Here is a 56,782-nt window from a genome sequence, read left to right as displayed (position 1 = left end):
CTCTTCGACGCGGGCTCGCGCAGCATCAGCGAGGCCTGAGCGCGAGGGATCCGGGTCGATGCGCCGACGTCAGAGCCGGCCGGCCGCCTTCAGCGCGAGGTAGCGGTCGGCCAGGGCGGGCGGCAGCTTCTCGGGCGAGGCGAGCACCACGTCGCCGCCGAGCCGTCGCACGGCGGCCGCGAGCCGGTCCGCGTCGGCGAGCGAGCGCTCCGCGGCGGCGGCCGCGTAGACCGCGCCGCGGTCGCGGCGATCGGCGGCCATCCGCGCCAGCTCCGGGTCGAGCGCGCAGGCGACGACCACGGTGTGCCGCCGGGTGAGCTGGGGCAGGACGGCGAGCAGGCCCTCCGCCGCTCCCACGGAGTCGAGCGCGGTGAGCAGCACGACGAGCGAGCGCTGCGACACCAGCGTGCGGACCTGGCCCGGCACGGCCGACCAGTCGGTCTCGATCAGCTGCGGCTGCACGGGGGCGAGCGCGTCGACGACGCGGCTCAGCACCTCGGTGCCGGTCGCGCCGTGCACGCGCGCGCGCCGGGCGCGGTCGAAGGCCAGGACGTCCACGCGGTCACCGGCGGAGGCGGCCAGCGCGGACAGCAGCAGGGACGCCTCGATCGCCGTGTCCAGGCGCGGCTCGTCGTCGATCCGGGCGGCGGAAGTGCGGCCGGTGTCGAGCACGACCACCACTCGCCGGTCGCGCTCGGGGCGCCAGGTGCGGACGACGGGCTCGCGGCGCCGGGCGGTGGCGCGCCAGTCCAGCGAGCGGACGTCGTCGCCGCGCACGTACTCGCGCAGGCTGTCGAACTCGGTGCCCTGGCCGCGGATCATCACGCTGGTCCGCCCCTCCAGCTCGCGGAGCCGGGCGAGTCGGGAGGGCAGGTGCCGACGGGAGCGGAACGGCGGCAGCACCCGCACGACCGCGGGCGCGGCGATCGTCGCCTGCCTGCCGGCCAGCCCGAGGATCCCGTTCGAGCGGATCGTCGCGTGCAGCGCCCGGCGCTCGCCGCGGCGGCGCGGCTCGAGCACGGTGCGGACCGCTCGCCGCTCACCGGGGGGCAGCCGCAGCAGGGAGCGGGTCGAGAGAGCACCGGCGGACGGCTCCCAGGCGTCGCGGACGACGCCGGTGATCCGGCGCCGCCCCGTGTTCGTGATCAGGAGAGTCGCCTCGGCGCGCTCACCGAGGCGCACCCGGTCGGGCGTCCGCCGCTCGAGCACGACGGCACGGGCGGAGCCGGCCACGGCCAGATCGATGCCGACCAGGACGAGCCAGACCAGCAGCCAGAGCCCGAGCACGGCGAAGGCGACCCCGGCCCGGCGCCCCAGCAGGACGACCGGCACGAGGCCGACGAGGAGGACGAGGACGGAGCGCCCGGTGAGATGCACGGCTCAGACCGGGACGCGGACCTGCTGCAGGATGCCGCCGAGGACGGCCTCCGTGCGCACGCCCTCGAGCTCCGCCTCGGGCTGGAGCTGCATCCGGTGCCGCAGCACGGGCAGCACCATCGCCTGCACATGGTCGGGAGTGATCGAGCCGTAGCCGTTCAGCCAGGCCCAGGCGCGGCTCGCGGCGAGCAGCGCCGTCGATCCGCGCGGGCTGACGCCGAGCTTCACGCTCGGGCTCTCGCGGGTCGCGCGGGCGACGTCGACGATGTAGCCGAGCACGTCCGGGCCCGCCCCGACCCGGCGGACGGAGGCCTGCGCCGCACGCAGCCGACCGGCGTCGAGCACGGGATGCACGCCGGCGGCGGCGAGGTCGCGCGGGTCGAAGCCCGCCGCGTGGCGCGCGAGCACCTCCACCTCGACGTCGCGCGGCGGCACGTCGAGCACCAGCTTGAGCAGGAAGCGGTCGAGCTGCGCCTCGGGGAGCAGATAGGTGCCCTCGTACTCGACCGGGTTCTGCGTCGCCGCGACCAGGAACGGGTCGGGGAGGCGCAGCGTCCGGCCGTCGACGCTCACCTGGCGCTCCTCCATCGCCTCGAGCAGCGCGGCCTGCGTCTTCGGCGGGGTGCGGTTGATCTCGTCCGCGAGCAGCAGGTTGGTGAAGACCGGTCCCTCGCGGAAGGCGAAGCCCGAGGTGGAGGCGTCGTAGACGAGGGAGCCGGTGATGTCGCCGGGCATCAGGTCGGGGGTGAACTGCACGCGCCGGGTGTCGAGGCCGAGCGAGACCGAGAGGGCGCGCACGAGCAGGGTCTTGGCGACGCCGGGGACGCCCTCGAGCAGGACGTGACCGCCGGCCAGCAGGGCGATCAGCAGCCCGGAGACGGCGCCGTCCTGCCCGACGACGGCGCGGCCGACCTCGGTGCGCACGCGGTCGAGCTCGCGGCGGAGCTCGTCGTCCGCGATCGGAGGGAGGGAGGAGTCGCTCATCGGAGGGGGCCTTCCGGTCGTTCGTGGTCGGGTCGTTCGGCGTCGGGTCGTTCGGTGTCAGGACGTTCGGCGTCGGATCGGGCGGGGTCGAGGCGGGGCGCGCGGGCGGCCCGGAGCGCGCGCTCGAAGCGCAGGAGCTCGTCCGAGGCGGCGACGAGGGCCGCGTCGTCGGCCGGCTCGTCGTCGACGAGGAGCCGGCGCAGGGCGCGCGGGTCGCGCTCGAGGAGCGCGGCGGCGCCCGCGACGACCTCGTCCACTCCGCTCGACGGAGCGAGGCCGAGCACGGCGGCGGCGCGGTGCAGCGTGCCGATGCGCAGCGCGTCGAGCGCGCGCACGCGGGTGGCGCCGTGGGCGTAGAGGCGGGCGCGGCCGCGCGCCGTCTCGCTCGCGTGCACGACGACGGGCAGCGGCTCGACGGCGAGCGGCCCGAAGCGGCGGCCGCGCCAGACGGCGGAGGCGACGAAGACGCCCACGAGCAGCAGCAGCGCCGGCGTGACCCAGCCCGGGGCGAGATCGGCCGGGTCGACGGTCGCGGTCGCCGCGTCGGCCGCGCCGGCGCGGTACCAGACGAGGCGGTCCTCGGTGCCGAGGAGGCCGAGGGCGAGGGCGGCGCGCCCCTCCTCGGCGATCGCGCCGTTGCGCAGGAGGTCCGCGTCGCCGACGGCGACCACGTCCGGACCTGCGGCGGGGGAGTCGGCGACGAGCGCGAAGGCGTCGTCGCCGGACGGGAAGCAGCCCACCGCGCCGCCCTCGAGGACGCGGAAGGTGCTGCCGCCCGCGGGGATCCCGCCGGCGCGCTCCGCGGCGGGCAGCGCGCAGGAGGCGGCGAGCACGCCGTCGTCCTGCGGAGCGCCGGCGAAGGCGACCCCGGGCAGGAGCGCCTCGAGCGCCGCGCCGGTCGGCTCGACGAGGACGACGGTGTCGGCCTGGTCCGCGAGCCGGGCGTACTGCTCCTCGTCCAGGGCGGACCCCGGGTCGTCGATCAGGAGGGTGCTGCCCGGGCCGAGCGCGCGGAGGGCCTCGTCGAGCCCGTCGGCGCGCACGACGTCGATCCCCTCGCCGCGCAGGACCTGGGCGAGGGCGCGGCCGCCGTCCGGCGCCGCACTGTCTACGTCGAGGTCGTCCGCGGGCACGGGCGAGCCGGTCGCCACGGTGAGCAGCACCGTGCCGACGGCGACGATCAGCGCGAGGAGCGCCCAGACCCGGCCCCGGCGCAGCAGGGCGCCGAGGGTGGGGGACGAGACGGTGTCGACGCGCCCGCCGGAGCCGGTCGGCGCGGTCATCGGAGCACCTCGAGCGGGACCGCCGCGGCCGAGAGCGCGCGGTCGAGCTCGGCGACGCGCTCGTACTCGGCGGGTCCGCTGGGCAGGCCCAGGTAGCGGACCCGGTCGAAGTCGTCGGCCGAGCGCCGCAGCGCGTCGGCCGAGGCGGGGAAGGCGGAGGCCGCCCGGCGGGAGAAGCCGTGCGCGGTCGTCCCGGGCGAGACGGTCAGGATCGTGCGCTCGTCGAGGGCGCGCACCAGGGCTCGGAACCGCTCCACCAGCGCCTCGTCCCAGGCGCCGCGCGCGGCCGCCGCCTCGGCGAGGGCGCGGAGATCCGCGGCCGAGCGGCCGTCGTCGTCGGCCAGGACCGCTCCGGCCCCGCGACTGCGCTGCCGCAGTCGCGGGCGTCCCGCGAGGACGAGGGCCACCACGACGAGCGCCCCGAGGACGAGCACGCCGATCACCGCCGCGAGCGGCACGCCGACCCCGTCGCCCGGCAGGGTGAGCGAGGTGAACCAGTCGCGCACCGCCTGCACCAGGCGGTCGAACCAGCTCGGCTCGGCGGCGCGGTAGCGCGGATCGGCGAGCTCCTCGAGGAGCAGGCGCCGGGCCTCCTCGGCGTCGGGGTCGAGCGGAGCCGCAGCGAGGGCGAGTCGGATCACGGCGCGGTCCGCTGCGGCGCGGGGAAGGGATCGGGGGAGTCGCGCCCGGCGGCGCGCTCCTCGACGTGGCGCAGCAGCACGAGGTCGAACCCCTCGCGGCGGATCCGCCGGTCGAGGTAGACCAGCCCGGTGACGGCCGACTGCAGCACCGTGCCCACGGCGCCCACGACGAGGCCGACGGCGACCGAGAGGAGGGCGACCACGACCGAGGCGACGATCTGGGCGTTCGGATCGGTCGGCGCGACCAGGGCCCCGCCGATCGGGATCAGCAGGCTGAACGGCGTCGAGACGACCTGGCCGGCCGCCTGGATGATGACCACCATCAGCGCGAGCGCGCCGAACGTCCGCCAGAACCCGCCGGTGACGAGGCGCCACGAGCGCGCCACGGCCCGGCGCAGCGGCAGCCGCTCGAGCACCACCAGGCTCGGCACCAGCGCGAGCTTCGTCGCGAGCCACACGCCGACGGCGGTCGCGGCGAGACCGGCGAGCACGAGCACGATGATCCCGCCGATCACCGCGCTCGTCCCCGCGTCCTGCGCGCCGAGGAGGAAGAGCGGGACCGAGAGCCCCGCTGCGGCGACGACCAGCACCAGCACGCCGACGCCCTGGAGCACCGTCCAGCCCACCAGCGCCCAGAAGCGCCCGCGGAGCCGGCCGAGCAGCGCACGGAGCGTCGGCCGCTCGCCGAGGACGGCGCGCGACACCTCCAGCACGACGACGCCCTGCACGAGCGCGCCGGTGGCGAGGGTCACGGCGAGCGGGATCAGCGCGGCGAGCACGACGATCGCGAGCGATCCCGCGCCGACGGCGTCGCGGTCGGCGACCTCGGCCTGGGCGACCCGGCCGACGGCGAGCAGGGCGATCACGCCGTAGAGCACCAGCGCGACCAGCGACCCGACTCCCTGCACGAGCAGCGCGACGCCGAGCGTGGTGCGCGGGCTCCGGCGGAGCACGGCGAACGGCGCGCCGAGCAGGGTGCCGAAGCCGAGCGGCCGCAGCGGGACGAGCCCCGGCTTGGGCGGGGGAGTCCAGCCCTGCGGAGCCGGCGGTACGGCGGGCCCCGCGAGCGGCTGCCAGGAGGCGGGTGCGACCGGAGCCTCGGGAGGGACGGGAGGGACCGGGGAGACGGGCGCGATCGGCGCGGCGGGCGGCCGCACGTCGGCGCCCTCCGGAGCCCCGGCGGGCGGTGGCCACTGAGCTGCGTCGGTCATCCCTCCCATGCTGTCACAGCCCCGCCCGGGCACGACCATCCCGGCGCGGCGCTGCTCCCACCCGCGTCGGTTAGCCTGAGCCCCATGAGCGCGCGAATCCTGGTGGTCGACGACGATGCGGCCCTGGCCGAGATGATCGGCATCGTCCTGCGCGCGGAGGACTGGGACGTCTCCTTCTGCGCCGACGGCACGGGGGCCCTCGAGGCCTTCCGCCGAGCCCGGCCGGACCTGGTCCTGCTCGACCTGATGCTGCCCGGCATCGACGGCATCGAGGTCTGCCGCCGGATCCGCGCCGAGTCCGGCGTCCCGATCATCATGCTGACCGCCAAGTCCGACACCTCCGACGTCGTGCAGGGCCTCGAGTCCGGCGCGGACGACTACATGGTCAAGCCGTTCGACCCGAAGGAGCTCGTCGCGCGGATCAAGACGCGCCTGCGCCCCTCCCAGGTCGCCGCCAACGCCGTGCTGCAGGTCGGCGATCTCAGCCTCGACGTCGCCGGGCACGAGGTCCGCCGCGGCGAGACCCGCATCGGCCTGACGCCGCTCGAGTTCGACCTCCTCCTGGCGCTCGCCTCGAAGCCGCAGCAGGTCTTCACGCGCGAGATGCTGCTCGAGCAGGTCTGGGGCTACCACTACAAGGCCGACACCCGGCTCGTGAACGTCCATGTGCAGCGACTGCGCGCGAAGGTCGAGAAGGACCCGGACGACCCGCGGATCGTGATGACCGTGCGCGGCGTCGGGTACCGCGCCGGCTCCGTGCTCTCGAGCTGACGTGAGCCTCGCCCGCCGCTTCCGGATGCCGTCGGTCCGGCGCTGGCCGCGGAGGGTGCTCCGCGCCTGGCGGAGCTCGCTGCAGTTCCGCGCCGTCGCGATCACCGTGCTGCTCAGCGGCATCGCGATCGGCTCGACGGGCGCGTACCTCTCCTACAGCATCAGCGACAACCTCTTCCAGTCGCGGCTGAACCAGGTCACCGGGGACACCTCCCGGGCGACCCGCGCCGCGCAGGGCTACCTCGACGCGGCGACCGTCTCGACGCGCCAGGACATGGAGGAGGTGATGAACTCGGTGCGCACCGCGGTGCGCGACGCCTCCTCCTCCGCGCTCATCGCCGTGGTGCGCGCCCCCGACCAGGAGCCGTCCTCGCTCGCCCCGCAGGACAGCTACAACCGCGAGCTGCAGAACGGCGTGATCAGCGACGACCTCCGCGAGCGCGTGCAGGCCGGCGCGGACGGGCAGTACTGGCAGTCGGTGACCCTCGGCGCCTCCGGGCAGCAGCTCCCCGGCATCGTCGTCGGCTCGACGATCGAGCTGCCCAGCTCCGCCGGGCGCTACGAGCTCTACATCGGCTACTCCCTCGCCGACGCGGAGCGGACCCTGCAGTTCGTGCAGCAGGTGCTCAACATCGCCGGCATCCTGCTGATCCTCCTGATCGGCGCGGTCAGCTGGGTGGTGGTGCGGATCGTGGTCGCCCCCGTGCGGGTGGCGGCCGAGACCAGCCAGCGCCTCGCCGCCGGCGACTTCGACGTGCGCATCCCGGAGAGGGGACAGGACGTGATCGCGACCCTCGCCCGCTCGTTCAACGGCATGGCCGACAGCCTCCAGGAGCAGATCAGCGAGCTCGCGACGCTCAGCCGGGTGCAGCAGCGCTTCGTCTCGGACGTCTCGCACGAGCTGCGCACCCCGCTGACCACGATGAAGCTCGCCGGCGACGTGCTCTACGACCAGCGCGAGGGCTTCCCTCCGGTCGCCGAGCGGACCGTCGAGCTGCTGCACGGCCAGATCGGCCGCTTCGAGAGCCTCCTCGCCGATCTGCTCGAGATCTCCCGCCACGACGCCGGCTCGGCCGAGCTCGAGCTCGAGCCGGTCAACCTGGTGCGGCTCGCGAGCGAGGAGATGGACGGCATGCGCGGGATCGCCGAGGCGAACGGCTCGCAGCTCACGCTCTCCGCCCCCGGCGGCTACTTCGACGCCGAGATGGACGCCCGCCGGATCCGCCGCATCGTGCGGAACCTGCTCGGCAACGCGATCGAGCACGGCGACGGCCGCGAGATCGTGGTGACCGTCGACAGCAACGCGACGGCGGTGGCGCTCGCCGTCCGCGACTACGGTCACGGGATGAGCTCCGAGGAGGTGGTCCGCGTGTTCGACCGGTTCTGGCGCGCCGACCCGTCGCGCCGCCGCACCCTCGGCGGCACCGGGCTCGGCCTCTCGATCGCGCAGGAGGACACGGCGCTGCACCACGGCTGGCTGCAGGTCTGGTCGATGCCCGGTCGCGGCGCCTGCTTCCGGCTCACCGTCCCGCGCCGCCGCGGTGAGCGGATCGACGCCTCGCCGCTCCCGCTGCCGCCCGTCGACGCCGGCGAGCAGGAGTTCACCGGCCCGATCGTCCTGCCGCCGCTGCCGCCGCTGCCGGTCGACGGCGTCCCCGAGCACGGGGTCGTCCAGTGAGGCGCGTGCGGTCCGCCGTGGCGGCGGTCCTGCTGCTGGCCGCCCTGGTCGGCTGCGCGGGCATCCCGCGCGGCGGCGACGTCGGCGTGGGTCAGCCCGACACCGCGCCGCAGGACCTGCAGTACGACTTCCTCCCCTCCGGCCCCGCCGAGGGCGCCGACCAGTTCGAGATCCTCACCGGCTTCATCGACGCCGCGTCGAGCCCGCAGAACAACTACAAGATCGCCCGCGAGTTCCTCTCCACCGGAGCCGACTGGACGCCGAGCGAGCACGTCACCGTCGACGAGGGCCAGCGCTCCTCGACCCAGCCGGGCGCCTCGACGCTCTCGCTCACGATCACGCCGGTGGCGGAGGTGGACGCGACCGGCGTCTACTCCGAGGTCGCCGCCGCCGCCGCACTCGAGCTCGACTACGGCTTCGTCCAGGAGAACGGCGAGTGGCGGATCAGCGCGCCGCCCAGCGGCGTCGTCATCGACCGGACCACCTTCCAGCAGGTGTTCTCCACCTACGCCCTCTACTTCTTCGACCCCAGCTACAGCTACCTGGTGCCGGACCTTCGCTGGTTCGCCTCGCGCGCGGACAGCTCGACCAGCACCACGATCGTCACCGAGCTGCTGCGCGGGCCGACCCCGTGGCTCCGCGACTCGTCCGCCGTCGTCTCGGCCTTCCCGACCGGGACGGCGCTCGCCGCGGAGACGGTGCCGGTCGAGGCGCAGCGCGCCGTGGTCGATCTCAACTCGGCGGCGCTCGAGGCCGACGAGCGGCAGTGGCGCCGGATGGCGCTCCAGCTCGGCCGGAGCCTCGCCAACGTCTCCAACGTCACCGGAGTCTCGCTCTCGGTGCAGCAGAACCCGATCGAGATCCCGACCGAGGTCACGGGACTGCCGACCTCGCCGCGGGTGGACACCCGGCCGCTGGTGCTCACGGACGGCGCGTTCGGCTTCCTCGGCTCCTCCGGGCTCGCCGAGACCACGGTCTCCGACCGGATCGCCGCGCTCGGGCCCCGCGCCGCGGTGCTGGGGGAGCAGCGGGGCGCCGACTCCAGCGCATCCGCGGCCGTCCTCACGGGGGCCGGGGTCTCGCTGCTGACCCCCGGGGTCGACGACGTGCTGCTCGACGCCCGGAGCGGCCTCGCCGCCCCCGGGATGGACCCCTTCGGCTACGTCTGGTCGGTGCCCACCGCCGCGCCGAACCAGCTCGTCGCCTACTCGTCCGACGGCTCCCGGTCGCTGCAGGTCGCCACCGCGTGGCCCGAGATCGAGTCGATCGCCTCGTTCGCGCTCTCGCGGGACGGCACGCGGATGCTCGCCCTCGCGCAGGACGGGCAGCAGGCGACGGTGCTCGTCGCCGGAGTCACCCGCTCGGCCAACGGCGATCCGATCGCGATCGGCGAGCCGGTCGTGCTCCGGTCGACGCTCGGCACGGCGGTCGCCGCCGCGTGGACCGACGAGCTCGACGTGGTCTCGGTCGTGCGCGGCTCCACGGGCGAGGACGCCGTGACGACGAACCAGCTCGGCGGGGCGGACACCCCGCTCGGCACGACGACCGGCACCGTGCAGATCGCGGCCGGCAACGCCTCGACCCAGATCCGGATCCTCGCGGAGGGCGGCGAGCTGCGCCAGCAGCGCGGCTCGGCCTGGCAGACGGTCGCGACGGGCATCGGTCTTCTCGCGACGCAGACCGGCATGGGGTCCTGACACCGGGCACACTCGCCCGATGCTCCGCGATCACCTCCTCGACGCCCTCGCCGTGCTGCTGCCGGTGGACTGCCCCGCCTGCGGGCTGCCGGTGACGCGGGTGCCGTGCGCGGACTGCGCCTCGGCGCTCGCGGGGGAGGCGCGACCGCACCTGCGCCGGCTGGGCCCGGACGACGACCCGCTCGAGGTGCTCGTCGGCGCGGAGTACTCCGGCACGGTGCGCCGCCTCGTCCTCGCGCTCAAGGCGGAGGGACGGGTCGCCGCGGCGCGACCGCTGGGCGCGCTGCTGCGGCCCGTCGTCCTGGGGGCGCTCGACGGCGCTCCGGCGCTGCTGGTCGCACCGCCCCGATCGCGCCTGCGGCACCTGCGGCGCGGCTTCGACCCCGTCGACCTGCTGGTGCGCTCGGCCGGCGGGCGCCTCGCCCGGCCGCTCGCGCGGACGCGGCTCGCCCTCGACCAGGTCGGCCTCGCCCGGGCCGAGCGGCGCGCGAACCTCGACGGCGCGTTCCGCGCCAGGCGTCCGCTCCGCGGTGAGCGGATCCTGCTGGTCGACGACGTGGTCACCTCGGGCGCCACGCTGCTCGAGCTGCGCCGTGCCGTCCGCGCGGGCGGAGGAGCGGTCGCCGGCGCCGTCGCTCTCGCGGGCACTCCCCGGCGGCGGAGCGCGACTTCCTGATGAACTCCCGATGACGATCCGGCGACAGCGGGTCTACGCTCGGGGGACGGCGTGAACGGTCCGCCCGGAGAAAGGCGGCACGCCGTACTCGACTGGGAGGTTGTCATGGACATCGACATCACAGGCCGCAACATGGGCATCACCGATCGCTTCCGCGCCTACGCGACGGAGAAGTCGGAGAAGATCGCCCACCTCGCCGACCGGGCGCTCGCGCTCGAGATCAAGGCGAGCCGTCACAGCGAGGGCAAGGGCGCCGCCGCCGGCGACCGGGTCGAGCTCACGCTGATCGGCAAGGGGCCCGTCGTGCGGGCCGAGGCGAGCGGAGCCGACAAGTACGCCGCCTTCGACGTGGCCCTCGGGCGCCTGCTCGAACGGGTGCGGCGGGCCAAGGACCGCAAGAAGGTGCATCGGGGCCAGCATCGGCCGACCTCGCTGCGCGACGCGGCGGCCGACGACTTCAGCGTCGTCGCGATCCAGCCGGCCGACGCCGAGGTGCTGGAGCGCCTGAGCACGGGCGTGATCCCCGTGCAGGAGGAGCCGGCGCCGGTCGACGCCGCCGTCGACGAGGACGACGTGGAGGAGCCGTACTGCCCCGTCGTCATCCGCACGAAGGTCTTCCCCTCCGTCTCGATGAGCGTCGACGACGCCGTCGACTACATGGAGCTGGTCGGCCACGACTTCTACCTCTTCATCGACGCCGACACCGACCGCCCGAGCGTCGTCTACCGCCGCAAGGGCTGGGACTACGGCGTGATCGGCCTGGGCGACGAGGCGGACGCGCAGCCGGAGGCCGCGGCGGTCTGACCGTGCCATCCGCGTGACGGAGAGCCCCCGGCGGAGGATCGCCGGGGGTTCTTCACGCCCTGTCGGACCGCGCACAGCCCGCCCCGGCTAGTGTGGAGCAGTCCGCGCTGTGCCGTCGGGCACCTGTCTTCTACGTTTTGGAGTACCCCGTGGCCTCAGTTCTCGAAAAGGTCCTTCGCGTCGGGGAGGGCCGGGTCCTCCGCCGCCTCGAGAACTACGCGAAAGCCGTCAACGCCCTCGAAGAGGACTTCACGCACCTCAGCGACGAGGAGCTGAAGAACGAGACCGTCGAGCTGCGCGAGCGCTACTCGAACGGCGAGTCGCTCGACGACCTGCTGCCGGAGGCGTTCGCCGCCGTCCGCGAGGCGTCGCGCCGCACGCTCGGCCTCCGCCACTTCGACGTCCAGCTGATGGGCGGGGCAGCGCTGCACCTCGGCAACATCGCCGAGATGAAGACCGGCGAGGGCAAGACCCTCGTCGCGACCCTGCCGGCGTACCTCAACGCGATCGCGAGCCGCGGCGTGCACATCGTCACGGTCAACGACTTCCTCGCGAACTACCAGTCCGAGCTGATGGGCCGCGTGTTCCGCGCCCTGGGCATGACGACCGGCGTGATCCTCTCCGGCCAGACCCCCGAGCAGCGCCGCGAGCAGTACGCGGCCGACATCACCTACGGCACGAACAACGAGTTCGGCTTCGACTACCTCCGCGACAACATGGCCTGGCAGGCGCAGGACATGGTCCAGCGCGGCCACTTCTTCGCCGTGGTCGACGAGGTCGACTCGATCCTCATCGACGAGGCGCGCACCCCGCTGATCATCTCCGGCCCCGCCTCGGGCGAGGCCAACCGCTGGTTCGCCGAGTTCGCGGGCCTCGCCAAGCGCCTCGTCGAGGGCGAGGACTACGAGGTCGACGAGAAGAAGCGCACCGTCGGCGTGCTCGAGCCCGGCATCGAGAAGGTCGAGGACTACCTCGGCATCGACAACCTCTACGAGTCCGCGAACACCCCGCTGATCTCGTTCCTCAACAACTCGATCAAGGCCCGCGCCCTGTTCAAGAAGGACAAGGACTACGTCGTCCTCAACGGCGAGGTGATGATCGTCGACGAGCACACCGGCCGCATCCTCGCCGGCCGCCGCTACAACGAGGGCATCCACCAGGCGATCGAGGCGAAGGAGGGCGTGCAGGTCAAGGCCGAGAACCAGACCCTCGCCACCGTCACGCTGCAGAACTACTTCCGCCTCTACGGCAAGCTCTCCGGGATGACCGGAACGGCCGAGACCGAGGCCGCCGAGTTCATGTCGACCTACAAGCTCGGCGTGGTCTCCATCCCGACCAATCGCAGGATGCAGCGCATCGACAACGCCGACCTCGTCTACAAGAACGAGCAGGTCAAGTTCGAGCAGGTCGTCGAGGACATCGTCGAGCGCCACGCGGCGGGTCAGCCCGTGCTGGTCGGCACGACCAGCGTCGAGAAGAGCGAGTACCTCTCCCGCCTGCTCGCCAAGAAGGGCGTGCGGCACGAGGTGCTCAACGCCAAGAACCACGCCCGCGAGGCCGCGATCGTCGCGCAGGCCGGACGCCTCGGCGCCGTCACCGTCGCGACCAACATGGCCGGTCGCGGCACCGACATCATGCTCGGCGGCAACGCCGAGTTCCTCGCGGTCACCGAGATGTCGACCAAGGGCCTCAGCCCGGTCGACACCCCCGACGAGTACGAGGCGGCCTGGGACGACGTGTTCGCCGGCGTGAAGGCGAAGGTCGCGGAGGAGGCCGAGAAGGTGCAGTCCGCCGGCGGCCTCTACGTGCTCGGCACCGAGCGCCACGAGTCGCGCCGCATCGACAACCAGCTCCGCGGCCGCTCCGGCCGCCAGGGCGACCCGGGGGAGAGCCGCTTCTACCTCTCTCTCACCGACGACCTGATGCGCCTGTTCAACTCCGGTGCCGCGGAGGCCCTGATGGGCCGCGGCAACGTCCCGGACGACATGGCGATCGAGTCCAAGGTCGTCTCGCGCGCCATCCGCAGCGCGCAGTCGCAGGTCGAGGCGCGCAACGCCGAGATCCGCAAGAACGTGCTCAAGTACGACGACGTCCTCAACCGCCAGCGCGAGGCGATCTACTCCGACCGCCGTCACATCCTCGAGGGCGACGACCTGCACGAGCGGACCCAGAAGTTCCTCGTCGACGTGATCGACGAGATCCTCGAGGTGCACACCGGCGAGGGCAACGGCGACGACTGGGACTTCGACGCGCTCTGGACCGAGCTGAAGACGCTCTACCCGGTCAGCCTCTCGATCGACGAGGTGGTGCAGGAGGCCGGCAGCCGCGGCCGGATCAACAAGGAGTTCATGCGCCGCGAGATCCTCTCGGACGCGAAGCTCGCCTACCAGGGCCGTGAGGAGCAGCTCGGTGCGCCCGCCATGCGCGAGCTCGAGCGCCGGGTCGTGCTCTCGGTGATCGACCGCCGCTGGCGCGACCACCTCTACGAGATGGACTACCTCAAGGACGGCATCGGCCTGCGTGCGATGGCCCAGCGCGACCCTCTGGTCGAGTACCAGCGCGAGGGCTTCACGCTGTTCCAGCAGATGATGGGCCAGATCCGCGAGGAGACCGTCGGCTTCCTCTTCAACCTCGAGGTCGAGGTCACCCATAAGCAGGGCGAGGTCGCCGGTGTCGCCGCGAAGGGCCTCGCCGAGCCGGTCGCCCCGGTCGAGAAGCTCAGCTACTCCGCGCCGAGCGACTCGGGCGGTGTCGAGGTCCGCGACCAGCGCGGCCGCGTGCAGCAGGCGGCGACGGCCAAGGCCAGCGCCGCGGCCGCCCGCGAGGCGCGCCCGGACGACGCCGAGGACGCCTCGACCACCGGCGCCTTCGGCCAGCAGACCGGCGGCTCGGACGAGACGCCGAACAACCGCCAGGAGCGTCGCGCGCAGACCAAGCGCCGCTGATCCAGCGCCGACTGCACACGACGAAGGCCCCGGCTCCGGCCCTGACCCTGCTCGAGCGGGGTGCAGGATGCGGGGCGCGGGGCCTTCGCCGTCGACGGGGCCGGTCAGGCGCGGGAGCGCACCAGCGCCGAGACGAAGCCGCCGGCGAAGGTGTCGCCGAGTCCGATCGTGGTGGGGCGGTCGGTCTCGAGGACGAGGCCGGGGGTGCAGACCGCCGGCAGCCGCGCCGCCACCGCGGCGCAGACCGCGACGCCTCCGGGTTGCGGGGGCAGCTGCGCGACGCGGTCGTAGTCGGCGGCGGTGATGCCGTCGCCGAGCAGGTAGCGGGTGCTCGCCATCGTGACCCCGCCGACGAGCGCCGCGCGGAACCGCTCGGCCTCCGCTCCGACGGCCGTCGACCAGTGCCGGGTGTGCACCACGAGCACGGGGCCGGGGAGCAGCGCGGCCGCCGTCGCCAGCGCCTCGGCCACCGCCTCCGGATCGAGCAGGTCGAGCCGGTCCCCGAGCAGGGCCTGCAGCTCGTCCTCGTTCATGCTGACGACGTCGACGCAGCCGAGCAGGGCCGAGCGGGCCCGGTCCTGCAGCGCGGGCAGGTGGAATCCCGCGTCCTCGTAGACGACGTCGGCCGATGGCGGGAGCGCCGCGAGGTGCCGCTTCAGCGTCTCCAGCCGATCCGCCAGCACCGCCTCGTCCTGGATGCTGTTGAAGCCGGAGATCAGGAAGACGCCCGCTTCTGCCAGCACGCCGCCGAGTCCCTCCGCCAGCAGCAGCTCGCGGTTGGGCGGGTCGTTCGCGAAGATCACCCGGTTCGGGTGCGGCGCCACCAGCACGCGGTCGCCGAGGCGGACTCGGGCGCCGCGCGGGAACTGCACGATCAGGTGCGGGTCGGTGGTGTCCGCGGTCGCGCTCGAGACGTACTCGGTCCCGGGAGGCAGGAGCCGGCGGACGTGGTCGTCGATGCTCACCAGATGCTGGGTGGCGGTGAGGCCGTGCACGGCGAGCGCGTAGCCGGCGCGCACCCCTGTCCCGCCGAGGGTGATGCGGCGCGGGAAGCGCTGCGCGAACTCCTCGACGATGCGGGAGGAGGAGGCGAATCTCTCCCCTCCCGCACCGTCGACGAGGAACGCGAGGAGCGCCACGAGGAGCTCGCGCTCGGTGGTGACCGGCGCCGTCCTCGTCAGCTCGGCCGCGCGGATCCCGTGCTCCTCCGCGAGCGCCTGGACGACCGCGTCGTCCCAGTCGATCTCGTAGTCGACGGTCCCGCCCAGGCCGAGCACGATCCTCTCGCTCACGTCGCGCGCCGGGCCTAGTAGAGCTCGGCCTTGCCGGCGGAGCCGAACAGGTCGATCTTCTCGGCGGCCGTCTGCTTCATCGCGGCGATGGAGGGCGGCTGGATGGTGTTGGGCTCGCGGACCGAGGGGTCGGCGAGCACCTCCCGCATCTTGTTGTGGTACGAGGCCTTGATGTCGCTCGAGATGTTGATCTTGTTCACGCCGCGCTTCACCGATTCCGCGATCTCGGCGTCGGGATTGTTCGACCCGCCGTGCAGGACCAGCGGCACCGCGACGCGCTTCTTGATCTCGGCGAGCAGGTCGAGCTTCAGCGCCGGCTTCATCGACGCCGGGTACAGGCCGTGGCTGGTGCCGATCGCGATCGCCAGGCTGTCGACCCCGGTCGAGGCGACGAAGTCGACGGCCTCCTCGGGCTCGGTGTAGATGATGTTCGCGGCTCCGTCCTCCGCCTCGTTGTCCGTCTTGCCGATGGTGCCCAGCTCGCCCTCGACCGAGACGCCGACGGCGTGCGCGGCGTCGACGACGCGCTTGGTGATCGCGACGTTCTCGTCGTAGGGGAGCATCGAGCCGTCGATCATGACGGAGGTGAAGCCCGACTTGATCGCGAGCAGCACCTGCTCGTAGGTGCCGCCGTGGTCGAGGTGGATGGTCACGGGGACGCTGGAGCGGTGGGCGCGGGCGATGATCGCGTGCAGGATGTCCACTCCGGTGTGGCTCAGCTCGTCGGGGTGGATCGCGATGAGCAGCGGGGAGTCCTTCTCCTCGCTGATCTCGAAGAGGCCGTTCATCATGGCGTAGTCGCTGACGTTGAACGCGGGGACGGCGAAGCCGTTCGCATTGGCGACGTCCAGCAGATCTTTTCCGGAAACAAGCATTCTCTGACTGTCCTTCTCGTGGTGGTGGTGGTGTTCCGGACGCGCGGACGCGCGCCTCAGCTCTTGACGGCCCCGGCGGTCATGCCGCCGATGAAGTACCGCTGGAAGAAGAGGAAGAGGAGGAGGACGGGAACGCATCCGAGGATGCTCATCGCCATCATCTCGTTCCACTCGTAGGAGTTCTGACCCATCAGCAGCTGGATGCCGATCGGCACCGTGCGCATGTCGTCGGTGCGGGTCAGGGTGAGCGCGAAGAGGTACTCGTTCCACGCGATCATGAAGGTGTAGACCCCCACCGAGACGATCCCGGGGATCGCGATCGGAACCAGGATCCGCCAGAGCACCGTCATCGGGCCGGCCCCGTCCATCCGCGCCGCCTCATCGAGATCGCGGGGGAGGGTGTTGAAGTAGCCGGTCAGCATGATGATCGCGTAGGGCAGCGTGAAGACCAGATAGGTGAGGATCAGCCCCTGGTAGGTGTTGTAGAGCCGCAGCGTCACCATCAGCCCGAAGAACGGGATCAGCAGGGTGATCGGCGGCACCGCCTGCACGCTGACGATGATGATGTTGATCGGCCGCTTGAAGCGGAACTCGTAGCGGCTGAACGCGTAGGACGCGAGGATCGCGACGACCAGCGTCAGCGCGACGACCGCGAGGGCGACGACGTAGCTGTTGATGAAGAAGCGGACCTTGGTCGGATCATTCAGGATTCCGGCGTAGGCCGAGAACGAGAACGTGTCGGTGATCAGCCTGGGCGGGTACTCGAAGATCTCGGTGTTCGACTTGAACGAGCTGGCGGCCATCCAGACGATCGGCAGGCCCGCGAAGGCGGCGCCGATCAGGAGGAGGACCCAGACCCCTGCCTTCGCGGCGAGGAGCCGCGGCGTGCGGACGGCCGGGCGGGTGGCGGTGGCGGTCACGTCAGTCCCTGGCTTTCTGGTTCCGCACGTAGAAGAACGCGAGGACCATGGTGAGGAGGAGGATCAGGACGGCGCTCGCCGAGGCCACCGAGAACTCGTAGCGGCTGAACGCGAGCTTGTAGGTGTAGGTGCTGAGCATCTCGGTCGCGTCGATCGGGCCGCCGCCGGTCGTCATCCAGATCAGCGCGAACTGCTGCGAGGTCCAGATGATGTCCAGGACCGACATGCTGATGATGATCGGCTTGAGCTGCGGGATCGTGACGTTCCAGAAGCGCTGCCAGGCGCTCGCTCCGTCGACCTTCGCCGCCTCGTAGAGGTCGTGCGGGATGCCCTGCAGACCCGCCAGCAGCGTGATCATGTAGAACGAGTAGCCGGCCCAGATGTTGATGAAGGTGACCGAGAGCAGTGCGGTCGCGGGGGAGGCGAGCCACTCGACGCCCTTGTCGGTGAGCCCGAGCGAGATCAGCGCGTAGTTGATGACGCCGTTGGGGTTGAGAAGCAGCCGCCAGAGCACCGCGATGATCGCGACGGTGAACAGCCACGGCAGGACGTAGATCACGCGGAAGAGCGACTTGGCGACGGTCGGCACGAGCGGCGAGTTCAGCAGCATCGCGAAGCCCAGGCCGAGCACCAGGTGCGCGGCGACGCTGACGCCGACGAAGACGACCGTGTTGCCGGTCGCCGTGCGGAACTTCGGATCGCCGAGGACCTCGAGGTAGTTCGCGAAGCCGACGAAGGCGGGCTTCGGGTTCGTGATGACGTTGTCGAAGAACGAGTACCCGATCACCAGCAGCACCGGCACGAGCATCAGGACGAGCATCACGATCGCCGTGGGAGAGAGGTAGAGGTAGGGCGCGAGGTCGCGGCGCTTCCGGCGCGGCGCACCGGCAGGGGCGGGGCTGCCGGCGGCGGGACGCTGCGGCGTGCTCAGCAGTGCGACCACGACGGTCCTCCTTGGATCGGGGGTGGGGTGAGGGGCGATCGCGCCGCGGGAGAGGACTCCCGCGGCGCGATCGGGGACGGACGCGTCACGGCTCAGAACTCGCCGAGCCAGGCTTCCTGGGACTTCTCCAGCGCCTCGTCGACGCTCTGGTCGCCGTTGAGGGCGGCCTGCAGCTGCTCGTCGAAGTCGCGCATCAGCTGCTCCGCGACGGGCAGGCCGACGAACTCGTTCGCCGGGTAGCCGGCGGAGTAGATGTCGAAGGCCTCCTGGTACAGCGGATCGCTGTCCGAGAAGTCCGGCGTGGAGGCGGTGTTGCCGGGGAAGGCGTTCGCCAGCGTGGACAGCTCCGAGTTGGTGTCGGCGCTCATCAGGAACGACACGAGCTTCGCGGCCTCGGCCGGGTGCTCGCTGCTGGCCGAGACCCCGATGCCCCAGGAGGCGAAGGGGATGCCGCGCTCGCCGCTGAAGCCGTCCTCGGCCGGGATGGCCGAGATGCTGAACGTCAGGTCGGGGTTGGACTCCCGGATGGTGGCGATGTGCGAGAGGGAGTCGATCATCATGCCGACGCGCCCGTTCGTGAACTCCTCGACCTTGTCCTGCTCCTTCATCGTCGCGGCACCGGGGGCGATCACGCCGTCGGCGTCGAGCTGCGCGATGTAGTCGACGGCGCTGGTGACGGCGTCGTTGGTGAGGTCCGGCTTCCCGTCGTCGAGCATGCTGCCGCCGGACGCCCAGACCCACGACATGACGTCGTTCTGGATCCCGTTGGGGGCGTCGCTCGAGAGCGGGAGCACCCAGCCGCTGGTGTTGTCGCCGAGCGCCGTGATCGCCTTGGCGGCGCTCTCGAACTCGCTGCGCGTCGAGGGAGGAGCGCTGACGCCCGCCTCGGAGAGCAGCGCGTCATTGGTGAAGAGCGGGTAGACGAAGTTGACGACGGGGACCATGGCGGTCTCGCCGTCGACGACGACGGTCGAGGAGAGCTGGCTCTCGTCGAAGCCGGCGTCGGAGAGCAGCGGGCCGAGGTCGGCCAGCGCGCCCTGCTTGGCGAAGTCGCTGATCCAGGCGCCGTCGAGCCCGACGACGTCGGACATCGTGCCGGCCGCGGCGCCGGCGAAGAGCTGCTCCTTGGTCGAGGCGTACGGACCGCTGAGGAGGTCGACCGTGATGCCGGGGTTCGCGGCCTCGAAGTCGTCCATCAGGCCCCGGAGGGCGCCGTCCGAGAGCTCGGGCTCCCACCACTGCGCGAATTCGAGGGTGACGTCTCCGCCTGCCGCGGAATCGCCGCCACCCTGGCTGCAGCCGGTCAGCATCGTCGCGGCGAACGCCGCGCTGACGGTGAAGACGACGGCTCTCTTGATGCGAGCACCTTTGCTCATGTCACTCCCTGCAACTCTGCAGTTATCTGCTGTTGTGTGCGCATTCTTGCGCTTGTGTTCTGCGAATGTACCTGGCGGTGCGTGGACTTGCAAGAACCGGCACGATATTGCCGAGTTGTGCGACAAATGCGCCCCAGTTCGCACGATCTGCGGCGATCCGGGCGCGACAAGTTGCAGCATCTGGCACGGCGGTGTTAGACAACCCCCATGCCCGACACCGACGACGCCTCCTCCGCGAACGACGCTCCGCTCCGTCTGCCGGCCGGCCGGAAGGCCGACCTGGCCGCCTACGTCGCCGAGGCGGGGGAGGTCACGGTCACCACGCTGGCCCGCCGCTTCTCGGTCTCCGCCGACACCGTGCGCCGCGATCTCGACCAGCTCGACGCGGACGGCTACCTCGTCCGCACGCACGGCGGCGCGGTGAGCCTCGCGGTGATGCCCGCCACCGAGAAGCGCCTCGACGTGCGCCTGGGGATCCAGCGCGGCGCGAAGGAGAAGATCGGCGCGCTCGCCGCCGGCCTCGTCGACAACGGGGCGGTGGTGATGCTGAACGCCGGCACGACCTCGCTCGCCGTCGTCCGGCACCTCAACGACCACCGTGAGCTGACGATCGCGACGAACAACCTGCGCGTCCCCGCCGAGATCGGCTCGAAGACCTGCCGCGACCTCTTCGTCTTCGGCGGCGCCGTCCGCCTCGGCGGCCAGTCGACGGTCGGCCCGGTGGGCTTCGCGGTCGCGGAGCAGGGCGCCGCGGTCGATCTGCACTGCGACATCGGCCTGATCTCGGTCGGCGCCGTCTCGGCCGAGAACGGCTACTCGACCAGCAACCTGGCGGAGGGCGTGATGATGAGCGAGATGATCGCGCGGTGCGAGCGGGTGGCGATCCTGGCCGACCAGACCAAGTTCGGCCGGACCCTCTTCGCGCAGGTGGCGGAGCTCGGACGGGCCGACTACCTCGTCACGGACGCCCCGCCGCCGCCGGAGCTCGAGGAGGCGCTGCGGGAGAAGGGCGTGCGCGTGGTGCTGCCGCCGGTGGCCGCCGCCCGCGAGCGCTGACCCCGAGCGCTGACCCGCGCGCTGACCCTTGCGCTGAGGCGCCCTACAGCACGTTGATCGCCGTCGCCCGCCAGCGGGCGTCGGTGCCCTCCAGCCGGATGGCGACCGCGCGGGTGCGCACCCGGTTGTGCACGAGGACGACGGCTTCGACGATCCCGTCCCGCGGCTCCGTGACGACGACCCGGCCGACGGTGAACGGGATGCGCTGCGCCGAGCGGCCCTTGACGCTCCGGGCGCGCGCGGCCATCACCACCCGCTTCTGCAGGTGCCGGTACACGTCGTCGCTCAGCCAGCGGGCGAGCTGGTCGATCTCACGCGAGCCGCCCAGGACCTCGACCACCAGCAGCGTCAGGCAGGCCAGGATCGGCTCGGGATCGGGCAGCTCCGCCCGCGTCGCCGGCTGGGGGGCGAAGAAGGCGGCGGCGGGCGTCGCGGGGATGATCGCGTCCGCCTCGAGCGGCAGGGTGCGGTAATCGAACGCATCGGTGGGGTGCATCATGCGGCGTGCTCCAAAGGCAGGACGAGCGACTCACGGTTCGGGTCACCTCTCGGCTCGGAAGGTGCGGGTCGTGCCGGGAGGGCACGACAGATGCCCTCATCGAAGCAGCCGAGCGATGCTCACGTCGGATCGAGCGCCGGTCTGTGGATAACCGGGCGCGGGGCACCGCAGGTGCGGTGCGCGCGACGACGGCGCCTAGGCTTGTCGGGTGTCGACCCTCAGTGATCTCGTCCTCTCCCACGGCCGCTCCACGGACGCGGACGTCGAATGGCTGCACCTCCTGGTCGGCGATCTGCAGCTCCTCGCCGACCTCGCCTTCGCCGACATCGTGCTGTGGGTGCCGACGGCGGAGGGCGGCTTCGTCGCGGTCGCGCACGCCCGGCCCTCGAGCGCGGCGACGCTCTTCTACCGCGACTTCGTCGGGCAGAAGATCAAGGCGGAGTGGCGCGCCCAGGTCGCCGAGGCCTTCGAGAGCGCCCGCATCGTCGACACCTCCGCGCCGGACTGGTTCGAGGAGACCCCGACCCGGGTGCGCGCCGTGCCCGTCATCCGGCGCCTCGGCGGCTCCGACAGCGCGACCACGGACCAGCCGATCGCGGTCGTCACCCGGCACACCAACCTCAGCGAGACGCGGACCCCCAGCCGCCAGGAGCTGACCTTCAACGACTGCGCGAACGACCTCTTCTCGATGATCGCCTCGGGCGACTTCCCCGATCTCGGCGCGCCGACCGGCCCCCGGCGCGGCGCCCCGCGTGCCTCCGACGGCCTGATCCGCCTCGACGTCGACGGCATCACCACCTTCGCGAGCCCCAACGCGCTCTCGGCGTTCAACCGCATCGGCTTCGCGGACGAGCTCGAGGGCGAGTCCCTCGCCGAGGTCACCACCGGCCTGGTCGCCGGCAAGGTCGTCATCGACGAGTCGCTGCCGCTGGTCGTCACCGGCAGGGCGCCCTGGCGCACCGACATCGAGGCGCGCGGCGTCACCGTCTCGCTGCGCGCGATCCCGATCCGCGACCGCGGCGAGCGCGTCGGCGCCGTCGTGCTCTGCCGCGACGTGACCGAGCTGCGGCACCAGGAGCGGGAGCTGATCACCAAGGACGCGACGATCCGCGAGATCCACCACCGGGTGAAGAACAACCTGCAGACGGTCGCCTCGCTGCTGCGCATCCAGGCCCGGCGGACCCACTCGGACCTCGCGCGGGAGGCGCTGACGCAGGCCATGCGCCGCGTCGCCGCGATCGCGGTCGTGCACGACACGCTCTCCGAGGGGCTCGCGCAGAACGTCGACTTCGACGCGGTGTTCGACCGCGTGCTGCTGCTCATCGCCGAGGTCGCCTCGACGCACAACACCACGGTGCACCCCACCTTCACCGGCAGCTTCGGCGACCTGCCGAGCGAGTACGCGACTCCGCTCGCCCTCGCGCTGACCGAGCTGGTCACCAACGCGGTCGAGCACGGGCTGGCCGGCCGCGAGGGCGACGTCGAGATCGTCGCGACCCGCGGCGACGACGAGCTGACCGTCAAGGTGCGCGACACCGGCGTCGGACTGCCGGAGGGCAAGGTCGGCTCGGGCCTGGGCACGCAGATCGTGCGCACCCTGATCCAGGGCGAGCTCGGCGGGACGATCGACTGGCACACGGTGGTCGGCCGCGGCACCGAGGTCACCATCGAGGTGCCGCTGCGCTGGCTCAAGGGCCCGCGGGTCTGATCGCGGTCGTCGCCCCCCCCGAGACGACGCGACCCCCGCTGCCGAGGGCGAGCGGGGGTCGGGGTGGGGCTGCTGCCGGACGGTGCCGGCGCGGGCGCTACGAGGCGCGGCGGGCGCGGGCGGCGCGGCGCTTGAGGGCGCGGCGCTCGTCCTCGCTGAGGCCGCCCCAGACGCCCGAGTCCTGGCCGGTCTCGAGGGCGTACTGGAGGCAGACCTCCGTGACGGTGCAGCGACCGCAGACCGTCTTCGCCTTCTCGATCTGGTCGACGGCGGGTCCGGTGTTGCCGACCGGGAAGAAAAGCTCGGGGTCAGCGGTGAGGCAAGCGGCCTTGTCGCGCCAGTCCATGCAGGTGCTCCTTGTGTGACAGCGTGCGTGGAGGAACCACGCAGTGTTCGGGTGGGATGATCGAGTCACACCGACGGTTCTGATCATCGGCATGCGCCGGGCACCTGCACCGGCGCACGCCACGAGACCTCACGCAGCTGCGCGAGGCGGTTCAGGGCGGGACCGGACGGTGCTCGGTTCTTCCCGATGGGAGATCGCTCCGATCGCAGTCGCGCCTCGCGGCGCAGCAGGATCGGAGAGTTCACATCGGCGGTAACCCACGACCCTGTGAGCGGTGAAACGAACTGCACTAGCCTGTCACGGAGGCAGGCTCGAATCAAGAGTGCTGGATGGGATGCAGCTGTGATCATGGACGGGAACCGGCCTCCGACCAGGCCGGGAAGCGGCTCGCGGCCCCTCGGCCTGCTCCTGCTCGTCGCTGTTCTGGCGCTGGAGACCGCCGCCGTGGCGTGCGTCACCGGGTGGCTCGTCCTCGAGCTGCTGACGACGCGCGCCGGTTCGGTCGGCGGCGGGATCGCCATCGTCGTGCTCTCCTTCATCGCGCTCGCCTGGGTCGCCGCGACCACCGTCGGCACCGCCCGGCGCCGCAGCTGGATCCGCGCCTCCGCCCTCACGATCCAGCTGGTGCTGATGGCCGTCGCCCTCGGCGCCTTCCAGGGGCAGTACGCCGTCCCGGACATCGGCTGGGCTCTGCTCGCACCGGCCCTGCTCGCCGTGGTGCTGCTCTTCCTGCCGAGCACGGTCGCCGCGACCCGTCGGGACCCCGGGCTGGGCTGAGTCCACCCTCGGCCCGACCGGCCCGGCCGGGACCCGGGTCGGCTAGCGTCGGAGGATGGACTCCACCCGACTCGGCCTCAGCGGCCTCCAGGTCTCCTCGATCATCCTCGGCTGCATGAGCTTCGGCGCCCCCGACCGCGGTGCGCACGGCTGGAGCATGGGGGAGGAGGAGTCGCGGCCCTTCCTCCGCCGCGCTCTCGAGCTCGGCATCACCACCTTCGACACCGCCGACGTCTACTCCGACGGCACGAGCGAGGAGTTCGTCGGCCGGGCCCTCGCCGACTTCGCCGTGCGCGAGGAGGTCGTCATCGCGACCAAGGTGCACGGCACGATGCGTCCGAGCGCCAACGGCGGCGGACTCTCGCGCCGGCACATCCTCAGCGCCATCGACGACAGCCTCCGCCGCCTCGGCACCGACTACGTCGACCTCTACCAGATCCACCGCTGGGACCCGCTGGTGCCGATCGAGGAGACGATGGAGACCCTGCACGACGTCGTCCGCTCGGGCAAGGCGCGCTACATCGGCGCATCGAGCATGTGGGCGTGGCAGTTCGCGAAGGCGCAGTACACCGCGGACCTCGGCGGCTGGACCCGCTTCGTCTCGATGCAGGACCAGTACAACCTCATCCAGCGCGAGGACGAGCGCGAGTTGCACCCGTTCTGCCTCGACCAGGGCGTCGGCGTCATCCCGTGGTCGCCGCTGGCCCGCGGTCGTCTGACCCGCGACTGGGACGCGACCACGTCGCGCACCGAGACCGACCTCTACGGCAAGACGCTCTACCACCAGCAGGAGGAGGCCGACCGCCGCACAGCGGGCACGGTCGAGCGCATCGCGGCGGAGCGCGGCGTCCCGCGCGCGCAGGTCGCCCTCGCCTGGGTGCGCCAGCAGGAGGCGGTGACCGCGCCCATCGTCGGCGCGACGAAGATGCAGCACCTCGAGGACGCGGTCGCCTCCGCCGACCTCGAGCTGACGGGCGAGGAGCTCGACGCGCTCGGCGCCGACTACGCCCCGCGCTTCAACGAGGGCTTCTAGCGGCGGCGGGACTCGATGCGCCCGCTGCGCGGGCTGCTCGACCAGCATGGACCGCCGGAACGGCGGGCGGCCGCCCTCCGTGGACCGCTGGAACGGCAGGCGGCTGCCCGGCATGCTGGTCGAGCAGCCGCCGAAGGCGGCGTATCGAGCCCCGGCGCCTCAGGCCAGCTTGAGCTTCTTCCGCAGCGCCTGCACGTGTCCGGTGGCGCGCACGTTGTACTGCGCGAACTCGAGGTCGCCCTCGGGCCCGACGACGAAGGTCGAGCGCAGGACGCCGACGACCGTCTTGCCGTAGCTGTTCTTCTCGCCCCACACGCCGTAGGCGCGGTGGACGGTCATGTCCGGGTCGCTCAGCAGCGGGTAGGCGAGGCCGTGCTCGTCCGCCCAGCGGCGCAGCGCCTCCGGGGTGTCGCGCGAGACGCCGAGCACCTCGTAGCCGGCCGCCTGGAGCGCCGCCGTGCTGTCGCGGAAGTCGCACGCCTCGGTCGTGCAGCCGGGGGTGTCGGCCTGCGGGTAGAAGAAGAGGATGACGCGGCGGCCGCGGAGATCGGCGAGGTCGACCGGTCGGCCGTCCTGGTCGGGCAGCGTGAATTCCGGTGCGGCGTCGCCCGCGGCGAGGCGCTCGTCGGCGGGGATCGGGGGGAGGGCGGTGTCGGTCATCGTCTGCTTCCGTCGGTGGTGGCGAAGGTGGTCAGGAGGCGCTGGAGCGAGTCGAGTCGCTCCGGCCCGCTCGCGCCGAGCAGCCCGCCCTCGACCGCCTCGATGATCGCGCAGTCGGGGGAGTCGGGCAGGTGCGTGCAGCCGCGCGGGCAGTCCTCGGCGAGCACGGCGAGCGTCGTGAAGGCGCCGAGGATGTTGTCGGTGTTCACGTGGCCGAGGCCGAAGGAGCGCACGCCCGGGGTGTCGATGACCCAGCCGTGCCGGTCGCCGCGCTCGACCCGCAGCGAGACGGTGGAGGAGGAGGTGTGCCGGCCGCGCCCGGTCACCGTGTTGACCCGGCCGATCGCCCGGTGCGCGTCGGGGACGAGCTTGTTCACGAGCGTCGACTTGCCGACTCCGGAGTGGCCGACGACGACGGTCTCGTGACCGAGCAGCGCCTCGGCGATCTCGTCGACGGGCGGCTCGTCCTGGCTGGAGAGGAACACCCGGAGGTCGAGTCCCTCGAAGTTGCGGAGGAAGGGCGCGGGATCGGCGAGGTCGGTCTTGGTGATGCAGAGCATCGGGGTGATGCCGGCGTCGAAGGCGGCGACCAGGTAGCGGTCGACGAGGCGGGTGCGCGGCTCCGGGTCGGCGGCGGCCACCACGCAGACCATCTGGTCGGCGTTGGCGACGATCACGCGCTCGATCGCGTCGGTGTCGTCGGCGCTGCGGCGCAGCAGCGTGGAGCGCTCGCGGATCCGGACGATGCGGGCGAGGGTGCCCTCGTCGCCGCTGGAGTCGCCGACCACGTCGACGCGGTCGCCGGGGACGATCGCCTGCTTGCGCAGCTCCCGGGCGCGCGCCGCCGTGAACTCGTGCTCCTCGGGCGTGCCGTCGCCGATCATCACCGTGTAGCGGCCGCGGTCGACGCCGAGGACCATCGCGATCTCGGCGTCCTCGTAGGCCGGCCTGTTCTTCGTGCGCGGCTTGGTCCCCTTCGGGTTCGGCCGCACCCGCGCGTCCGACTCGTCGTAGCCGTCGAAGTCGTCGAGCACACCGTCGGCGTCGAGGCCGCTGTCCGTCCACCACGACACGGGTCAGACCCCGCCCGCGAGTGCGGTCCAGAGCTCGGGGAACTGCGGGAGGGTCTTGGAGGTCGTCGCGATGTCCTCGATCGCGACGCCCGGCACGACGAGGCCGATCAGCGCGCCGGCGTGCGCCATGCGGTGGTCGGAGTAGGTGCGCCAGCGGCCCCCGTGCAGCGGGGCGGGCTCGATGCGCAGGCCGTCCTCGAGCTCGGTGACGGCGCCGCCGAGGCCGTTGATCTCGGCCGCGAGGGCGGCGAGGCGGTCGGTCTCGTGGTGGCGGATGTGGCCGATGCCGGTGAGGGTGCTCGGACCGCTCGCGAGGGCCGCGAGGGCCGCGAGGGCGGGGGCGAGCTCGCCGCCCTCCGAGAGGTCGAGGTCGACGCCGAGGATCTCGTCGCCGCCGCGGACGACGAGGTCGTCGCCGTCGCGCTCGACGCTCGCGCCGAACATCGGCAGGATGCGCTCGAGGTGCGCGCCGACCTGGGTGGTCTCGGCCGGCCAGTGCCGGAACCGCACGGTGCCGCCGGTGACGAGCGCGGCGGCGAGGAACGGCGCGGCGTTGGAGAGGTCCGGCTCGATCAGGACGTCGGCGCCGGCGATCGTCTGCGGCGCGATCGTCCAGGCGCCGGGGGTCGACGCGTCCACGCTCACGCCGCGGGCCTCGAGTGCCGCGATCGTCATGTCGATGTGCGGCTGGCTCGGCAGCGCGCCGCCCTCGTGCGTCAGGCGCAGGCCCTCGTCGAAGCGCGCGCCGGCGAGGAGCAGGGCCGAGACGAACTGGCTCGAGCGGGTGGCGTCGACCACGGCGTCGCCGCCGCGGATCGAGCCGGAGCCGTGCACGGTGAAGGGGAGCGAGCCGCGGCCGTCATCGGCCACGTCGACCCCGAGCGAGCGGAGGGAGGCGATGGTGGCGCCCATCGGGCGCTTGTAGGCGTAGGCGTCGCCGTCGAAGGTGGTCGGCCCGAGCGCGAGCCCCGCGAGCGGCGGCAGGAAGCGCATCACGGTGCCGGCCAGACCGCAGTCGATCGTCGTGGAGCCGAAGAGCTCCTCCGCCGGCTCGACGACGAGATCGGCGCCGAAGGAGCCGGTGGCGCCCTCCTCGCGGATCGTCGTGCCGAGGGCGCGCAGGCCCTCGATCATCAGCGCGCTGTCGCGGGAGTGCAGCGGTGCGCGCAGCACGGACCGGGCGTCGGCGAGCGCGGCGAGGACGAGCTCGCGGTTCGTCAGCGACTTGGAGCCGGGCAGCTCGACGACGGCGTCGAGGGCGCCGGCGGCGGCAGGCGCCGACCAGTCCTCCTCGCCGGGGAGCGCGCGGGCGTCGCCGTACGGATCGAACTCGGGAGCGGAATAACGCGAGAAGACCATCGGTTGTCAGAGTAGTCGGCGAACGGACCGACGGCAGGATCAGGCGGGAGGCGAGGCATGACGGCAGCGACGATCGACCTCGCGCGACCCCGGCTGGCGCGACCGGCTGCTGTGCGGCGGCGCGGCTTAGAATCGCGTGTGATGACTCGCGACGACAGCACACGCCCCAGCACCGCCGACGAGGCGCCCGCGACCGAGGAGGCCGAGACGATCGAGGAGACCGTCGAGGAGTCCCTCGACGACGTCGCTCCCGACGCCCCGGTGGATCTCCGCGCGCTGTTCGAGCAGCAGGCGCTGCCCTTCATCGACCAGCTGTACGCCGCCGGTCTGCGGATGACCAAGAACCCCTCCGACGCCCAGGACCTCGTCCAGGAGACGTTCGCGAAGGCGTTCGGCGCGTTCAAGCAGTTCGAGCAGGGCACGAACCTCAAGGCGTGGCTCTACCGCATCCTCACGAACACGTTCATCAACTCGTACCGCAAGAAGCAGCGCGAGCCCTACCAGAGCGCGATCGACGAGCTCGAGGACTGGCAGCTGGGCGGGGCCGAGTCGACCACCGCGACCTCGAGCCGCTCGGCCGAGGCCGAGGCCATCGACCACCTCCCCGACACCGCCGTCAAGGAGGCCCTGCAGGCGATCCCGGAGGACTTCCGGCTCGCCGTCTACTTCGCCGACGTCGAAGGCTTCTCCTACCAGGAGATCGCCGACATCATGAAGACCCCCGTCGGGACCGTGATGAGCCGGCTGCACCGCGGCCGGCGCATGCTGCGCGAACGACTCACCGACTACGCACGCGAGCGCGGGATCCGCGCCGCTTTCACCACCGGGAGCACGAAATGACCGACTGCGGCTGCACGAAGGCGAAGGCCGAGCTCGAGGAGTACCTCCACAACGAGCTGTGCAAGGAGGACGCCGCCGACATCCGTGAGCACATGGCGAACTGCCCCGACTGCTCCGGTGAGGCGAAGGTCGGCGTCGTGCTGACCGTCGCGGTCCAGCGCGCCTGCAAGGAGACGGCGCCGGAGGACCTCCGCGCGCAGGTGCTCGGCATGCTGCGCGACGCGCAGGCGAGCCACACGGCGGCTCCGGCGCGCGTCTAGCGCTCCGTCCCACCCGGTCGACGACCTCCGGCTCGCCCGAACGCGCTCGGCTCTCAGGAGCCGCCCGTTCCGGCGAGCCGGAGGTCTTTCCGCGCGCCGGAGCCGCCCGGTGAGGGGCGGCTCCGGGCGTCGTCAGCGCTGCAGCGCCCTGCTCAGCAGGTCGGCCTGCTCGGCGGCGTGGCGCTTGGCCGAGCCGGCGGCGGGGGAGGCGGCGGCCGGCCGCGAGACGACGCGCACGGGGCGGTCGAGCTGCGGAGCGACGTTCAGCGCGATGAACGGCCAGGCGCCCTGGTTCTCGGGCTCGTCCTGCACCCAGACGAACTCCGCGTCCGGGTAGCGCGCGGCGATCGCGCGCAGCTCCTCGATCGGGGCCGGGTAGTACTGCTCGACGCGCACCAGCGCGACACCGTCGTCCGGCTTCTTCTCCAGCTCGGACCGGAGGTCGTAGTGCACCTTGCCGGCGTGCAGCAGCACGCGGGTCACGGCTGCCGCGTCCTGGATCCGCGCGTCGTCGATCACCGGCTCGAAGCGGCCCGAGGTGAAGTCCTCGACCGGGCTCGAGGCCCCGCGCAGGCGCAGCATCGCCTTCGGCGTGAAGACCACCAGCGGGCGGCGGGGCCGCGAGTACGCCTGGCGGCGCAGCAGGTGGAAGTACGACGCCGGGGTCGACGGGCGCGCGACGGTCATGTTCCGCTCGGCGCACATCTGCAGGTAGCGCTCGATGCGAGCGGAGGAGTGGTCCGGGCCCTGGCCCTCGTAGCCGTGCGGGAGCAGGAGCACGAGCGACGAGCGCTGGCCCCACTTCTGCTCGGCGGAGGAGATGAACTCGTCGATGACGATCTGGGCACCGTTCGCGAAGTCGCCGAACTGCGCCTCCCAGAGCACGAGCGAGTCGGGCCGCTCGACCGAGTAGCCGTACTCGAACGCCATCGCGGCGTACTCCGAGAGCAGCGAGTCGTAGATCCACAGGCGGGCCTGCGAGTCCGACAGGTTCATCAGCGGCAGCCACTCCTGGCCGTTGTCGCGGTCGTGCAGCACCGCGTGGCGCTGCACGAACGTGCCGCGGCGGGTGTCCTGGCCGACGAGGCGCACCGGGGTGTCCTCGAGCAGCAGCGAGCCCAGTGCGAGCAGCTCGCCGAACGCCCAGTCGATCGAGCCGGTGCGGCTCATCTCCTGGCGCTTGGTGAGGAGCTGCTGCAGCTTCGGGTGCACGGTGAAGCCCTCGGGCGGCGAGTTGAACGCGTCGCCGATGCGGGTGACGACCTCGACCTTGACCCCGGTCACCTCGGGCTCGCCGGGGTAGTCCTCGCCCTGCTGCGCGTCGGGCAGCTCGAGATCGGCCACGGAGTCGCCGTCGGCGCTGATCACCGGGATCGCGCCGGTCTGCGCGGCGTGCGTCTCGGCGAAGGCGCGCTCGAGGCGGTCCTGGAAGTCCTGGTGCGCCCGGTCGTACTCCTCCTCGGTGATGTCGCCGCGGCCGACGAGCGCCTCGGTGTAGAGCTTGCGCACTGAGCGCTTGGCCTCGATCAGGCTGTACATCAGCGGCTGGGTCATCGAGGGGTCGTCGCCCTCGTTGTGCCCGCGGCGGCGGTAGCAGATCAGGTCGATGACCACGTCGCGGTTGAAGCGCTGGCGGTACTCGAACGCGAGCTGGCCGACGTGCACGACGGCCTCGGGGTCGTCGCCGTTCACGTGGAAGATCGGCGCCTGGATCGTCTTCGCCATGTCGGTCGAGTAGATCGAGGTGCGGGCCTCGTGCGGCGGGGTGGTGAAGCCGACCTGGTTGTTGATGTTGATGTGGATCGTGCCGCCGGTGCGGTACGCCCGCAGCTGCGACATCTGCAGCCCCTCGACGACCACGCCCTGACCCGCCATCGCGGCGTCGCCGTGGACGAGGATCGGCAGGGTGGTGAAGGTGCCGATCGGCTTGCGGTCCTGCTTGGCGCGGACGATGCCCTCGAGCACGCCGTTGACGGCCTCGAGGTGCGAGGGGTTCGCCGCGAGGTAGACGGGGATCTCCTCGCCGCCCGCGCCGCGGAAGGTGCCCTCGGTGCCGAGGTGGTACTTCACGTCGCCGGAGCCCTGGACCGTCTTCGGGTCCTGGGTGCCCTCGAACTCGCGGAAGATCTGGCCGTAGGTCTTGCCGGCGATGTTGGTCAGCACGTTGAGGCGGCCGCGGTGGGCCATGCCGATGGCGACCTCGTCGAGGTCCGCGTCCGCCGCGCCCTGCAGGACGGCGTCCAGCAGCGCGATCAGCGACTCGCCGCCCTCGAGCGAGAAGCGCTTCTGGCCGACGTACTTGGTCTGCAGGAAGGTCTCGAAGGCCTCGGCCTCGTTGAGGCGGCCGAGGATGCGCAGCTGCTCGTCGTGGCCCGGCTTCTCGTAGCCGCGCTCGAGCTTCTGCTGCATCCAGGCGCGCTGCTCCGGGTCCTGGATGTGCATGTACTCGACTCCGACGGTGCGGCAGTAGGAGTCGCGCAGGATGCCGAGGATGTCGCGCAGCTTGAGCTGGCGGGAGCCGCCGAAGCCGTCGGTGACGAACTCGCGGTCGAGGTCCCAGAAGGTGAGGCCGTGGCTCTCGATGGCGAGGTCGGGGTGCGAGCGCTGGACGTACTCCAGCGGGTCGACGTCGGCCATCAGGTGGCCGCGGACGCGGAAGGAGTTGATCAGCTCCTGCACGCGCGAGGTCTTGGAGACGCGCTCGGCGAGGTCGACGGCGATGTCGGTCGACCAGTGGATCGGGTCGTAGGGGATGCGCAGCGCGGAGAAGATGTCCTCGTAGAAGCCGCGCTTGCCGAGCAGCAGCTCGTGCACGATCTTGAGGAACTCGCCCGAGCCGGCGCCCTGGATGACGCGGTGGTCATAGGTGGACGTCAGCGTGATGGTCTTGCCGATGCCGAGCTCGACGAGGGTCTTCTCCGACGAGCCCTGGAACTCCGCCGGGTACTCGAGGGCGCCGGCGCCGATGATGCAGCCCTGGCCCTTCATCAGGCGCGGCACGGAGTGCACGGTGCCGATGCCGCCGGGGTTGGTCAGCGAGAGGGTCGTCCCGGCGAAGTCGCCGGCCGCGAGCTTGTTGCCGCGGGCGCGCTTGACGAGGTCCTCGTAGGCGGCGAGGTAGGCGGTGAAGCTCAGCGTGTCGGCGCGCTTGATGCTCGGGACGAGCAGGGCGCGGGTGCCGTCGGGCTTGGGCATGTCGATCGCGATGCCGAGGTTGACGTGCGCCGGGGCGACGACCGAGGGCTTGCCGCCCGGCTCGTCGTAGTAGACGTTCTGGCTCGGGAAGTCCTTGAGCGCGCGGATCAGCGCCCAGCCGATCAGGTGGGTGAAGGAGACCTTGCCGCCGCGCGTGCGGCGCAGGTGGTTGTTGATGACGATGCGGTTGTCGATCATCAGCTTCGCCGGGATGGTGCGCACGCTCGTGGCCGTCGGGATCGACAGGCTCGCGTCCATGTTCGTGGCGAGGCTCTTCGCCATGCCGCGCAGGGGCGAGACGACGTCCTCCTCGACGGCGGCGACGTCCTCGGCCGGCGTGCCGACGGGCGCGTCGGCCGGGATGGGCTGCGGCTTCGGCTGCTTGGAGGTCGTCTTCGACGTGGAGGTCGCCGACGTGGCGGGGTGGCTCACCGCACCGCCGGCACTGGTCGAGACGCGCTCGGCGACGGACTCCTTCGCGGGGGCGGCGGGGGCTGCGGCAGCGGGGGTCTCCGCGGCGGCGGCGGGCGCGGCACCGCCGAGCTGCTTGCCGTAGCGCTCGAGGATCGGCCACCAGGACTCGTCCACCGAGGCCCTGTCGGCGCTGTACTGCTCGTACAGCTCCTCCACCAGCCACTCGTTGGCTCCGAAGTCCTCCGAGCCCTGATCTGTTCCCGCTCCGGTCAACTGGCTCGACACAGCCGATCGCCCACTCTCTCCGTTGATTCGTTCTCGATCATCCGGACGGCACCGTCGCATCCGACACGCATCTGGGCGTCGTCGCCCGGTCCCGTCCCGGTCGTCAAGCCTAGCCCGGATCCTCCGGCGAACGTCCCCAGCCGGGCCGGAGTAGCGTCGTCTCCATGCGCTTCTACGGTGGAACCCCCTCCGGCGACCTCACCTACTCGGACGTCTTCCTCGTACCCGGCCGGTCCTCCGTGACCAGTCGGCTCGACGTGTCGCTCGCCCCCGGTGACGGCACCGGAGCCAGCATCCCGATCGTCTCCTCGAACATGAACTCGGTCACGGGGCCCCGGCTCGCGGCGACCCTCGCCCGGCGCGGCGGCCTCGGCGTGCTCCCGCAGGACATGCCGCTGCAGCAGCTCGACGCGGCGATCCGCTGGGTGAAGGACCAGCCGGTCGCCTTCTCCGGTGCGCTCACCGCCTCGCCGTCGACGACGGTGGAGGAGGCGCTCGCGATCCTGCCCGCCGTCGCGGGCCACGGCTTCGTGGTGCAGGAGGAGGACGGTAAGATCCTCGGCTGCGTGCCGGCCTCGCGGCTCGCCGCGGCTCTGGAGGACGCCACGCTGGGGGACCTCGTGCACGGCGCGTCCGCCTCGATCGACGCCGACGACGTGCCCTCCGCGCGCGCGGCGTTCGACCTGATGGTCGAGGCCGACCTCGACTTCGCCCCGGTGCTGCACCACGGCGCGCTGGTCGGCACGCTGTCCCGCACCGGCGCGCTGCGCTCCACCATCTACGATCCCGCCCTGGACGCGGACGGCCGCCTCCGGGTCGCCGCGGCGGTCGGCATCAACGGCGACGTCGCGGGCAAGGCGCGCGCCCTCGTCGCCGCCGGCGTCGACGTGCTCGTGCTCGACACGGCGCACGGCCACCAGGAGGGGATGCTCCGGGCGCTGCGGACCGTCTCCGCGCTGAAGCTCGGCGTGCCGATCGCCGCGGGCAACATCGTCACGGCCGACGCGGTGCACGACCTCGTCGACGCGGGCGCGGACATCCTCAAGGTCGGCGTCGGCCCCGGCGCGATGTGCACCACCCGGATGATGACCGCGGTCGGGCGCCCCCAGTTCTCGGCGGTGCTCGAGACGGCGGAGCGGGCCCGCGAGCTCGGCGCGCACGTCTGGGCCGACGGCGGCGTGCGCTACCCGCGCGACGTGGCGCTCGCGCTCGCGGCCGGTGCCGCCTCCGTGATGATCGGCTCCTGGTTCGCCGGCACCATCGAGGCGCCGGGGGAGCTGCGCAGCGACGCGTCCGGCCGGGTCTACAAGGAGAGCTGGGGGATGGCCTCGGCCAAGGCGGTGCAGGAGCGCTTCGACCGCCTCGACGCCTACGAGCTCGCCCGCAAGCGGCTCTTCGCCGAGGGCATCTCGTCGTCGAAGATCTACCTCGACCCGCTGCGCCCCTCGCTCGAGGACCTGCTCGACATGATCACCTCGGGTGTGCGCTCCTCCTTCACCTACGCGGGGGCCCGCAGCGTCGCCGAGTTCCACGAGCGCGCGCTGGTCGGCCTGCAGTCGGCGGCGGGCTACGAGGAGGGCAAGGCGCTGCCGGTCAGCTGGTGACCGTCAGCCGGTGACCGGAGCGGGCGTGCTAGAACCGAGCCCATGACGATCGTCGACAACGCCGTGTACGTCGGCGGCCACCGCATCCGCAACCCGGACTCGCTCGAGGACACCTTCGAGCTGATGCGCGACGAGCACGGCATGGCGTGGATCGGGCTCTACCGCCCGAGCCGCGAGGAGGTCGAGGCGGTCGCCCAGGAGTTCGGCCTGCACCCGCTCGCCGTCGAGGACGCGCTGAGCGGGCACCAGCGGGCCAAGCTCGAGCGCTACGACGACGGGCTCTTCGTGGTGCTGCGGCCCGCACGCTACGTGGACTCGGCCGAGACGGTCGTCTTCGGCGAGCTGCACGTGTTCGTCGGGCCGGACTTCGTGGTCACCATCCGGCACGCCGATTCGCCGGACCTGGCGGCGGTGCGCAAGCGACTGGAGGAGGACCCTCGGCTGCTCGCCCGCGGGCCGGAGGCGGTGCTCTACGCGATCCTCGACCAGGTCGTCGACGAGTACGCGCCCGTCGTGCACGGCGTGCAGGGCGACGTCGACGAGATCGAGGACCAGCTCTTCGGCGACGACTCCGACGACGGCCTCTCGGAGCGCATCTACCGGCTCTCCCGCGAGGTCATCCACTTCCAGCGCTCGGTCCAGCCGCTGACGGCGCTGCTGCACGAGCTCGCCGAGGCGCCGGACGCGGCACCGGGCGCCGACGCCACGGTCGACCACGTCGAGCTGCACCGCTCGCTCCGCGATGTGCTCGACCACACCATCCGGGTGACGGAGGCGGTCGACGCGCTGCGGGCGATCCTCGACAAGGCGCTCACGGTGCACTCGACCCTGGTCTCGCGCCGGCAGACCGAGACCGGGCTGGCCCAGAACGACGTGGTCCGCAAGATCTCCTCCTGGGCCGCGATCCTCTTCGCGCCGACGCTCGTGGCCGGGATCTACGGCATGAACTTCGACGACATGCCGGAGCTGCACTGGCGGCTCGGCTATCCGTGGGCGATCGGGCTGATGCTGGTCTTCGGCTTCGTCCTCTACGCCGTGTTCAAGCGCAAGAAGTGGCTCTGAGAGCAGTTCTGCCGGAGCCCGGCTGCCGGTAGACTCGACGCCACAATGGACGACCCCCCTTCTGCGCATCCGCCCTCGCACCGGCTCGTTCGGCACTCCTCGATGCTCCCGCTCCTGCTTCCGGTGAGCGGGGGTGGTCTCCGTGGGCACTGAGTGGCTCCTGCTCGGCGTCGGCCTGCTGCTGACGCTCGGCACCGGCGTGTTCGTCGCCAGCGAGTTCGCCCTGGTCAACCTCGACCGCGCCGATCTCGAGGCCCGACGCGACCGCGGCGAGACCCGCCTCGGCATGACGATCGCCGCGCTCCGCGTCACCTCGACGCACCTCTCCAGCGCGCAGCTCGGCATCACGCTGACGACGCTGCTCACCGGCTACACGATGGAGCCGGCGCTCTCGTCGCTGCTGCGGGTCCCGTTCGGCGGACTCGGGATCCCGGACGAGGTGCTGACGCCGATCATGACGGTGCTCGCGATCGTCATCGCGACGCTGCTGTCGATGATCCTCGGCGAGCTGGTGCCGAAGAACTTCGCTCTGGCGCTGCCGCGCGCGACGGCGAAGCTGGTCGTGCCGATCCAGACCGCGTTCACCACCGTCTTCCGCCCGGCCGTCGCGCTGCTCAACGGCAGCGCCAACGCGCTGCTCCGCCTGGCCGGTATCGAGCCGAAGGAGGAGCTCTCGGGCGCCCGCAGCGCCGAGGAGCTCTCGAGCCTCGTCCGCCACTCCGCGAGTGCCGGGCTGCTCGAGGAGGACACGGCCGACCTGCTCGGGCGCACCCTGCGCTTCTCCGCCCTCTCCGCGGGCGACGTGATGACGCCGCGGCTGCGGCTCTCCACGCTCGAGCGCTCCAGCACGGCGCAGGACGTCCTCGATCTCGCCCGGACCACGGGGCTCTCGCGCTTCCCGATCACGGACGACGACATCGACGACATCGTCGGCGTCGTGCACGTCAAGCAGGCGGTCGCCGTGCCGCGCGGCAAGCGCTCCGAGGTGCCCGTCACCGCGCTGCGCTCGGAGCCGCTCCGGGTGCCCGAGACGATGAAGCTCGACGTGCTGCTCACCGAGCTGCGCGGCCGCGGCTTCCAGCTCGCCGTCGTGGTCGACGAGTACGGCGGCACCGCGGGTGTCGCGACGCTCGAGGACCTCGTCGAGGAGCTCGTCGGCGAGGTTGCGGACGAGCACGACCGCTCCCGCCCGGACGTCGTCAAGCTGCCCGGATCCACCACCTTCCCGGGCATGCTCCGCCCCGACGAGGTCCGCGATCGCGCCGGCGTCGTCATCCCCGAGGAGGGGCCCTACGAGACGGTCGCCGGCTTCGTGATGAGCGAGCTCGGCCGACTGCCCGCCGTCGGCGACGAGGTGCCCGTCGAGGGCGGCTCGCTGCGCGTCGAGCGGCTCGACGGCCGCCGCATCGACCGGCTCCGCTTCACCCCCGACCCCGACGCGGCGGGCGAGGGCATCCCCGATCCGCTCGCCGACGTCGGCCGGCCGCACCGAGGACGCCAGGAGGCCGACCATGAGTGACTGGGCAGGCATCGCCTGGCTCGTGGTGCTGCTCGCCGCGAACGCCTTCTTCGTCGGAGCGGAGTTCGCGGTGATCTCCGCGCGCCGCTCCCAGATCGAGCCCCTCGCCGAGGGCGGTCGCCGCAGTGCGATCACCGCGCTCGCCGCGATGGAGCACGCCACGCTGATGCTGGCGACGACCCAGCTGGGCATCACCGTCTGCTCGCTGCTGATCCTCAACGTCAGCGAGCCGGCGATCCACCACCTGCTCGAGGTGCCGCTGCACGCGGTCGGCATCCCGGACGAGTTCTCCGGCACGGTCGCGTTCGTGATCACGCTGGTGATCGTGTCGTTCCTGCACGTCGTGCTGGGCGAGATGGTGCCGAAGAACATCTCGTTCTCGATGCCCGACCGCGCCGTCCTGCTGCTCGCGCCGCCGCTCGTGGCGATCGCGCGCGTCATCAGCCCGATCATCGTCGCGCTCAACGCGATCTCGAACGCGGTGCTCCGGCTCTTCCGGGTCGAGCCGAAGGACGAGGCGAACAGCACCTTCACACTCGAGGAGGTGCAGACGATCGTCGACCAGTCGACCCGCGAGGGCACGCTGCGCAGCAACGGCACCCTCCTCGCCGCGTTCGAGTTCACCGAGAAGAAGGTGCACGACGTGGCGCTGCCGCTCGACGGCATCGTCAGCCTCCCCGCCGGGGCGTCGCCCGCCGACGTCGAGCGGGCCGTCGCCAAGCACGGCTTCTCGCGCTACGTCGTGCTCGGCGAGGACGGGCAGCCCGAGGGGTACATCCACCTCAAGGACGTGCTCGACCTCGACGGCGACACCGAGGGGCCGAAGTTCCGCCTGCCGATCCCGGCGAAGCGCATCCGCCAGCTCGCCTCGATCTTCGAGGCGACCGACCTCGAGGACGCCCTCGCGATCATGCGCCGCACCGGCGCCCACCTGGCCCGCGCCTTCGACGAGCAGGGCCGGGCGACCGGCGTCCTCTTCCTCGAGGACATCATCGAGGAGCTCGTCGGCGAAGTCGACGACGCCACCCGCCGCTGAGGCGCGGGCCGGGGAGGCGGCGCTCGCGGCGTTGTCGTCGGTCGCGATACCGCCGGTATCGCTCCCTCCTCCGCCTTGCGATCACCACCTCCCCGGCCCGCGCCTCCACTTCTGACGAGGGGGGGGCAGCGGCTTCGCCGGCTGCGGAGGGGCAGCGGCTTCGCCGACTGAGGGGGGCAGCGGCTTCGCCGACTGAGGTGGGCAGCGGCTTCGCCGACTGAGGGGGGCAGCGGCTTCGCCGACTGGGCTTCACGGCGGCAGCTTCGCCGGCTGCGGGGCCAGCAGCGGCGGCCCTTCATGCTGGTCGAGTAGTTCCGCAGGGGCGTATCGAGACCCACGGTCTCCAGCTGGGCGGGTCTGCAGACTCGGGTGCTGACGGTGGTGGATCTCGATACGCCCTCTGCAGGGGCTACTCGATCACCATGCAGCGGATGCAGCGGATGCAGCGGATGCAGCGGATGCAGCGGATGCAGCGGATGCAGCGGATGCAGCGGATGCAGGGGCCCACATGCTGGTCGAGTAGCCCGCAGGGCGTATCGAGACCCGCCGTCATCAGGCGCAGGGCTGCCGACGTTCGGCTGGGGGCGGATCTCGATACGCCCTCTGCGAGGGCTGCTCGATCAGCAGAGGTGGCGGGGTCAGAGCGGCAGAGTGCTGTCGGGGGTGCGATCTAGGCTGGCCGGATGACGGATGGGCAGAGGGAGTTCGGACTCGCGGAGGCGGCGCTGGCCGTGCGGGTGCCGCGCGGCGACGACGACAAGTACAGCCGCGGGGTGCTCGGGATCGCGACAGGATCCGAGCGCTACCCGGGGGCGGCGGTGCTCGGCGTCGAGGCGGCGGTGCGCACCGGGCTCGGCATGGTGCGCTACGTCGGGCCGGAGCGGCCCTCCGCGCTCGTGCTCGCGCGACGGCCGGAGGTCGTCACCTCGGCGGGGCGGGTCCAGGCCTGGCTCCTCGGCTCCGGCACGAGCGCGGACGACCGCTCGGAGGACGAGCGGGACGCCCTGCTCGAGCAGCTGCACTCGGGAGTGCCCGTCGTGCTCGACGCGGGCGCGCTCGATCTGATCGACGAGGCCCGCGGGCCGGTCGTCGTGACTCCGCACTACCGCGAGCTCGCCGGCCTGCTCTCCCGCGCCGGAGTCGACGTCGATGCGGCCGCGATCGCGGCCGACGCGAGTGGCTGGACGCGGCGCGCGGCCGAGCGCTTCGGGGTCTGCGTGCTGCTCAAGGGCAGCACGACCCACGTGGTCTCCGGGAGCGTCGCCCACGAGGTCAGCGGCTCGACGCCCTGGCTCGCGACGGCGGGCAGCGGAGACGTGCTCGGGGGAGTCCTCGGCGCGCTGCTGGCCGGCCGGGCCGCGGACGCCGAGACCCGGGGAGCGACGCTGGAGGACGAGGACCTCGCGGCGGTCGCCGCCGCTGCCGCCGTCCTGCACGCGCAGGCGGGCGCCGCGGCCTCCGGAGGCGGGCCGATCGCGGCCCTCGACATCGCCGAGCAGCTGCCGGGCGTCGTCGCGCGACTGCTGAACTGACCCGCCTTCGACCTGACCCGCCTGCCGCACTGAACCGATCGCGCCTCCGCGCCGTTGTCCCAGGAGAGGCGTCCTCCCCGCGATCCGGGCATCGGAGCCGCACAGTCGCCTCATCGGAACCCCATAGCTCCCGGCCCTAGCGTCGGTGGCGACAGCCGCGTCCGCCCCCCACACAGGAGAACAGACATGACCGCGAAGACCACGACTCCCGTCCGCTACGCCCTCACCCTCCTCGCCGGAGCCGGCACCCTCGCCGCCCTCGCCGCCTGCTCGAGCACCGCCACCGCCGGGACCGAGGACGCCGGATCGAGCGCCGCCGCGACCAGCGCGCCCGCCGCGACCTCGAGCGCCGCCGCCTCCGAGTCGACCGGGGCCGCCGCGACCGGCGCCTACGCCGACGGCACCTACGAGGCCGACGGCTCCTACACCTCGCCCGGCGGCAACGAGTCCGTCGGCGTCGAGCTGACCCTCGAGTCGGGCGTCGTCACCGCCGTCACCGTGACCCCCGAGTCCGAGAACCCCACCGGCCAGGAGTACCAGAGCCGCTTCGCCAGCGGGATCTCGGGCGAGGTCGTCGGCAAGAGCCTCGACGAGCTCGACGTGACCAAGGTCTCCGGCTCCTCGCTCACCTCCGGCGGCTTCAACGACGCCGTCGAGACGATCAAGGCCGATGCCGCGGCCTGACTCGACGCACCCTGAGGCGGCGGCCCCCGGCACTGTGCCGACCGCCGCGCGGCGCGTCCTCGAGAGCGCCTGGACCTTCGACGCGATCGGCACCACCTGGCAGATCGACACGGACGCACCGCTCGACGCGGCCGTGCGCGAGCGCGTCGCGGCCCGCATCGAGGCGTACGACCGCACATGGTCGCGGTTCCGCGGCGACTCCGCCGCGTCCCGGTTGCGCGGCACCCCCGGCGAGCACGTCTTCCCGGAGGAGTCGGTCGAGCTGTTCGCCCTCTACGACGCGCTCTTCGCGCTGACCGGGGGCGGCGTCACGCCGTTCGTCGGCGACGCGCTGGAGCAGCTCGGCTACGACCCGGCCTACTCCCTGGTGCCGCGCGGCCCAGTGGCGCCCGCACCGTCCTGGGCCGAGGCCCGCGGCGGCGGGGGAGCGACGCTCCGCACCGTGGCAGGGGTCGTCCTCGACGTCGGCGCTGCCGGCAAGGGGCAGCTGGTCGACCTCGTCCTCGACGAGCTCGCGAGCGCAGGCGTCGAGCGCGCTGTCGTGGATGCGAGCGGAGACCTGCGGGCCCGCGGTGCCGGCGCCTACCGCGTCGCGCTCGAGCACCCCTTCGACGCGAGCCGCGCGATCGGCGTCGCCGAGCCGGGCGAGCGCGCGCTGTGCGCCTCGGCCGGCAACCGCCGGGTCTGGGGCGACGGACTGCACCACGTCCTCGACGGCCGGACCGGGCGTCCGGTCGACACGGTCGTCGCCACCTGGGTCGTCGCCGACAGCACCCTCGTCGCCGACGGACTCGCGACCGCGCTCTTCGTCTGCCCGCCCGAGGTGCTCGCCGAGCGCTTCGACTTCGAGTTCGTCCGTGTGCTCAGCACCGGCCGGCTCCATTACTCGCCCCGCTTCCCCGGAGAGGTCTTCTGATGATCGGCACCCTCGATCGCGCCCTCGGTCGCATCACCATGTACCGGCTGGTCTGGCTGACGCTCGCCGCGCTCCTCGTCGTCGCGCTCGGCTACTCCGCCGCCGGGCTGATCTTCTTCACCCCGATCGAGATCGCGGCGACGGCCGTCGTGGCGATCGCCTCGACCACGGGGGCGACCTGGCTGATCGCGCGCCTGGTCCGCTCGCCCGCGCATCTCGAGTCCTCGCTGGTCACCGGTCTGCTGATCGCGTTCCTGCTCTTCCCGACCGCGGAGCCGCGCGCGCTGCTCGTCGTCGCGCTGATCGGCGTGATCGCCGCCGCCTCCAAGTACCTGCTGGTCTGGCGCGGGCGCCACCTCTTCAACCCGGCCGCCGTCGCCGTCCTCATCGTCGGCATCGCGCAGGGCCTGCTGCAGGACACCCCGTTCGCCGGCTCGCTGACCGCCGCGGCCTGGGCCCTGCCCACCGGCGCGCTCTGGCCCTGGGTGCTGCTGGGGGCGCTCGTCGTCGTCGCGCGGGTGCGCCGCTGGGCGATCGTCGTCGTCTTCATCGCGGTCGCCGGCGCGGTCTCCGTGCTGAACTCGGTCATGAACGGCCAGGAGCCGGCCGCCGCGCTGTCGCTCGTCCTCACCGCGTACCCGTTCGTCTTCGCCGGCGCCTTCATGCTGACCGAGCCGCTCACCCTCGCGCCGCGCCGCTCGCAGCAGCTGATCGTCGCGGTCGTCGCGGCCCTGCTCACGACGGTCCCGTTCTCGCTCGGCCCGCTGCACGCGAGTCCCGAGCTCGGCCTGGTCGCCGGCAATGCGATCGCGTTCTTCTTCGGCCAGCGCCGCCGGCTCTCGCTCGAGCTGCGTTCCTCGAGCGTCATCGCGCCGGGCATCACGGAGTACCGCTTCGCCCCGCGGACCCCGGTGCGCTTCGAGGCCGGCCAGTGGCTCGAGCTCGACGTGCCGCACCGCTCCGACGGCCGGGGGAGTCGGCGCACCTTCTCGATCGCCTCCGCGCCCGCCGACGGCGAGATCGCCGTGGCCATGCGGCTGCCCGAGAAGGCGAGCAGCTTCAAGCGCGCGCTCGCCGGGCTCGAGCCCGGCGCGGTCGTCCGCGCGACCAGCGTCGGCGGCGACTTCGTGCTGCCGGCCGATCCGGCGACGCCGCTGCTCCTGGTCGCGGGCGGGATCGGCATCACGCCGTTCGCGAGCCAGCTGACGGCGATCGCCGCCGGACCGCAGCGGGACGTCGTCGTCGTCTACGCGGCGCCGCGGCTCGAGGACGTGGCCTACCGCGAGCTGCTGCGCGCCTCCGGAGCCCGCGTCGTGCTGGTCTCGCCCGAGGCGCCGACCCGGCTGCCCGAGGGCTGGACCTACGTGGCCGGCCGGATCACCGCCGAGCGCCTCGCCGACGCCGTCCCGGACGCGCCGCGTCGCGTCGGCTTCGTCTCCGGCTCGCCCGCGTTCGTGGATTCCGTCCGCGGCGCCCTGCGCTCGGCCGGTGCGAAGAAGGTCCGCACCGACGCCTTCACCGGCTACTGATGCCGCCCGGGGGCGTTCAGGGGCGCGATCGAGAGGCCCTCTACACTGACGCGGTGCCGACCCCCGCCGCCTCCGAGACCGCCGCCCCCCGGGCCTCCTCGCGCCCGATCGCCTGGCTGCGCGAGAACCGCGACTCCGCCGCCGTGCTCTGGGGCGGCTTCGCCCTCGTGCACGTGCTGCTCTCCCTGCTCGCCCTGTTCGCCCCGGGTCTGCCGATGGGCGACGTCAGCATCGTCTACAAGGGCTGGATGCGGACCGCCGTCGAGGGCGGCGGGCTCGTCGGCTTCGACACGGGCTGGGTCTATCCGATCCTCGCCCTCGTGCCGATCAGCGCCGCCTGGCTCTTCGGCGAGGCGGGCTACGACCTGACCTGGCTCGCCGGTGTGATCGCGGTCGACGCTGCAGCCTTCGCGCTGCTCCTGCACCGGGGGATCCCGGCCCGGCTCGCCGCGGCGCGCTGGTGGCTGCTCTTCCTGGTGCTCCTCGGTCCGATCGCCGTCGGCCGGATCGACGCGTTCACCGTTCCGCTCGCCATCGCCGGGCTGCTCTGGGCCTCGAGCCGCCCGGTGATCGCCGCGCTCGCGCTCACCGTCGCGACCTGGATCAAGGTCTGGCCCGCGGCCCTGCTGGGCGCCGCCGTCCTGGTGCTGCGCGGTCGCCCGCGGCTGGTGGCCGTCGGCGCCGGTCTCTCGGTCGCGATCATCGCCGGCGTGTACGCGCTCGGCGGCGGCGAGTACGTCTTCAGCTTCGTCACCGACCAGACCACCCGCGGCCTGCAGATCGAGGCGCCCGTCAGCACGATCTGGATGTGGCTCTCGATCGGCGGCTGGGCCGGCAGCTACGTCTGGTACGCGGCCGACATCAACACCTTCGAGATGCACGGCCCGTTCACCGACGTCGCCGCGGAGCTGATGAATCCGGCGCTCGCGCTCGCCGTCGTCGGCACCGTGCTGCTCGGCCTCCGGGCGCTGCGGGCCAAGGCGTCCCCGGTGCGGCTGCTGCCGCTGCTGAGCCTCGGACTCGTGCTGGTGCTGATCGACATCAACAAGGTGCTCTCGCCGCAGTACATCGTCTGGCTCGCGCCGCCGGTGATCGTCGGGCTCGTCGTCGCCGGTCGCGACTTCGCGACGCCGGCCAAGCTGACGCTGGCGATCGCCGTCTTCACGCAGATCGTCTACCCCTACCTCTACCTCTTCCTGCTCTACTCCAATGCGGGGATGGTGCTGGCGCTCACGGTGCGCAACGTCCTGCTGCTCGTGCTGCTCGGCTGGGTGCTCCGCGAGCTGTGGCGCACGGGCAGCCGCACGCCTGCCGCCGGCCTCGCCCGCGCCTAGGCTGGTCGGCGGGCCCGGTGGTCGGACCCGCTGGGAGGTCCCTCGTGCTCGTCGCATTCTCCGTCGCTCCGTCCGGTGGTGAGGGCCCCGACGCCTCCGTCCATGACGCCGTCGCCGCCGCCGTCCGCATCGTCCGCGACTCCGGCCTGCCGAACCGCACGACCTCGATGTTCACCGAGATCGAGGGCGAGTGGGACGAGGTCTTCGACGTGATCAAGCGCGCCACCGAGGCGGTCGGCGCCTACGGCTCGCGGGTCTCGCTGGTGCTGAAGGCCGACATCCGGCCCGGCTACTCGGGCGAGATCGACGCCAAGATCGAGCGTCTGGGTCGCGCGCTGGAGGAGTGAGCCCCGCGGGAGCGCTCTCCGAGTCGAATCGTTTCGAGCCGCCTCTATTCCTCGCTATCGTGGTCCGGTGACCCTCTCCCCGGCCCGGACCCGCCTCGCCCTGCTCGCCCTCGCGATGGGAGGCTTCGGCATCGGCTCGACCGAGTTCGTCGCGATGGGGCTGCTGCCCCAGCTCGCCGCGGACCTGCTCCCGGACGTCTACGCGGTCAGCTCCGAGCAGGCCAACTCGCAGGCCGGGCTGCTCATCTCGGCGTACGCGCTCGGTGTCGTCGTCGGCGCCCCGACCATCGCCGCGGCGGCGGCGCGCTGGCCGCGCAAGCGCCTGCTGCTGATCCTGCTCGCGGCGTTCACGATCGGCACCGTCGCCTCGGCCCTGCTGCCGACCTTCCCGCTCGTGCTCGCGGCGCGCTTCGTGGCGGCCCTGCCGCACGGCGCCTACTTCGGCATCGCGTCGCTCGTCGCCGCCGATCTGATGGGGCCGGGCAAGCGCGGCAAGGGCGTCGCCTTCGTGCTCTCCGGGCTCACCATCGCGAACGTCGTGGGAGTGCCGGCCATCACCTGGGTGGGGCAGAACGCGGGCTGGCGCAGCGCCTACCTCGTCGTCGCCGCGATCTTCGCGGCCACCGTCGTCGCGGTGTGGCTGCTCGTTCCGCTCCAGCAGGGGAACCCGGCGGCGACCATGCGCAACGAGCTGAAGGCCTTCGGCCGGCTGCAGGTGTGGATGACCCTCGCGATCGGCGCGATCGGCTTCGGCGGCCTCTTCGCGATGTACAGCTACATCACCCCGCTGTCGACGGAGGTGACCGGCGTTCCGCTGGGCGCGGTGCCGTGGATCCTCGTCGTCGTGGGCCTCGGGATGACGGTCGGCAACCTCGTCGGCGGCTGGGCGGCGGACAAGAACGTGCGGCTCGCCCTCATCGTGCTGTTCTGCGGAGTGCTCGTCTCGCTGACCGGACTGGCACTGACGGCGACCTCGATCGTCGGCCTCCTCGTGTTCGCGTTCCTCGCGGCCGGATGCTCGGCCGGCGCGTCGCCCGCGATCCAGACCCGGCTGATGGACGTCGCCCGCGACAGCCAGACGATCGCCGCGGCGCTGAACCACTCCGCCCTGAACATCGGCAACTCCGTCGGCGCGGCGCTGGGCGGCGTGACGATCGCCGCCGGCCTCGGCTACGTGTCGCCGATCTGGGTCGGCGTCGTCCTCACCGTCGCGGGCATCCTGCTCGCCTTCGCCAGCCTCGCCATCGACCGCGCCCGCGGCACCGTCGACCCCCTGCGCGACCCGTCCCGTCCCGCGACGGGCGGCGTCCCCGTCAACGCCCTCTAGGGCGGCGCGGCCGCGCCTGCCGGCACCGGAGGGGGGGTCTGCAGGCCGCCCCGCTGACGCCGGTGGGTCTCGATACGCCCCTGCAGGGCCACTCGACCAGCATGATTGCGGCGCTGCTCGAAAGGTCTTGCCTGCAGACGAGCCGACCACGGAGCGGCGCCGTCGGAAATCCGCGTGCGAGCGGATTCTCCGCAGCCGCCGTATGACGCTCTGCGGGACGCGCCCACTTCGCGAAGCCGACCGCGGCGCGGCGGGCGGGGACCGCCGCGCAATCGAACTCAATCCGTTTCGATCAGAATCCCGTCGTGGATCGCGCGCTTGCGCAGGGCGACCTTGGTGCCGACGTCGATGCCGACGACGCGGTACTTCTCGCGGATCCGCTTGAGGTAGGACTTGGCGGTCTCCTCGGAGATGCCGAGCTCGAAGGCGACGGACTTGACGGGCTCGCCGCCGCCGTAGAGCGCCATCACGCGGCGCTCCTGCGCGCTGAGCTTGGGTGCTCCGTCGGAGTCGCCGGTGGAGAGCGCCATGTCGAGCTCGTGCGAGATGTAGGAGTGGCCGTCCTTGGCCGCGCGGATCGCCTCGACGATCATGTCGGCGTCCTCGGTCTTGACGAGGTAGCCGAGCGCGCCCGAGGCGAGCGCCTCGCGGACCACGGCCGGCTCGGAGTAGGTGCTCATCAGCACCGTCTTCACACCGGTGGTCTTCAGGGTCGACAGCTTGACCGAGATCGGGATGTTGTCCTTGAGGTCGAGGTCGAGCAGGACGACGTCGACGGGGAACTCGGGGTGGGTGAGCAGCTCCGGCCAGGAGGCGACCGCGGCGACCAGCTGGATGTCCGAGGCGGCGCCGCGGATCCACTCCGTGAGGGCACCGAGGAGCATCTTGTGATCGTCGACCACGGCGAGCGTGATCTTCGGTTCGGCGGTGGAGGTCATCGGTGTCCTTCGGCTCGGCGGGAGGGCGGGGCGGTCGTCACTGCTCAGCGGTCGGCCGGATTCTCGACGTGGCAGTCGATCTCGATCCGGAGCGCGTCGTCGTGGGAGGTGTCGCGGAACGATCCGACCTGTGCGATAGCCTCCCACGTCGCGGGATCGACTCCGCGCACGGGCACGCCCTCGGACTGCAGCGTGAGCGGCACCAGCAGTGTGCGCGGCGGTGCGCCGTCGCCGGGCTCGCGCGGTGCGCCGGCGTCCACGTGCAGGACGACGGTCAGTCCGGAGGCGCCGTCGAGGATCAGCCAGATCGCGGAGAGCAGGCCGTCGCGCTGCCGGTGGCTGAGGAGCCCCGCCGTCCCGTCGGGGTCGTGCAGCTCGACCAGCGGCGCGAGCAGCTCGGACTCCTGGATCGCGTGGTGCAGCCAGGTCTCGCGGCGTCCCTCGATCAGGTGCAGCCGGAGGCTGGTGGCGAGCGCGGCCGCGTGAGCGGCGCGCTGGGGATCGAGGGGGAGGACCGTCGTGCCGTCGCCGACCTCGGCGAGGAGGCGCTCCGCGGCGAGGTCGAGGCGGGCGAGCTCCTCCGAGGCGAGCATGCCGACCGCGTAGCGCGGGCCGAGGGTGGTGCTCTGCACGAGGGCGCGGTCGATCTCGAGCTGGACCATCCGCCGGAAGCCGCGCATCATCACCACCGCGACGACGGCGGGTGCCAGGGTGACGGCCATCGCGCTGACGCGCGCCGAGAACGAGGTCTCGTCGCCGGAGCCCATGGCGCTGTAGGCGACGAGCTCGGCGACCGCGATGACGAGGGCGACGGCGAGGATCTCGATGCTGCGGCGGTGCACGATCATTGCGGCGTGCGCGACGGCGGCGGCCACCGCGGCGGTGGGGACGGCGGAGGACGGGCCGTGCCCGGCGACGGCGATCAGATCGAGCACCACGGCCCCGGCGATGCCGACGAGCAGGGCGAGGTAGGCGGCCCGCGGCAGCCGCTGACCGCTGACGTGGATGGCGACGACGGTCGCGGTGAAGGAGGCCACGAGGAGCAGCCAGGCGAGGACGACCAGCCCGGGCCGGTCGTACTCCTCGACGGTGACGAGGAAGACCAGGAGCTCGTAGACCATCAGCGCCGCCGCGATCCCGTTCAGGCCGCTGCCGAGGTAGCTGGTGCCCAGCGTCTCCTGCTGCCCCTTCCTCGCCCCCGCTGCCCGCGGCGAGCGACTGCGAGGCGCCGAACCGACACCGGTCCCGCCGAGGAGCGGTGACGCGTTCTCGGTGCCGGCGCTCACTTCGGCACCTCCAGCACCACGGTCGTGCCCGAGCCGGGCGAGCTGAACAGCCGGGTGCGGCCGCCGACGTCCGCGAGCCGGGCGACGACCGACTCCTTGAAGCCGAGCTTGGTCGCGGGCACGGTGGCGATGTCGAAGCCCGCGCCGGCGTCCGTGACCATCGCGCGGACGGTCTGCTCGTCCTCGGTGATCGTCACGTCGGCCGAGTCGACCCCGGAGTGCCGGCGCACGTTCTCGAGGCACTCGGCGAGGGCGAGCAGGAAGGAGTCGAGTGCGGCGCCCTCGAGGACGACCTCGCCCGAGCCGTGCAGGACGACCTCGAGTCCCATCCGCCCGAACCGGTCGCGGACGTCCTCGAGGGAGTTCGCGGCCGGCGACGCGGTGACGCTGGTGAGCTGGTACGAGCCGGACGCGCTCGGCGTCGGCGTCCCGCCGAGGCGCAGCTGGCGCAGCAGCTGGGCGTCCTGCGCGGCCTGGCGGCGCAGCGCGTCCTCGGAGACGCCGCGGCCGGAGTGGGCGAGCAGGGTGAGCGTCGCGAGCACCGTGTCGTGCAGGAGCCGCGCTCCCTGGCGGCGCTGCGCCTCCGTCTCGCTGGCCTGCCGCTCGACGCGGTGCGCGTTGCCGATGCTGTCGATGCGCCGGACGACCCGCGGGACCGCCGTGCTGATCCAGAGGGCGAAGCCGCAGAGCGTGCCCCAGGGGAGCAGGGTCTGCACGAGGGCGTTCGAGAGCATCGCGTCCGCCGCGACGATCGTGGAGACGAGGACGCTCGGCACGAGGACGGGCAGGAGCAGCAGCAGTCGGCGGACGGAGGTGGTCACCACCACGGCGACGGTGCTGGTGACGGCGTTGGCGGTGCCGACGAGCACGTAGCCCTCGAAGCCGGCGCCGGTGCCGACCGCCACGGCGAGGCCGACGCTCAGCAGCAGGCCGCCGGCGGCGAGGAGGAGCACCCAGAGCATCCGCCCGCTGCGGCCGAGCTGCAGGTGGACGACGGCGAGCCCCAGGATCAGCGCCACGGCGAACGGCACGGCGTCGGCCTGCAGGGCCGCGGGGCCGAGGACCAGCGCGAGCGCCGTCGCGTCGATGAGGAGGCCGATGCCGCACGCGGACTGGCGCAGGAGGCGGTCGCGCTCTCGAGCGCTGCGGACCAACGGCACGGGCACGCTCCTTCCGGTGGGCGGCGCGGGGCGGACCCCCTCCTCACGATAGTCACTGCCCGGGGAGCCGCCGGGAAGAGGGAGCGGATCGGCTAGACCGCGAGCAGCCTCGCCAGGTGCCCGCCGACCGCGTCGTCCTCGATCAGGAAGCCGTCGTGGCCGAACGTCGACGTGATCACCGCGACCTCGTCGCCGTCGATGTTGCCGCGAGCGTGGGCCGCGATGATCCGCTGCCCCTCGACGGGGAAGAGGCGGTCGCTGTCGATGCCCAGCACGAGCGTCGGGCTGGTGATCCGCTCGAGCGCCTCGGCCTCGCCGCCGCGACCGCGCCCGACGTCGTGCGAGTTCATCGCCTCGACGAGGGTGATGTAGCTGTTCGCGTCGAAGCGGCGGGTGAACTTGTTGCCGTGGAAGTCGAGGTACGACTCGACCGCGAACCGGCCGCCGCCGCCGAGCGGGCTGAGTCCGGACTGCCAGCTCCGCTCGAAGCGGTCGTTGAGCTCGGACGGGCTGCGGTAGTTCAGCAGCGCCATCCGGCGGGCGAGCGCGAGGCCGTGGTACGGGCCCTTGCCGTCGCCGGCGTCGTAGTAGGCGCCGCCCGCGAAGGCGGCGTCGTTGCGGATCGCCTCGAGCTGGACGAAGTTGAGCGCGATCTGGTCCGAGGTGGCGCGCGGGGGAGCGGCGAGGACCGCGAGCCGGGCGACCCGCTCCGGGTGGTCGATGCCCCATTCCAGGGCCTGCATGCCGCCCATCGAGCCGCCGATGACGGTGTGCCAGCGGTCGATGCCGAGCCGGTCGGCGAAGAGGGTCTGCACGCCGACCTGGTCGCGGATCGTCGTGTACGGGAAGCGCGAGCCCCACTCGTGCCCGTCGGGGGCGAGGGAGGCGGGGCCGGTCGAGCCCTGGCAGCCGCCCAGCATGTTGGGGGCGACGACGAAGTAGCGGTCGGTGTCGATCACGAGGCCCGGGCCGACGAGTCCGGACCACCAGCCGTCGGTCGCGTGCCCCGGGTCGCCGCGGCCGATCAGGTGCGAGTCGCCGGTGAGGGCGTGCAGGACGAGGATCGCGTTGTCGCGCGCGGGGGAGAGCTCGCCCCAGCTCTCGTAGGCGACGCGGACGTGCGGGAGGCGACCGCCGGCCTCGAAGGCGAACGGGCCGATCTCGACGAAGCGGCGTCCGCCGGGGTGGTCGCCCTCGCGCCAGGCCCCGGTGGCGGGCGGCTTGCCGATCACCGAGCGGAGCTGGCGCTCGGTGACGAACGCCGAAGGGACGGTGTCCTCGAGTGTCTGCTGCCAGTCCATAGCGGTGTCCATCGTGGCAGAGTGCGGTGCGGGCCCGGCCTTTGTTACGCGGGGGTGACGCTCCGCTGCCGATCGAGTAGGCGTCGGCGGCAGCCGTGCGCCCCCTCGTGCTGATCGAGTAGGACGCGGAGCGGCCGTATCGAGATCCACCGTCCGGCAGAGGGTGGGTCTCTATACGCCGCTGCGCGGCTACTCGACCAGCATGAAGCGGCTACTCGACCAGCACGTGTCGGCCGTCAGGCGTTCGCGCGGGAGGCCTCGACCACGCTGCGGGCGGCCTGGAGCGCCTGCGCGAGGTCGGCGCGGAGGTCGTCGATGTTCTCGAGGCCGACCGAGAGGCGGACGAGCCCGGGGGTGACGCCGGCCGTGAGCTGCTGCTCCGGGGTGAGCTGCGAGTGCGTGGTCGACGCCGGGTGGATCACGAGCGAGCGGACGTCGCCGATGTTCGCCAGGTGCGAGAACAGCACGAGCGAGTCGACGAACGCGCGGCCGGCGTCCACCCCGCCCTTGAGCTCGAAGGAGAGGACCGCGCCGACGCCCTTCGGGGCGTAGTGGTTCGCCGCCGCGTACCAGGGCGAGGTGGGCAGCCCCGAGTAGTTGACCGTCGCGATGTCGGAGTGGTTCTCCAGGTACTCCGCGATCTCCTGCGCGTTCTGCACGTGGCGCTCGATCCGCAGCGACAGGGTCTCGATGCCCTGGATGAGCTGCCACGCGCTCGCCGGGGCGATCGACGCACCGAGATCGCGCAGCAGCTGGACGCGGGCCTTGATGATGTACGCCAGCGAGTCGCCCACCGCGGCGGTGTAGACCGCGCCGTGGTACGAGTGGTCGGGCGTGGTCAGTCCCGGGAACTTCGCGGCGTTCGCGGTCCAGGAGAAGGTGCCGCCGTCGACGATCGCGCCGCCGATGACCGTGCCGTGACCGCCGAGGAACTTGGTCGCCGAGTGCACGATGATGTCGGCGCCGTGCTCGAACGGGCGGATCAGGTACGGGGTCGCGATCGTGTTGTCCACGATCAGAGGGACGCCGGCCTCGTGCGCGACGTCGGCGACGGCGCGGATGTCGAGGATGTTGATCTTCGGGTTGCCGATGGTCTCGGCGAAGAAGAGCTTCGTGTTCGGGCGGACCGCGCGGCGCCACTCCTCCTGGTCGTCCTGGTTCTCGACGAAGGTCGTCTCGATGCCGAGCTTGGCCAGCGTGTACTTGAAGAGGTTGTAGGTGCCGCCGTAGATCGACGAGGACGAGACGAGGTGGTCGCCGGCCTGCGCGATGTTGAGGACCGCCGCGGTCTCGGCCGCCTGGCCGGAGGCGAGCAGGAGCGCCCCGGAGCCGCCCTCGAGCGCGGTGAGGCGCTCCTCGACGACGGCCTGCGTCGGGTTCTGGATGCGGGTGTAGATGTTGCCGAACTCGGCGAGCGAGAAGAGGTTCTTCGCGTGCTCGGCGTTGTCGAAGACGTAGGAGGTGGTCTGGTAGATCGGGGTCGCGCGCGCCTTGGTGACGGGATCGGGCGCGGCTCCGGAGTGGATCTGCTTGGTCTCGAACTGCCACTTCTCGGAGTCGGTCATGGTGCATCCCATCGCATCGTCGGTTCGGAACGGAGGCCGTTCCCCGTCGCGACGAGCCTAGGTGCGGGCCCTCGGCGCAGCCAGGGCGCTCGACACACGGGGTAACCGCGCCGGATCAGCGGCCGGTGCGGATCCCGGAGGTCGGATGCGGGTCGCGCTTGGACCCGGTCGGGTCGGCGCGGTCGGGCCGCTCGGGCCGCTCGTCGGCGACCGGCGCGAACAGCCACGTCGCCCTCGGCTCGACGATCTTGTGGAAGACGGTGCGCGTCCAGCCGAGGGAGAGCACGATCGCGACCACGATGCAGAAGACGATCATCAGCACGAGCGCGAGCGTGCTCTCGGTCGCCGTCAGCAGCCCGGACTCGCGCAGCGGATAGAGGACGAAGCTGTGCAGCAGGTAGACGTACATCGTCGACTGCCCCCACGCCGTCATCGCCGTGCGGCGGCGCGGGATCAGGCTGAACAGCGCGAGCGAGAGCACGACCGCGGTCGCCATCAGCGCCAGCCGGACGAGCCCGGCCCACCAGGCGGTCTCGCCGAGTGCGTCGTACGGCCGGTCGTAGAAGAACCAGTAGCGCAGGTCCGCCGCGCGGAAGGCGTCGATGTTCACGGTCATCACGACGACCGTCGCCGCGAAGAGCGCGACCGCGATCACCCGGGAGAGCAGGATCTGCCGCGGCGTCAGATCGAGCCAGCGGTCCACGAGCAGCCGCGAGCCGGCCTTCCAGCTGCGCAGCCGCCAGCCGAAGACGAAGAACGGCAGGATCCCGATCGCGCGGGCCAGCGAGAACGTCGAGTCGATGTTGTCGTAGTAGCTGACGCCGACCGCGAGGACCACGCTGATCAGCAGCGGCCAGCGCAGCAGTGCGAGGTAGGGGAGGACCAGCCGGAAGATCCCGAGCGCGAGCAGGAACCACAGGGTCCAGCTCGGCTTGGTCGGGTTGAACTCCTGCTTGCCCTCGACCGCGAACTGCACCAGCGTCCAGATCGTCTCCATGATCAGGTACGGCAGCAGGATGTCGGTGAGCACCCGCCGCATCGCGCGGGCGTTCGGCGCTCCGCCCTTGGAGAAGTAGCCGGAGATGATCGCGAAGGCCGGCATGTGGAAGGCGTAGATCGTCAAATAGACGATCAGCGACGTGTCGGAGTTGGCGGTGAGCCGCTGGATCCCGTGCCCGATCACGACGAGGGCGACGCAGACGAAGCGGGCGTTGTCCCAGAGGGGCACGCGGCGCTTGGGAGGAGTGGGCGACCCGGCGGTGGCGGGAGCCGGGTCGGCGGGCTGCATGCGGCCAGGCTAGCGTTGGCTCCGACGACGGAGTCGATGGTGTCCGAGGCTTGACGGAAAGAGGACGAGCGTGGTTCGACGCGTCGTGGTGACAGGAGCGAGTTCGGGGATCGGTGCGGCGACGGTCCGCCTGTTCCGCGAGCACGGCTGGGACGTGGTGGCGGTCGCCCGCCGCCGGGAGAAGCTCGAGGCGCTCGCCGCGGAGACCGGGGCGAGCGTGTTCGTCGCCGATCTCACCGACGCGGCCCAGGTCGACGCGCTGCGCGACCACCTCGCCGCGACCGGCGCGGTGCACGCCCTCGTCAACAACGCCGGCGGTGCGCTCGGCCTCGACTCGGTCGAGGCGTCCGACCCCGCCGACTGGACCCGGATGTTCGAGATCAACGTGCTCTCGGTCAAGCTCGTCACGAGCGCCCTGCTGCCGCTGCTGCGCGCGGGCATCGCCGACGGGGGCTCCGAGGGCTCGGCCGACGTCGTCACCGTCACCTCGATCGCCGGCCACGTCGCCTACGAGGGCGGCGGCGGCTACAACGCCGCCAAGTTCGCCGCGCGCGCGCTCGTCGCGGTCCTCCGCCTCGAGCTCGCCGGCGAGCCGATCCGCGTGATCGAGATCGCTCCCGGCATGGTGCACACCGAGGAGTTCTCCCTCGTCCGCTTCGGCGGCGACAAGGAGCGCGCCGACAAGGTCTACGCCGAGGTCCCCGGCCCGCTGGTGGCGGAGGACGTCGCCGCGGCGATCGTCTCCTCCGTCGAGCTGCCGCCGCACGTCAACCTCGATCTGGTGACGATCAAGCCGGTGGCGCAGGCCGCTCCGCACAAGGTGATCAAGGGCGCGCTCACCCCGAAGGCGTGACAGGCACCGTTCGCGAGGCCCCGTGATGTGACGCGGGGCCTCGCGACGCTCTAGCCTGTCCCTCATGGTTTCCGACGCCGACGACTCCGCCGCCCTCCTCGCCGCCACGGAGAAGGAGGTCCTCGGCTGGCTCGAGTTCGGTGACGCCGCTCGCCATCTCGCCGACGACGTCGTCGCCTCCGGCTACCGCCCGGAGCTGGTCGTGGCCATCGCGCGCGGCGGTCTGCTGCTCGCGGGCGCGGTCGCGTACGCGCTGGGCATCAAGAGCTGCGGCGCGCTGAACGTCGAGTTCTACACCGGCGTCGAGGCGCGACTGGCCGCCCCCGTCGTGCTGCCGCCGCTGCTGGACGAGGCGTCGGTGCGCGGCAAGCGCATCCTCCTGGTCGACGACGTCTCCGACTCCGGCCACACCCTCGCCCTCTCGGTCGACCTGATCCGCGCGATGGGCGCGGAGGTGCAGACCGTCACGCTCTACACGAAGCCGCGCACGGTGCTCGAGCCGGACTTCTTCTGGCGGCGCACGCCGCGCTGGATCGTCTTCCCCTGGTCGGCTCTGCCCCCGGTGGCGGGAGCCCTCGCGGAGGACGACGAGTGAGCGTCCACCTGATCGGCGGCGGTGGCGGTGTCGAGCACGACCAGCAGCTCTACGGCGCGTTCCTGACCGAGGCGCACGACCGCGCCGTCGACGCCGGCCGCATCGAGGGCCCGCGGATCGCCATCGTCGTCGTGCACGACGGGCTCGGGCCCGAGGTCTACGCCGGCTGGGCCGCGACGCTCGCGACCGCCGGCAAGCTCCTCCCCGTGGCCGTGATGAAGCCCGAGGGCGGCCGGATCGACCCGGCGGTCTTCGACGACGTCGACGGGATCTTCGTCGGCGGGGGTCTGACTCCCGCCTACCGTGACGCCCTCGAGGCGTCGTTCCCGCGCCTGCGCGACCTCGTCTCCTCCGGAGTGCCCTACGCCGGCTACTCGGCGGGCGCCGCGGTGGCCGCCGACCGCGCGATCGTCGGCGGCTCGCGGATCGGCGGAGTCGCCGTCGCGCCGGAGCACGCGGCCGAGGAGCTCGACGAGGTGACGGTGCTCGAGGGCATCGGCCTGGTCGACGTCTCGATCGATGTGCACGCCGCTCAGTGGGGCACGCTCGGCCGGCTGGTCGCGGCCGTCGAGGCGGGGCTGGTCGACGGCGGAGTCGCGATCGACGAGTCGACCGTCCTCACCGTCGGCACGGGCGCGCTGCGCGTCCGCGGCGCCGGCTCGGTGTGGCGCGCGAGCGCGGGCGAGGCCGGAGTGTCGGTCGCCACGCTCGCCGCGAGCTGAGCGTGGACCTGCAGGAGCTGGCCGGTGCCGGCCTGATCGACGGCGGCTGGGCCGAGGCGCTCGCCCCGGTCGCCGGCGACATCGCGGCGATGGGCGACTTCCTCCGCGCGGAGACCGCGGCCGGGCGCCCCTACCTCCCGGCCGGCGCGCAGGTGCTCCGCGCGTTCGCTGCGCCGCTGGAGGAGGTGCGCGTGCTCATCGTCGGGCAGGACCCGTACCCGACGCCCGGGCATCCGATCGGGCTGTCCTTCGCCGTCGACCGGCACGTCCGGCCGCTGCCGCGGAGCCTGCAGAACATCTACCGCGAGCTCCGGGACGACCTCGGCGTCGCGCCGCCCGAGCACGGCGACCTCAGCGGCTGGACGCGCAGCGGCGTGCTGCTGCTCAACCGCGTCCTCACCGTCGCGCCGGGCGCTCCCGCCTCGCACCGCGGCAAGGGCTGGGAGCGGGTGACGGAGCACGCGATCCGCACCCTCGTCGCCCGCGAGCAGCCGCTCGTCGCGATCCTCTGGGGACGCGACGCGGCGAACCTCCGGCCGCTGCTCGGCGATTCCGGGATCGTCGAGAGCGCCCACCCCAGCCCGCTGTCCGCGTCGCGCGGTTTCTTCGGCTCGCGGCCGTTCAGCCGCGCGAACGAGCTGCTGGCCGAGCGCGGCGCCGAGCCGGTCGACTGGGCGCTCCTGGACTGACCCGCGCGCGGTCAGCCGCGCGTGCGGCGCTCCTCCGCCCCGGCTACGCTGGCCCGGATCCCGGCCGTCGCCCGGGAGCGCAGACGCCGACCACCACCGCTGAGAAGGAGCGAGATGCTCGAGGAAGAGTACGAGCAGCGCCGGACCCTCCCGCCGCACCTGCGGCGACGGCCCGCCCCCGAGCCGGAGTTCTCCTTCGAGATCCGCGAGGCGCGGGACGCCGATCTGCCGGACATCCAGGAGATCTACAACCACTACGTCCGCAACACCGTGGTGACCTTCGACGAGGACGACTCGACGCTGAAGGAGTGGCGCTCGAAGTTCGCGCGGAACCAGAAGCTCGGGCTGCCGTTCATCGTGGCCGTCTCGCCGTCGGGTCAGATCCTGGGCTACGCGATGGTGTCGCCGTGGTCGTCCAAGCGCGCCTACCGCTTCACCGTCGAGAACTCGATCTACCTCCGCGCGGCCTCGACCGGCAAGGGCCTCGGCAAGGCGCTGATGACCGAGCTGCTCGACC

The 56,782-nt window shown here is 72.4% G+C and carries 51 protein-coding genes (2 of these 51 only partly in view); 29 read left to right on the top strand and 22 right to left on the bottom strand.

Annotated features, from left to right (window positions below; all coding sequences use genetic code 11):
- A protein-coding gene (locus tag HRK28_RS03375; RefSeq protein ID WP_173250415.1) for a stage II sporulation protein M crosses the window boundary here: on the top strand, positions 1-39 show its 3' portion. The gene continues 957 nt to the left of window position 1, outside the view; 39 of the gene's 996 nt are visible here — the last part of the coding sequence; its start codon lies beyond the left edge, outside the window; the stop codon is at positions 37-39.
- 30 nt (positions 40-69) lie between these two features.
- Here HRK28_RS03375 and HRK28_RS03370 read toward each other — a convergent pair whose 3' ends face one another.
- From HRK28_RS03370 to HRK28_RS03350, 5 genes are read right to left on the bottom strand one after another with little or no spacing between them, the layout of a single operon-like run.
- Positions 70-1,377: a DUF58 domain-containing protein gene (locus HRK28_RS03370; RefSeq protein ID WP_173250414.1), complete on the bottom strand. Its 1,308-nt coding sequence runs from the start codon at positions 1,375-1,377 to the stop codon at positions 70-72.
- A 3-nt stretch (positions 1,378-1,380) separates the two neighbouring features.
- Positions 1,381-2,361 carry a MoxR family ATPase gene (locus HRK28_RS03365; protein WP_160088134.1) on the bottom strand — a complete coding sequence of 327 codons (981 nt, stop codon included), beginning with the start codon at positions 2,359-2,361 and terminating at the stop codon, positions 1,381-1,383.
- Positions 2,358-3,644, bottom strand: coding sequence for a DUF4350 domain-containing protein (locus HRK28_RS03360; RefSeq protein WP_173250413.1), 1,287 nt, complete (start codon positions 3,642-3,644; stop codon positions 2,358-2,360). Before HRK28_RS03360 ends, HRK28_RS03365 begins: the two co-directional genes overlap by 4 nt.
- Positions 3,641-4,285, bottom strand: coding sequence for a DUF4129 domain-containing protein (locus HRK28_RS03355; RefSeq protein ID WP_160088139.1), 645 nt, complete (start codon positions 4,283-4,285; stop codon positions 3,641-3,643). Before HRK28_RS03355 ends, HRK28_RS03360 begins: the two co-directional genes overlap by 4 nt.
- Positions 4,282-5,496, bottom strand: a complete 1,215-nt coding sequence (locus tag HRK28_RS03350) for a hypothetical protein (protein WP_173250412.1) — start codon at positions 5,494-5,496, stop codon at positions 4,282-4,284. The genes HRK28_RS03355 and HRK28_RS03350 overlap by 4 nt, the downstream gene beginning before the upstream one ends.
- Before the next feature lie 84 nt (positions 5,497-5,580).
- On the opposite strand from HRK28_RS03350, the gene mtrA reads away from it, so the two are divergent.
- The 6 genes from mtrA (at position 5,581) to secA (ending at position 14,067) form a co-directional block, all read left to right on the top strand.
- The gene (gene mtrA / locus HRK28_RS03345; RefSeq protein ID WP_160088143.1) at positions 5,581-6,267 is read left to right on the top strand and encodes an MtrAB system response regulator MtrA; all 687 of its coding nucleotides are present in this window, start codon (positions 5,581-5,583) and stop codon (positions 6,265-6,267) included.
- 1 nt (position 6,268) lies between these two features.
- Positions 6,269-7,945: an MtrAB system histidine kinase MtrB gene (mtrB, locus tag HRK28_RS03340; protein ID WP_347877752.1), complete on the top strand. Its 1,677-nt coding sequence runs from the start codon at positions 6,269-6,271 to the stop codon at positions 7,943-7,945.
- A gap of 5 nt (positions 7,946-7,950) precedes the next feature.
- On the top strand, positions 7,951-9,642 hold the full coding sequence (locus HRK28_RS03335) for a GerMN domain-containing protein (protein ID WP_173250411.1): 1,692 nt from the start codon (positions 7,951-7,953) through the stop codon (positions 9,640-9,642).
- A 19-nt stretch (positions 9,643-9,661) separates the two neighbouring features.
- Complete coding sequence (locus HRK28_RS03330; RefSeq protein ID WP_173250410.1) at positions 9,662-10,318, top strand: ComF family protein; 657 nt, start codon at positions 9,662-9,664, stop codon at positions 10,316-10,318.
- 105 nt (positions 10,319-10,423) lie between these two features.
- Entirely contained in the window at positions 10,424-11,122 is a 699-nt protein-coding gene (gene raiA / locus HRK28_RS03325; RefSeq protein ID WP_160088149.1) for a ribosome-associated translation inhibitor RaiA, read from the top strand.
- A 149-nt stretch (positions 11,123-11,271) separates the two neighbouring features.
- A complete protein-coding gene (secA, locus tag HRK28_RS03320) occupies positions 11,272-14,067 on the top strand; it encodes a preprotein translocase subunit SecA (RefSeq protein ID WP_173250409.1) in 2,796 nt (931 codons plus the stop codon).
- 104 nt (positions 14,068-14,171) lie between these two features.
- Here the strand turns inward: secA and HRK28_RS03315 are convergent, their stop codons facing one another.
- The 5 genes from HRK28_RS03315 to HRK28_RS03295 form a co-directional block, all read right to left on the bottom strand.
- Complete coding sequence (locus tag HRK28_RS03315; protein WP_173250408.1) at positions 14,172-15,359, bottom strand: ADP-dependent glucokinase/phosphofructokinase; 1,188 nt, start codon at positions 15,357-15,359, stop codon at positions 14,172-14,174.
- A 14-nt stretch (positions 15,360-15,373) separates the two neighbouring features.
- Positions 15,374-16,234, bottom strand: coding sequence for a ketose-bisphosphate aldolase (locus HRK28_RS03310; protein ID WP_160088155.1), 861 nt, complete (start codon positions 16,232-16,234; stop codon positions 15,374-15,376).
- A gap of 56 nt (positions 16,235-16,290) precedes the next feature.
- Positions 16,291-17,154: a carbohydrate ABC transporter permease gene (locus HRK28_RS03305; protein ID WP_367948333.1), complete on the bottom strand. Its 864-nt coding sequence runs from the start codon at positions 17,152-17,154 to the stop codon at positions 16,291-16,293.
- 1 nt (position 17,155) lies between these two features.
- A complete protein-coding gene (locus HRK28_RS03300; protein ID WP_367948332.1) occupies positions 17,156-18,097 on the bottom strand; it encodes a carbohydrate ABC transporter permease in 942 nt (313 codons plus the stop codon).
- Positions 18,098-18,189: 92 nt separating this feature from the next.
- On the bottom strand, positions 18,190-19,473 hold the full coding sequence (locus HRK28_RS03295) for a sugar ABC transporter substrate-binding protein (RefSeq protein WP_173250407.1): 1,284 nt from the start codon (positions 19,471-19,473) through the stop codon (positions 18,190-18,192).
- Positions 19,474-19,680: 207 nt separating this feature from the next.
- On the opposite strand from HRK28_RS03295, the gene HRK28_RS03290 reads away from it, so the two are divergent.
- Positions 19,681-20,529 carry a DeoR/GlpR family DNA-binding transcription regulator gene (locus HRK28_RS03290; protein ID WP_173250406.1) on the top strand — a complete coding sequence of 283 codons (849 nt, stop codon included), beginning with the start codon at positions 19,681-19,683 and terminating at the stop codon, positions 20,527-20,529.
- 43 nt (positions 20,530-20,572) lie between these two features.
- Here the strand turns inward: HRK28_RS03290 and HRK28_RS03285 are convergent, their stop codons facing one another.
- The gene (locus HRK28_RS03285) at positions 20,573-21,028 is read right to left on the bottom strand and encodes an Rv3235 family protein (RefSeq protein WP_244231800.1); all 456 of its coding nucleotides are present in this window, start codon (positions 21,026-21,028) and stop codon (positions 20,573-20,575) included.
- 208 nt (positions 21,029-21,236) lie between these two features.
- On the opposite strand from HRK28_RS03285, the gene HRK28_RS03280 reads away from it, so the two are divergent.
- Positions 21,237-22,736, top strand: coding sequence for a PAS domain-containing sensor histidine kinase (locus tag HRK28_RS03280; protein WP_173250405.1), 1,500 nt, complete (start codon positions 21,237-21,239; stop codon positions 22,734-22,736).
- A 97-nt stretch (positions 22,737-22,833) separates the two neighbouring features.
- On the opposite strand, the gene HRK28_RS03275 is transcribed toward HRK28_RS03280, so the two are convergent.
- Entirely contained in the window at positions 22,834-23,082 is a 249-nt protein-coding gene (locus HRK28_RS03275; RefSeq protein ID WP_056045195.1) for a WhiB family transcriptional regulator, read from the bottom strand.
- A 348-nt stretch (positions 23,083-23,430) separates the two neighbouring features.
- On the opposite strand from HRK28_RS03275, the gene HRK28_RS03270 reads away from it, so the two are divergent.
- Positions 23,431-23,859 carry a hypothetical protein gene (locus tag HRK28_RS03270; protein WP_173250404.1) on the top strand — a complete coding sequence of 143 codons (429 nt, stop codon included), beginning with the start codon at positions 23,431-23,433 and terminating at the stop codon, positions 23,857-23,859.
- A 55-nt stretch (positions 23,860-23,914) separates the two neighbouring features.
- Positions 23,915-24,892 carry an aldo/keto reductase gene (locus HRK28_RS03265; RefSeq protein ID WP_173250403.1) on the top strand — a complete coding sequence of 326 codons (978 nt, stop codon included), beginning with the start codon at positions 23,915-23,917 and terminating at the stop codon, positions 24,890-24,892.
- Positions 24,893-25,051: 159 nt separating this feature from the next.
- On the opposite strand, the gene bcp is transcribed toward HRK28_RS03265, so the two are convergent.
- Genes bcp through aroA form a run of 3 tightly spaced genes read right to left on the bottom strand, consistent with a single transcriptional unit; the run spans position 25,052 to position 27,984 of the window.
- A complete protein-coding gene (gene bcp / locus HRK28_RS03260; protein ID WP_173250402.1) occupies positions 25,052-25,552 on the bottom strand; it encodes a thioredoxin-dependent thiol peroxidase in 501 nt (166 codons plus the stop codon).
- Complete coding sequence (gene rsgA, locus HRK28_RS03255; protein ID WP_173250401.1) at positions 25,549-26,625, bottom strand: ribosome small subunit-dependent GTPase A; 1,077 nt, start codon at positions 26,623-26,625, stop codon at positions 25,549-25,551. Before rsgA ends, bcp begins: the two co-directional genes overlap by 4 nt.
- 3 nt (positions 26,626-26,628) lie before the next feature.
- Positions 26,629-27,984 carry a 3-phosphoshikimate 1-carboxyvinyltransferase gene (gene aroA, locus HRK28_RS03250; RefSeq protein ID WP_173250400.1) on the bottom strand — a complete coding sequence of 452 codons (1,356 nt, stop codon included), beginning with the start codon at positions 27,982-27,984 and terminating at the stop codon, positions 26,629-26,631.
- Positions 27,985-28,125: 141 nt separating this feature from the next.
- On the opposite strand from aroA, the gene HRK28_RS03245 reads away from it, so the two are divergent.
- Together HRK28_RS03245 and HRK28_RS03240 are read left to right on the top strand one after the other, a co-directional pair.
- Positions 28,126-28,824: a sigma-70 family RNA polymerase sigma factor gene (locus HRK28_RS03245; protein WP_160088167.1), complete on the top strand. Its 699-nt coding sequence runs from the start codon at positions 28,126-28,128 to the stop codon at positions 28,822-28,824.
- Entirely contained in the window at positions 28,821-29,084 is a 264-nt protein-coding gene (locus tag HRK28_RS03240) for a zf-HC2 domain-containing protein (RefSeq protein WP_160088169.1), read from the top strand. Before HRK28_RS03245 ends, HRK28_RS03240 begins: the two co-directional genes overlap by 4 nt.
- 132 nt (positions 29,085-29,216) lie before the next feature.
- Here the strand turns inward: HRK28_RS03240 and HRK28_RS03235 are convergent, their stop codons facing one another.
- Entirely contained in the window at positions 29,217-32,978 is a 3,762-nt protein-coding gene (locus HRK28_RS03235) for a multifunctional oxoglutarate decarboxylase/oxoglutarate dehydrogenase thiamine pyrophosphate-binding subunit/dihydrolipoyllysine-residue succinyltransferase subunit (protein ID WP_173250399.1), read from the bottom strand.
- 164 nt (positions 32,979-33,142) lie between these two features.
- Here HRK28_RS03235 and HRK28_RS03230 point away from each other — a divergent pair, with 164 nt between their 5' ends.
- The 11 genes from HRK28_RS03230 to HRK28_RS03180 all read left to right on the top strand — a co-directional run bounded on the left by HRK28_RS03230 (position 33,143) and on the right by HRK28_RS03180 (position 45,868).
- Complete coding sequence (locus HRK28_RS03230; protein ID WP_173250398.1) at positions 33,143-34,582, top strand: GuaB1 family IMP dehydrogenase-related protein; 1,440 nt, start codon at positions 33,143-33,145, stop codon at positions 34,580-34,582.
- Between the two features lie 42 nt (positions 34,583-34,624).
- Positions 34,625-35,644: a magnesium/cobalt transporter CorA gene (gene corA / locus HRK28_RS03225; protein ID WP_160088175.1), complete on the top strand. Its 1,020-nt coding sequence runs from the start codon at positions 34,625-34,627 to the stop codon at positions 35,642-35,644.
- Between the two features lie 133 nt (positions 35,645-35,777).
- The gene (locus HRK28_RS03220; RefSeq protein WP_173250397.1) at positions 35,778-37,163 is read left to right on the top strand and encodes a hemolysin family protein; all 1,386 of its coding nucleotides are present in this window, start codon (positions 35,778-35,780) and stop codon (positions 37,161-37,163) included.
- A complete protein-coding gene (locus HRK28_RS03215) occupies positions 37,156-38,199 on the top strand; it encodes a hemolysin family protein (RefSeq protein WP_160088180.1) in 1,044 nt (347 codons plus the stop codon). The genes HRK28_RS03220 and HRK28_RS03215 overlap by 8 nt, the downstream gene beginning before the upstream one ends.
- A 683-nt stretch (positions 38,200-38,882) precedes the next feature.
- Positions 38,883-39,731 carry an ADP/ATP-dependent (S)-NAD(P)H-hydrate dehydratase gene (locus tag HRK28_RS03210; RefSeq protein ID WP_173250396.1) on the top strand — a complete coding sequence of 283 codons (849 nt, stop codon included), beginning with the start codon at positions 38,883-38,885 and terminating at the stop codon, positions 39,729-39,731.
- A gap of 186 nt (positions 39,732-39,917) precedes the next feature.
- Positions 39,918-40,415, top strand: coding sequence for an FMN-binding protein (locus tag HRK28_RS03205; RefSeq protein ID WP_173250395.1), 498 nt, complete (start codon positions 39,918-39,920; stop codon positions 40,413-40,415).
- Positions 40,402-41,331, top strand: a complete 930-nt coding sequence (locus HRK28_RS03200) for an FAD:protein FMN transferase (RefSeq protein ID WP_173250394.1) — start codon at positions 40,402-40,404, stop codon at positions 41,329-41,331. The genes HRK28_RS03205 and HRK28_RS03200 overlap by 14 nt, the downstream gene beginning before the upstream one ends.
- Positions 41,331-42,860, top strand: coding sequence for an RnfABCDGE type electron transport complex subunit D (locus HRK28_RS03195; RefSeq protein ID WP_173250393.1), 1,530 nt, complete (start codon positions 41,331-41,333; stop codon positions 42,858-42,860). The genes HRK28_RS03200 and HRK28_RS03195 overlap by 1 nt, the downstream gene beginning before the upstream one ends.
- A 53-nt stretch (positions 42,861-42,913) precedes the next feature.
- Positions 42,914-44,194: a glycosyltransferase 87 family protein gene (locus HRK28_RS03190; protein WP_160088190.1), complete on the top strand. Its 1,281-nt coding sequence runs from the start codon at positions 42,914-42,916 to the stop codon at positions 44,192-44,194.
- Between the two features lie 44 nt (positions 44,195-44,238).
- On the top strand, positions 44,239-44,541 hold the full coding sequence (locus HRK28_RS03185; RefSeq protein ID WP_123702710.1) for a thiamine-binding protein: 303 nt from the start codon (positions 44,239-44,241) through the stop codon (positions 44,539-44,541).
- 115 nt (positions 44,542-44,656) lie between these two features.
- Positions 44,657-45,868, top strand: a complete 1,212-nt coding sequence (locus HRK28_RS03180) for an MFS transporter (protein ID WP_160091263.1) — start codon at positions 44,657-44,659, stop codon at positions 45,866-45,868.
- 278 nt (positions 45,869-46,146) lie between these two features.
- On the opposite strand, the gene HRK28_RS03175 is transcribed toward HRK28_RS03180, so the two are convergent.
- The 6 genes from HRK28_RS03175 to HRK28_RS03150 form a co-directional block, all read right to left on the bottom strand.
- Complete coding sequence (locus HRK28_RS03175; protein WP_123445394.1) at positions 46,147-46,806, bottom strand: response regulator; 660 nt, start codon at positions 46,804-46,806, stop codon at positions 46,147-46,149.
- A gap of 44 nt (positions 46,807-46,850) precedes the next feature.
- Positions 46,851-48,092 (bottom strand): hypothetical protein, encoded by a 1,242-nt coding sequence (locus HRK28_RS03170; protein ID WP_160088194.1) that lies wholly within the window; start codon positions 48,090-48,092, stop codon positions 46,851-46,853.
- Entirely contained in the window at positions 48,089-49,252 is a 1,164-nt protein-coding gene (locus HRK28_RS03165; RefSeq protein WP_244231801.1) for a sensor histidine kinase, read from the bottom strand. Before HRK28_RS03165 ends, HRK28_RS03170 begins: the two co-directional genes overlap by 4 nt.
- Before the next feature lie 92 nt (positions 49,253-49,344).
- A complete protein-coding gene (locus HRK28_RS03160) occupies positions 49,345-50,553 on the bottom strand; it encodes a homoserine O-acetyltransferase (protein ID WP_160088196.1) in 1,209 nt (402 codons plus the stop codon).
- A 236-nt stretch (positions 50,554-50,789) separates the two neighbouring features.
- Positions 50,790-52,118 (bottom strand): bifunctional o-acetylhomoserine/o-acetylserine sulfhydrylase, encoded by a 1,329-nt coding sequence (locus tag HRK28_RS03155; protein WP_160088198.1) that lies wholly within the window; start codon positions 52,116-52,118, stop codon positions 50,790-50,792.
- 115 nt (positions 52,119-52,233) lie between these two features.
- Positions 52,234-53,406, bottom strand: a complete 1,173-nt coding sequence (locus tag HRK28_RS03150; protein WP_173250392.1) for an acyltransferase family protein — start codon at positions 53,404-53,406, stop codon at positions 52,234-52,236.
- Between the two features lie 70 nt (positions 53,407-53,476).
- Between HRK28_RS03150 and HRK28_RS03145 the strand changes: the two genes are divergently transcribed.
- From HRK28_RS03145 to HRK28_RS03125, 5 genes are all read left to right on the top strand, one after another.
- On the top strand, positions 53,477-54,259 hold the full coding sequence (locus HRK28_RS03145; protein WP_367948331.1) for an SDR family NAD(P)-dependent oxidoreductase: 783 nt from the start codon (positions 53,477-53,479) through the stop codon (positions 54,257-54,259).
- A 64-nt stretch (positions 54,260-54,323) separates the two neighbouring features.
- On the top strand, positions 54,324-54,854 hold the full coding sequence (locus HRK28_RS03140) for a phosphoribosyltransferase (RefSeq protein WP_123445400.1): 531 nt from the start codon (positions 54,324-54,326) through the stop codon (positions 54,852-54,854).
- On the top strand, positions 54,851-55,576 hold the full coding sequence (locus HRK28_RS03135; RefSeq protein WP_160088202.1) for a Type 1 glutamine amidotransferase-like domain-containing protein: 726 nt from the start codon (positions 54,851-54,853) through the stop codon (positions 55,574-55,576). Before HRK28_RS03140 ends, HRK28_RS03135 begins: the two co-directional genes overlap by 4 nt.
- Positions 55,573-56,265, top strand: a complete 693-nt coding sequence (locus HRK28_RS03130) for a uracil-DNA glycosylase (RefSeq protein ID WP_160091266.1) — start codon at positions 55,573-55,575, stop codon at positions 56,263-56,265. The genes HRK28_RS03135 and HRK28_RS03130 overlap by 4 nt, the downstream gene beginning before the upstream one ends.
- A gap of 114 nt (positions 56,266-56,379) precedes the next feature.
- Positions 56,380-56,782: the 5' portion of a GNAT family N-acetyltransferase gene (locus HRK28_RS03125; protein WP_160088204.1), read on the top strand. Its footprint extends 176 nt past the window's final position; 403 of the gene's 579 nt are visible here — the first part of the coding sequence; its start codon is at positions 56,380-56,382; the stop codon falls past the right edge of the window.

Origin of the sequence: Rathayibacter sp. VKM Ac-2835, assembly GCF_013266705.1 — a bacterium.
In the GTDB taxonomy this organism is placed as follows: domain Bacteria; phylum Actinomycetota; class Actinomycetes; order Actinomycetales; family Microbacteriaceae; genus Rathayibacter.
This window is presented reverse-complemented; position numbering and strand designations above follow the sequence as displayed.

What these genes read in the sequence shown, in the direction of transcription:
- HRK28_RS03180 (WP_160091263.1), top strand. Translation starts at nt 44,657, where the DNA reads ATGGGAGGCTTCGGCATCGGCTCGACCGAGTTCGTCGCGATGGGGCTG.
- HRK28_RS03275 (WP_056045195.1), bottom strand. Translation starts at nt 23,082, where the DNA reads ATGGACTGGCGCGACAAGGCCGCTTGCCTCACCGCTGACCCCGAGCTT.
- HRK28_RS03360 (WP_173250413.1), bottom strand. Translation starts at nt 3,644, where the DNA reads ATGACCGCGCCGACCGGCTCCGGCGGGCGCGTCGACACCGTCTCGTCC.
- HRK28_RS03290 (WP_173250406.1), top strand. Translation starts at nt 19,681, where the DNA reads ATGCCCGACACCGACGACGCCTCCTCCGCGAACGACGCTCCGCTCCGT.
- HRK28_RS03245 (WP_160088167.1), top strand. Translation starts at nt 28,126, where the DNA reads ATGACTCGCGACGACAGCACACGCCCCAGCACCGCCGACGAGGCGCCC.
- HRK28_RS03295 (WP_173250407.1), bottom strand. Translation starts at nt 19,473, where the DNA reads ATGAGCAAAGGTGCTCGCATCAAGAGAGCCGTCGTCTTCACCGTCAGC.
- HRK28_RS03240 (WP_160088169.1), top strand. Translation starts at nt 28,821, where the DNA reads ATGACCGACTGCGGCTGCACGAAGGCGAAGGCCGAGCTCGAGGAGTAC.
- HRK28_RS03310 (WP_160088155.1), bottom strand. Translation starts at nt 16,234, where the DNA reads ATGCTTGTTTCCGGAAAAGATCTGCTGGACGTCGCCAATGCGAACGGC.
- HRK28_RS03270 (WP_173250404.1), top strand. Translation starts at nt 23,431, where the DNA reads ATGGACGGGAACCGGCCTCCGACCAGGCCGGGAAGCGGCTCGCGGCCC.
- HRK28_RS03150 (WP_173250392.1), bottom strand. Translation starts at nt 53,406, where the DNA reads ATGCAGCCCGCCGACCCGGCTCCCGCCACCGCCGGGTCGCCCACTCCT.
- HRK28_RS03265 (WP_173250403.1), top strand. Translation starts at nt 23,915, where the DNA reads ATGGACTCCACCCGACTCGGCCTCAGCGGCCTCCAGGTCTCCTCGATC.
- HRK28_RS03330 (WP_173250410.1), top strand. Translation starts at nt 9,662, where the DNA reads ATGCTCCGCGATCACCTCCTCGACGCCCTCGCCGTGCTGCTGCCGGTG.
- HRK28_RS03365 (WP_160088134.1), bottom strand. Translation starts at nt 2,361, where the DNA reads ATGAGCGACTCCTCCCTCCCTCCGATCGCGGACGACGAGCTCCGCCGC.
- corA (WP_160088175.1), top strand. Translation starts at nt 34,625, where the DNA reads ATGACGATCGTCGACAACGCCGTGTACGTCGGCGGCCACCGCATCCGC.
- mtrA (WP_160088143.1), top strand. Translation starts at nt 5,581, where the DNA reads ATGAGCGCGCGAATCCTGGTGGTCGACGACGATGCGGCCCTGGCCGAG.
- HRK28_RS03350 (WP_173250412.1), bottom strand. Translation starts at nt 5,496, where the DNA reads ATGACCGACGCAGCTCAGTGGCCACCGCCCGCCGGGGCTCCGGAGGGC.
- HRK28_RS03215 (WP_160088180.1), top strand. Translation starts at nt 37,156, where the DNA reads ATGAGTGACTGGGCAGGCATCGCCTGGCTCGTGGTGCTGCTCGCCGCG.
- HRK28_RS03175 (WP_123445394.1), bottom strand. Translation starts at nt 46,806, where the DNA reads ATGACCTCCACCGCCGAACCGAAGATCACGCTCGCCGTGGTCGACGAT.
- HRK28_RS03160 (WP_160088196.1), bottom strand. Translation starts at nt 50,553, where the DNA reads ATGGACTGGCAGCAGACACTCGAGGACACCGTCCCTTCGGCGTTCGTC.
- raiA (WP_160088149.1), top strand. Translation starts at nt 10,424, where the DNA reads ATGGACATCGACATCACAGGCCGCAACATGGGCATCACCGATCGCTTC.
- bcp (WP_173250402.1), bottom strand. Translation starts at nt 25,552, where the DNA reads ATGACCGACACCGCCCTCCCCCCGATCCCCGCCGACGAGCGCCTCGCC.
- HRK28_RS03230 (WP_173250398.1), top strand. Translation starts at nt 33,143, where the DNA reads ATGCGCTTCTACGGTGGAACCCCCTCCGGCGACCTCACCTACTCGGAC.
- HRK28_RS03205 (WP_173250395.1), top strand. Translation starts at nt 39,918, where the DNA reads ATGACCGCGAAGACCACGACTCCCGTCCGCTACGCCCTCACCCTCCTC.
- HRK28_RS03200 (WP_173250394.1), top strand. Translation starts at nt 40,402, where the DNA reads ATGCCGCGGCCTGACTCGACGCACCCTGAGGCGGCGGCCCCCGGCACT.
- HRK28_RS03140 (WP_123445400.1), top strand. Translation starts at nt 54,324, where the DNA reads ATGGTTTCCGACGCCGACGACTCCGCCGCCCTCCTCGCCGCCACGGAG.
- HRK28_RS03210 (WP_173250396.1), top strand. Translation starts at nt 38,883, where the DNA reads ATGACGGATGGGCAGAGGGAGTTCGGACTCGCGGAGGCGGCGCTGGCC.
- HRK28_RS03195 (WP_173250393.1), top strand. Translation starts at nt 41,331, where the DNA reads ATGATCGGCACCCTCGATCGCGCCCTCGGTCGCATCACCATGTACCGG.
- aroA (WP_173250400.1), bottom strand. Translation starts at nt 27,984, where the DNA reads ATGGTCTTCTCGCGTTATTCCGCTCCCGAGTTCGATCCGTACGGCGAC.
- HRK28_RS03285 (WP_244231800.1), bottom strand. Translation starts at nt 21,028, where the DNA reads ATGATGCACCCCACCGATGCGTTCGATTACCGCACCCTGCCGCTCGAG.
- HRK28_RS03155 (WP_160088198.1), bottom strand. Translation starts at nt 52,118, where the DNA reads ATGACCGACTCCGAGAAGTGGCAGTTCGAGACCAAGCAGATCCACTCC.